The 53,133-nt window shown below is 62.1% G+C and carries 55 protein-coding genes (1 of these 55 cut by a window edge); 37 read left to right on the forward strand and 18 right to left on the reverse strand.

Going from position 1 to position 53,133, the window contains the following annotated elements; translation table 11 throughout:
- The 6 genes from I6E42_RS04665 to I6E42_RS04690 form a co-directional block, all read right to left on the reverse strand.
- Positions 1-556 carry the 5' portion of an inorganic phosphate transporter gene (locus tag I6E42_RS04665; protein WP_235370762.1) on the reverse strand. It extends 482 nt beyond the left edge of the window, so the window shows 556 of its 1,038 coding nt (coding positions 1-556); it begins with the start codon at positions 554-556; its stop codon lies beyond the left edge, outside the window.
- 27 nt (positions 557-583) lie between these two features.
- Positions 584-1,837, reverse strand: coding sequence for a DNA polymerase IV (dinB, locus tag I6E42_RS04670; protein WP_235370763.1), 1,254 nt, complete (start codon positions 1,835-1,837; stop codon positions 584-586).
- Between the two features lie 116 nt (positions 1,838-1,953).
- Positions 1,954-2,688, reverse strand: a complete 735-nt coding sequence (locus tag I6E42_RS04675) for a hypothetical protein (RefSeq protein ID WP_235370764.1) — start codon at positions 2,686-2,688, stop codon at positions 1,954-1,956.
- A 5-nt stretch (positions 2,689-2,693) separates the two neighbouring features.
- Positions 2,694-3,359, reverse strand: coding sequence for a hypothetical protein (locus tag I6E42_RS04680; protein WP_235370765.1), 666 nt, complete (start codon positions 3,357-3,359; stop codon positions 2,694-2,696).
- Between the two features lie 12 nt (positions 3,360-3,371).
- Entirely contained in the window at positions 3,372-4,259 is an 888-nt protein-coding gene (locus tag I6E42_RS04685) for an ABC transporter ATP-binding protein (protein ID WP_235370766.1), read from the reverse strand.
- Entirely contained in the window at positions 4,256-4,636 is a 381-nt protein-coding gene (locus I6E42_RS04690; protein ID WP_235370767.1) for a GntR family transcriptional regulator, read from the reverse strand. Before I6E42_RS04690 ends, I6E42_RS04685 begins: the two co-directional genes overlap by 4 nt.
- 426 nt (positions 4,637-5,062) lie before the next feature.
- Here I6E42_RS04690 and I6E42_RS04695 point away from each other — a divergent pair, with 426 nt between their 5' ends.
- From I6E42_RS04695 to I6E42_RS04710, 4 genes are all read left to right on the forward strand, one after another.
- Entirely contained in the window at positions 5,063-6,235 is a 1,173-nt protein-coding gene (locus I6E42_RS04695) for an ABC transporter ATP-binding protein (RefSeq protein WP_235370768.1), read from the forward strand.
- The gene (locus I6E42_RS04700; RefSeq protein ID WP_235370769.1) at positions 6,225-7,079 is read left to right on the forward strand and encodes an ABC transporter permease; all 855 of its coding nucleotides are present in this window, start codon (positions 6,225-6,227) and stop codon (positions 7,077-7,079) included. The genes I6E42_RS04695 and I6E42_RS04700 overlap by 11 nt, the downstream gene beginning before the upstream one ends.
- On the forward strand, positions 7,076-7,930 hold the full coding sequence (locus tag I6E42_RS04705) for an ABC transporter permease (protein WP_235370770.1): 855 nt from the start codon (positions 7,076-7,078) through the stop codon (positions 7,928-7,930). The genes I6E42_RS04700 and I6E42_RS04705 overlap by 4 nt, the downstream gene beginning before the upstream one ends.
- 69 nt (positions 7,931-7,999) lie before the next feature.
- The gene (locus I6E42_RS04710; RefSeq protein ID WP_235370771.1) at positions 8,000-9,142 is read left to right on the forward strand and encodes an ABC transporter substrate-binding protein; all 1,143 of its coding nucleotides are present in this window, start codon (positions 8,000-8,002) and stop codon (positions 9,140-9,142) included.
- Positions 9,143-9,287: 145 nt separating this feature from the next.
- Here the strand turns inward: I6E42_RS04710 and I6E42_RS04715 are convergent, their stop codons facing one another.
- Positions 9,288-10,484, reverse strand: a complete 1,197-nt coding sequence (locus tag I6E42_RS04715) for an acetate/propionate family kinase (protein WP_235370772.1) — start codon at positions 10,482-10,484, stop codon at positions 9,288-9,290.
- 180 nt (positions 10,485-10,664) lie between these two features.
- On the opposite strand from I6E42_RS04715, the gene I6E42_RS04720 reads away from it, so the two are divergent.
- The 12 genes from I6E42_RS04720 to I6E42_RS04775 all read left to right on the forward strand — a co-directional run bounded on the left by I6E42_RS04720 (position 10,665) and on the right by I6E42_RS04775 (position 23,754).
- Positions 10,665-11,876, forward strand: a complete 1,212-nt coding sequence (locus tag I6E42_RS04720; protein WP_235370773.1) for a tRNA(Met) cytidine acetate ligase — start codon at positions 10,665-10,667, stop codon at positions 11,874-11,876.
- A 20-nt stretch (positions 11,877-11,896) separates the two neighbouring features.
- A complete protein-coding gene (locus I6E42_RS04725) occupies positions 11,897-13,006 on the forward strand; it encodes a DUF3810 domain-containing protein (RefSeq protein ID WP_235370774.1) in 1,110 nt (369 codons plus the stop codon).
- Between the two features lie 168 nt (positions 13,007-13,174).
- Positions 13,175-14,632: a VCBS repeat-containing protein gene (locus tag I6E42_RS04730; protein ID WP_235370775.1), complete on the forward strand. Its 1,458-nt coding sequence runs from the start codon at positions 13,175-13,177 to the stop codon at positions 14,630-14,632.
- Between the two features lie 31 nt (positions 14,633-14,663).
- The gene (locus I6E42_RS04735; protein ID WP_235370776.1) at positions 14,664-15,353 is read left to right on the forward strand and encodes a response regulator transcription factor; all 690 of its coding nucleotides are present in this window, start codon (positions 14,664-14,666) and stop codon (positions 15,351-15,353) included.
- A 70-nt stretch (positions 15,354-15,423) separates the two neighbouring features.
- Positions 15,424-16,851 carry a sensor histidine kinase gene (locus I6E42_RS04740; protein ID WP_235370777.1) on the forward strand — a complete coding sequence of 476 codons (1,428 nt, stop codon included), beginning with the start codon at positions 15,424-15,426 and terminating at the stop codon, positions 16,849-16,851.
- An 83-nt stretch (positions 16,852-16,934) separates the two neighbouring features.
- Positions 16,935-17,936: a DUF1385 domain-containing protein gene (locus I6E42_RS04745; protein ID WP_235370778.1), complete on the forward strand. Its 1,002-nt coding sequence runs from the start codon at positions 16,935-16,937 to the stop codon at positions 17,934-17,936.
- Between the two features lie 55 nt (positions 17,937-17,991).
- Entirely contained in the window at positions 17,992-18,855 is an 864-nt protein-coding gene (gene prmC, locus I6E42_RS04750) for a peptide chain release factor N(5)-glutamine methyltransferase (protein ID WP_235370779.1), read from the forward strand.
- Positions 18,856-19,037: 182 nt separating this feature from the next.
- Positions 19,038-20,156: a recombinase RecA gene (recA, locus tag I6E42_RS04755; RefSeq protein ID WP_235370780.1), complete on the forward strand. Its 1,119-nt coding sequence runs from the start codon at positions 19,038-19,040 to the stop codon at positions 20,154-20,156.
- A gap of 6 nt (positions 20,157-20,162) precedes the next feature.
- Positions 20,163-20,786 carry a regulatory protein RecX gene (locus I6E42_RS04760; protein ID WP_235370781.1) on the forward strand — a complete coding sequence of 208 codons (624 nt, stop codon included), beginning with the start codon at positions 20,163-20,165 and terminating at the stop codon, positions 20,784-20,786.
- A gap of 42 nt (positions 20,787-20,828) precedes the next feature.
- A complete protein-coding gene (gene rimO / locus I6E42_RS04765; RefSeq protein ID WP_235370782.1) occupies positions 20,829-22,154 on the forward strand; it encodes a 30S ribosomal protein S12 methylthiotransferase RimO in 1,326 nt (441 codons plus the stop codon).
- Positions 22,155-22,324: 170 nt separating this feature from the next.
- Positions 22,325-22,849, forward strand: a complete 525-nt coding sequence (gene pgsA / locus I6E42_RS04770; protein WP_235370783.1) for a CDP-diacylglycerol--glycerol-3-phosphate 3-phosphatidyltransferase — start codon at positions 22,325-22,327, stop codon at positions 22,847-22,849.
- Between the two features lie 26 nt (positions 22,850-22,875).
- Positions 22,876-23,754 carry a YitT family protein gene (locus tag I6E42_RS04775; protein ID WP_235370784.1) on the forward strand — a complete coding sequence of 293 codons (879 nt, stop codon included), beginning with the start codon at positions 22,876-22,878 and terminating at the stop codon, positions 23,752-23,754.
- A gap of 86 nt (positions 23,755-23,840) precedes the next feature.
- On the opposite strand, the gene I6E42_RS04780 is transcribed toward I6E42_RS04775, so the two are convergent.
- Complete coding sequence (locus tag I6E42_RS04780; protein ID WP_235370785.1) at positions 23,841-24,311, reverse strand: pyridoxamine 5'-phosphate oxidase family protein; 471 nt, start codon at positions 24,309-24,311, stop codon at positions 23,841-23,843.
- A complete protein-coding gene (locus I6E42_RS04785) occupies positions 24,308-24,856 on the reverse strand; it encodes a DUF4364 family protein (protein ID WP_235370786.1) in 549 nt (182 codons plus the stop codon). Before I6E42_RS04785 ends, I6E42_RS04780 begins: the two co-directional genes overlap by 4 nt.
- Positions 24,857-25,057: 201 nt before the next feature.
- On the opposite strand from I6E42_RS04785, the gene I6E42_RS04790 reads away from it, so the two are divergent.
- Positions 25,058-25,903 carry a hypothetical protein gene (locus tag I6E42_RS04790; RefSeq protein WP_235370787.1) on the forward strand — a complete coding sequence of 282 codons (846 nt, stop codon included), beginning with the start codon at positions 25,058-25,060 and terminating at the stop codon, positions 25,901-25,903.
- 53 nt (positions 25,904-25,956) lie between these two features.
- Here I6E42_RS04790 and cls read toward each other — a convergent pair whose 3' ends face one another.
- Together cls and I6E42_RS04800 are read right to left on the reverse strand one after the other, a co-directional pair.
- The gene (cls, locus tag I6E42_RS04795) at positions 25,957-27,483 is read right to left on the reverse strand and encodes a cardiolipin synthase (protein ID WP_235370788.1); all 1,527 of its coding nucleotides are present in this window, start codon (positions 27,481-27,483) and stop codon (positions 25,957-25,959) included.
- A 27-nt stretch (positions 27,484-27,510) separates the two neighbouring features.
- Complete coding sequence (locus I6E42_RS04800) at positions 27,511-27,969, reverse strand: metallophosphoesterase family protein (protein ID WP_235370789.1); 459 nt, start codon at positions 27,967-27,969, stop codon at positions 27,511-27,513.
- Between the two features lie 44 nt (positions 27,970-28,013).
- Here I6E42_RS04800 and I6E42_RS04805 point away from each other — a divergent pair, with 44 nt between their 5' ends.
- The 3 genes from I6E42_RS04805 (at position 28,014) to I6E42_RS04815 (ending at position 29,318) form a co-directional block, all read left to right on the forward strand.
- Complete coding sequence (locus I6E42_RS04805; RefSeq protein ID WP_235370790.1) at positions 28,014-28,310, forward strand: hypothetical protein; 297 nt, start codon at positions 28,014-28,016, stop codon at positions 28,308-28,310.
- 134 nt (positions 28,311-28,444) lie between these two features.
- On the forward strand, positions 28,445-28,882 hold the full coding sequence (locus tag I6E42_RS04810; protein ID WP_235370791.1) for a hypothetical protein: 438 nt from the start codon (positions 28,445-28,447) through the stop codon (positions 28,880-28,882).
- A 259-nt stretch (positions 28,883-29,141) separates the two neighbouring features.
- On the forward strand, positions 29,142-29,318 hold the full coding sequence (locus tag I6E42_RS04815) for a hypothetical protein (RefSeq protein ID WP_235370792.1): 177 nt from the start codon (positions 29,142-29,144) through the stop codon (positions 29,316-29,318).
- Between the two features lie 37 nt (positions 29,319-29,355).
- On the opposite strand, the gene I6E42_RS04820 is transcribed toward I6E42_RS04815, so the two are convergent.
- The 4 genes from I6E42_RS04820 to trpS all read right to left on the reverse strand — a co-directional run bounded on the left by I6E42_RS04820 (position 29,356) and on the right by trpS (position 33,499).
- Positions 29,356-30,120: a hypothetical protein gene (locus tag I6E42_RS04820; protein ID WP_235370793.1), complete on the reverse strand. Its 765-nt coding sequence runs from the start codon at positions 30,118-30,120 to the stop codon at positions 29,356-29,358.
- 27 nt (positions 30,121-30,147) lie between these two features.
- A complete protein-coding gene (wecB, locus tag I6E42_RS04825; protein ID WP_235370794.1) occupies positions 30,148-31,296 on the reverse strand; it encodes a non-hydrolyzing UDP-N-acetylglucosamine 2-epimerase in 1,149 nt (382 codons plus the stop codon).
- Entirely contained in the window at positions 31,293-32,432 is a 1,140-nt protein-coding gene (locus I6E42_RS04830; protein ID WP_235370795.1) for an MraY family glycosyltransferase, read from the reverse strand. The genes wecB and I6E42_RS04830 overlap by 4 nt, the downstream gene beginning before the upstream one ends.
- A gap of 68 nt (positions 32,433-32,500) precedes the next feature.
- Complete coding sequence (trpS, locus tag I6E42_RS04835) at positions 32,501-33,499, reverse strand: tryptophan--tRNA ligase (protein WP_235370796.1); 999 nt, start codon at positions 33,497-33,499, stop codon at positions 32,501-32,503.
- A 156-nt stretch (positions 33,500-33,655) separates the two neighbouring features.
- Here trpS and I6E42_RS04840 point away from each other — a divergent pair, with 156 nt between their 5' ends.
- Positions 33,656-33,901 (forward strand): GIY-YIG nuclease family protein, encoded by a 246-nt coding sequence (locus I6E42_RS04840; RefSeq protein WP_328284080.1) that lies wholly within the window; start codon positions 33,656-33,658, stop codon positions 33,899-33,901.
- 125 nt (positions 33,902-34,026) lie between these two features.
- On the opposite strand, the gene I6E42_RS04845 is transcribed toward I6E42_RS04840, so the two are convergent.
- Complete coding sequence (locus I6E42_RS04845; protein WP_235370797.1) at positions 34,027-35,853, reverse strand: CvpA family protein; 1,827 nt, start codon at positions 35,851-35,853, stop codon at positions 34,027-34,029.
- A gap of 283 nt (positions 35,854-36,136) precedes the next feature.
- On the opposite strand from I6E42_RS04845, the gene gltX reads away from it, so the two are divergent.
- The 6 genes from gltX (at position 36,137) to gltA (ending at position 44,290) form a co-directional block, all read left to right on the forward strand.
- Positions 36,137-37,627, forward strand: a complete 1,491-nt coding sequence (gltX, locus tag I6E42_RS04850; protein ID WP_235370798.1) for a glutamate--tRNA ligase — start codon at positions 36,137-36,139, stop codon at positions 37,625-37,627.
- Between the two features lie 310 nt (positions 37,628-37,937).
- Entirely contained in the window at positions 37,938-38,795 is an 858-nt protein-coding gene (rfbA, locus tag I6E42_RS04855) for a glucose-1-phosphate thymidylyltransferase RfbA (protein WP_235370799.1), read from the forward strand.
- An 82-nt stretch (positions 38,796-38,877) separates the two neighbouring features.
- Positions 38,878-39,879: an asparaginase gene (locus I6E42_RS04860; protein WP_235370800.1), complete on the forward strand. Its 1,002-nt coding sequence runs from the start codon at positions 38,878-38,880 to the stop codon at positions 39,877-39,879.
- A gap of 138 nt (positions 39,880-40,017) precedes the next feature.
- Entirely contained in the window at positions 40,018-41,964 is a 1,947-nt protein-coding gene (locus tag I6E42_RS04865) for a bifunctional metallophosphatase/5'-nucleotidase (RefSeq protein WP_235370801.1), read from the forward strand.
- 99 nt (positions 41,965-42,063) lie between these two features.
- A complete protein-coding gene (locus I6E42_RS04870) occupies positions 42,064-42,912 on the forward strand; it encodes a sulfide/dihydroorotate dehydrogenase-like FAD/NAD-binding protein (protein ID WP_235370802.1) in 849 nt (282 codons plus the stop codon).
- Complete coding sequence (gene gltA, locus I6E42_RS04875; RefSeq protein WP_235370803.1) at positions 42,905-44,290, forward strand: NADPH-dependent glutamate synthase; 1,386 nt, start codon at positions 42,905-42,907, stop codon at positions 44,288-44,290. The genes I6E42_RS04870 and gltA overlap by 8 nt, the downstream gene beginning before the upstream one ends.
- A 532-nt stretch (positions 44,291-44,822) precedes the next feature.
- On the opposite strand, the gene I6E42_RS04880 is transcribed toward gltA, so the two are convergent.
- Entirely contained in the window at positions 44,823-45,035 is a 213-nt protein-coding gene (locus I6E42_RS04880) for a hypothetical protein (RefSeq protein ID WP_235370804.1), read from the reverse strand.
- A gap of 75 nt (positions 45,036-45,110) precedes the next feature.
- Positions 45,111-46,289: a nucleoside recognition domain-containing protein gene (locus tag I6E42_RS04885; protein ID WP_235370805.1), complete on the reverse strand. Its 1,179-nt coding sequence runs from the start codon at positions 46,287-46,289 to the stop codon at positions 45,111-45,113.
- A 168-nt stretch (positions 46,290-46,457) separates the two neighbouring features.
- Between I6E42_RS04885 and I6E42_RS04890 the strand changes: the two genes are divergently transcribed.
- From I6E42_RS04890 to I6E42_RS04935, 10 genes are all read left to right on the forward strand, one after another.
- Positions 46,458-47,504, forward strand: coding sequence for a DUF2804 domain-containing protein (locus tag I6E42_RS04890; protein WP_235370806.1), 1,047 nt, complete (start codon positions 46,458-46,460; stop codon positions 47,502-47,504).
- The gene (locus I6E42_RS04895; RefSeq protein ID WP_235370807.1) at positions 47,498-48,124 is read left to right on the forward strand and encodes a M48 family metallopeptidase; all 627 of its coding nucleotides are present in this window, start codon (positions 47,498-47,500) and stop codon (positions 48,122-48,124) included. The genes I6E42_RS04890 and I6E42_RS04895 overlap by 7 nt, the downstream gene beginning before the upstream one ends.
- A 159-nt stretch (positions 48,125-48,283) precedes the next feature.
- Positions 48,284-49,438, forward strand: coding sequence for a GGDEF domain-containing protein (locus I6E42_RS04900; protein ID WP_235370808.1), 1,155 nt, complete (start codon positions 48,284-48,286; stop codon positions 49,436-49,438).
- A gap of 127 nt (positions 49,439-49,565) precedes the next feature.
- On the forward strand, positions 49,566-50,159 hold the full coding sequence (locus I6E42_RS04905; RefSeq protein WP_235370809.1) for a DUF2975 domain-containing protein: 594 nt from the start codon (positions 49,566-49,568) through the stop codon (positions 50,157-50,159).
- 12 nt (positions 50,160-50,171) lie between these two features.
- Positions 50,172-50,393 carry a helix-turn-helix domain-containing protein gene (locus I6E42_RS04910; RefSeq protein ID WP_235370810.1) on the forward strand — a complete coding sequence of 74 codons (222 nt, stop codon included), beginning with the start codon at positions 50,172-50,174 and terminating at the stop codon, positions 50,391-50,393.
- Positions 50,390-50,848 carry a hypothetical protein gene (locus I6E42_RS04915; RefSeq protein ID WP_235370811.1) on the forward strand — a complete coding sequence of 153 codons (459 nt, stop codon included), beginning with the start codon at positions 50,390-50,392 and terminating at the stop codon, positions 50,846-50,848. The genes I6E42_RS04910 and I6E42_RS04915 overlap by 4 nt, the downstream gene beginning before the upstream one ends.
- A 79-nt stretch (positions 50,849-50,927) precedes the next feature.
- A complete protein-coding gene (locus tag I6E42_RS04920; protein WP_235370812.1) occupies positions 50,928-51,344 on the forward strand; it encodes a hypothetical protein in 417 nt (138 codons plus the stop codon).
- Positions 51,325-51,900, forward strand: a complete 576-nt coding sequence (locus I6E42_RS04925) for a hypothetical protein (RefSeq protein WP_235370813.1) — start codon at positions 51,325-51,327, stop codon at positions 51,898-51,900. The genes I6E42_RS04920 and I6E42_RS04925 overlap by 20 nt, the downstream gene beginning before the upstream one ends.
- Before the next feature lie 57 nt (positions 51,901-51,957).
- Positions 51,958-52,242 (forward strand): YabP/YqfC family sporulation protein, encoded by a 285-nt coding sequence (locus I6E42_RS04930; protein WP_235370814.1) that lies wholly within the window; start codon positions 51,958-51,960, stop codon positions 52,240-52,242.
- Between the two features lie 12 nt (positions 52,243-52,254).
- Positions 52,255-53,133 (forward strand): sporulation protein YqfD (locus I6E42_RS04935; protein ID WP_235370815.1); only part of this gene is annotated, 879 nt, incomplete at its 3' end.

Raw genomic sequence — 53,133 nt, forward strand, 5'->3', positions numbered from 1 at the left:
CGGCAAGGAATGTAGAGCTTTTCCACTTTACATGAAAAAGGGCGTGTTCCGTCCTGCTGCCCGCCCAAAATCCGGCTGCGGCGGACAGAACCAGCCCTGCCAGCACCTTGGCCCAACAGCCCCAGCGAATACAGGACAGGCTGCCCTCCAGGGCCACCGCCGCGCCGGACAGTCCGGACACAAGGGCGTGGCTCTCGCTGGTGGGGATGCCGAACCGCCAGGCCAGCCCCGCCCACAGGACGATGGCCGACATGGCGGCGCACAGGGCGGTGAGGGCGGCCCGGGGCCCGCCGCCGAACAGGGCGATGGAGTAGACCGTCTCCGCCACCGAGGCGTAGACCGACGTGACGCACAGCACGCCGAGAAAATTGCAGACAGCCGCCAGTAGTACCGCCCGCCGGAAGGGGAGGGCTCCGGTGACCACCGCCCCGGCGATGGCGTTGGGGGCGTCGGTCCAGCCGTTGACCAGCAGGACGGCCAGACACAGCAGAAACGTGACGGCCAGAGCCGGATTTTTCACCGCTTCTGCCAGAAAATGGGCAAAGGAAAGGGGCATGGAACCACCTCCATGCCCCAATTTATGTCACGGCTCCTCCAGGTATGACCGGCTCCCGCCGGGGGGAGGCGCGTGGCGGTCCTCCCCCGGGTCCCGGGGTGCGGAGGCGGGGGCGATGGCCCCCTTGCCGTACTTGGCCCGAATGGAGTCCAGCGCCCCTTCCAGCTTTTCCAGCCGTTCCCGCTTCCGCTCCAGGGGGCCGGACAACAGGTCCAGTTGGGCCGCCGCCTCCTCCTCGGGCACCAGATAGAGGGCGGTCACCGTCAGCGCCCGGACCGGGTGGTCCATATTCCAGCAGCTCTCCGCCAGCTCCATGGCGGTCTGGGCGATCTCACGGCCCAGGTAAGTGGGAGAATCCAGCCGCTGCTGGCGGCTCAGGTCCCGGAAATCCGGGTCCCTAATGGCAAGGGAAACACCTTGACATTTCATGTGCTGCAACCGCAGGCGGGTCCCGACCTGGTCGGCCAGCTGGGTGACGCCGGCCCGGATCTCCTCCCGGCCTTGGAGGTTTCGGGGAAAGGTGAGGCCATTGCCCACCGACTTGGGCGGAGTGTGCTGGGTGGCGGGAGCCACGGGGGAACGGTCCAGGCCGTTGGCGAAATCGTGGAGCTGGACCCCGTTTTTGCCCAGCAGGGTGAACAGGGACTCCCGGTCGAACCGGGCCAGGTCCCCGATGGTGCGGATGTTGAATTTTTGGAAGGTCTGGGCCGCCGCACGGCCCACATAGAGCAGGTCGGTGACGGGGAGGGGCCAGACGATCTGCTTGAAATTTTCCCGGGAAATGACCGTGGTGGCGTCTGGCTTTTTGTAGTCGCTGCCCAGCTTGGCGAAGACCTTGTTGAAGGACACCCCCACTGAGATGGTCAGCCCCAGCTCGCAGCGCAGCCGCTCCCGGAGCCGGTCAGCCAAGGCCCTGGCGTCTCCGCCGAACAGGTGAAGGGTGCCGGTGAGGTCCAGCCAGCTCTCGTCGATGCCGAAGGGCTCCACCAGGTCGGTGTACTCCTGGTAGATGTGGTTGACCAGGCGGGAGAATTCCCGGTACTTGTGGTGGTGGGCAGGGAGGAGGACCAGCTCGGGGCACTTTTTCCGGGCCTGCCAAATGGTTTCGGCGGTTTTGACGCCGAAGGCCTTGGCGGGCTCGTTCTTGGCTAGGATGATGCCGTGGCGGCTGTCCGGATCGCCGCATACCGCCACCGGGAGGTGGCGCAGCTCTGGGTGGTCCAGCAGTTCCACCGAGGCATAAAAGCTGTTCAGATCGCAGTGAAAAATGACCCGCTCCACCGGGCTCACCTCCTTTGACCCTATTATACCCCACCTCCACAGAAAAGTCAAACAAATGTTCTAAATTAGAAGAAATAGGAAAGAGGCTCCCCGGGAAGGAGAGCCTCTTGCGCGGTCTAATTCTTCACCACTGCGTGGAGCAGGGACCATATGGACCACAGGAGCGCCGCCAGGAGAAAGAGCCCCAGCAGGGGGAACAGCCAGTCCACAATGGTGTACTGTTTCCAGGGCAGGAGCTGGGGCGCGAAGCAGACCAGCAACCAGGCGGCCCAGAATATCCACAAGGACTTGCCGCCGAACCGTTGGAGCATCGCTCCGATGATGATGCCAAATGCCATGCAGCCCAGGGCGATGAGGGGGAACCACCACCAGGCCAGGGCGAAGTCCTCAATGAACAATTGCTTGGCCCGGAGGGCGGCCTCTCCGGAGGACCAGCCGATTACGGGAATGGGGGGAATGTCGTCCATCACAATATACTCCCGGGCAGACAGCCAGAGCCAGAATCGGGGGGCGAAGAACCGTTCCAGAACTGCCAACAGAGCGGCCAGCCCCATGGAAAACAGGGACAGGAAGCCTGTTACGCCCAAGGTCAGCCCTAACGCATGCAGCCGGGTCCGGCCGAAGCGGAGGGCCTGGTCGAAGGTGACCGCCACATGGGCCGCGGACACAAACAGAATTAGGATGCCTGCCGTGATGGGCAGCAGGACGCCGGACAGGAGCAGGCTGGAACCCTCGCCGGAGAAGCGCACCGCGATGGCGGTGATGATGTGGAGGAGCAGGAAGACTCCGCCCACCACGCCGCCGCACAGCAGCAGATCGTCGGCGTTGAGCCGGATGAGTTTTTTCAGCATAGGACTCACCTCACAATATAGCGGTTTACCGTCCGCCAGATCAGAAGCTCGCATACCGCGGTCACCGCCACCGCACCACAGGTGAGGGCGGCGGCCACCAGCGAGCCTGGGGTACCGGGCCGGGCGTCCGCAAAAAGCAGCAGCACCGTGGTGGCCGCGATTCCGCCCAATATGGCCAGGACCATGACCACAATGCCCCAGGCCCGGGAGCGTGTATAAAGCAGCCCGCACAGACAGCCCAGCGCCATGATGGTCAGGCAGGCCAGGGGATACCGCCAGTTGTTCAGCCCGCCCAAGGACATGAGGAAGCTCCACCGGTCCACGCTGGTCCAGCCGAACAGGTCGGGGATGGCGGACATTACCGCCTGGAGGGCCCAGCTTACCCCGGCGTACAGCAGCAGAATGAGCTGGAGGGCCAGGAAGTAGTCCCGCCGGCGGGCGCCGGAGGACAGGGCCAGGTTCAAATCGCTGGTGCACAGGCCATAGGTATAGAGGAACAGCATGAGGAGGGTCAGCAGGGGGAAGCATCCGAAGTAGGTCCGAAAGATGTTGTTGGCCCCCTGGGGCACCCCGGTGAGGCAGGCCCCGGCGGTGACGATGGCCGCGAAGGCCAGCATGGCGCCCAGGCTGACCCAGGCGGACCAGAGCAGGAATTTCAACGATCTGACCATGCCGCCGCCCCCTTACTGGGCGTCTCCGTGGCCGCAGAGGGCCACAAAGACGTTTTGCAGGTTCATGGGGGACACGTCAACGTCGGCGGAGAGCGCCGCTTCCAACTTGACCCCGCCGCCCCGGACGGCCGCGGTCTTGTGCCGGCCCATCTGCTGGACGGACAGCACCTCCAGTCCCCGGCACACCTGGTCCACAATATCCTCCCGGCCGGAGATGTAGTGGAACTGGCCGATGAGATCTTCCGTGGGGCTGTTTTCCAGGATGCGGCCCTCGTCCAGAATGATGACCTGCTCGAAGACGGATGCGGCCTCCTCAATGATGTGGGTGGAGACGATAAAGGTCCGGTTGGTCTGGGCGTAGTCCTCCAGCAGCAGCTGGTAGAATCGCTCCCGCATGACCACGTCCAGTCCCGCCGCCGGCTCGTCCAGAATGGTGATGGGGGCGCGGCTGGCCAGGGCGATGAGGATGGTCACCATGGACATCTGGCCCTTGGACAGCTGGCAGATCTTTTTCTTGGGCTCCAGCTTGAACCCGGCCAGCAGCTGGTCCGCGTATTCCTGGTCCCAGTTGGGGTAGTAGATGGCGGCGGACTTTAAGTAGTGCTTGACTTTCAGGTTATTTGGACCGGTGAACAGGGTGGGCTGGAGCTCCCGGGAGAAGCAGATGTGGTCCAGGGCCGCCTGGTTCTCCCACACGGGCTGTCCGCCATAGGTGACGGTGCCGCTGTCCAGGGTATTCTGGGCGGTGAGGATGCCCAGTAGGGTGGTCTTGCCCGCTCCGTTGCGGCCGATGAGACCGTAGATCTTCCCCGGCTGGATGGTCAGGTCCAGATCGTGGAGCACCTCTTTTTTGCCGTAGGACTTGCACACGCCCTCGGCCTTTAAAACATCAGGATTCATTTCTCTTCTCCTTCCTCAATGGCCTTCCGGACCATTGTCAGCAGTTCTTCCCCCGAGAGGGACAGGGAGGCCCCCTCTTTTACCATGGGTTTGATATATTCGTCGTAAAATGCGGATTTCCGCTTGTTCCGCAGAGCCTGTTCCGCGCCCGACGCCACAAACATGCCGATGCCGCGCTTTTTGTAGAGGATGCCGTCGGCCACCAGCAAATTGATGCCCTTGGCCGCTGTGGCCGGATTGATGTGGTAGACCCGGGCCAGCTCGTTGGTGGAGGGGACCTGTTCTTCTTCCCGGTAGATCCCGCGGAGAATGTCGTCCTCCAGCATCTGGGCGATCTGCAAATAGATCAGGGACTGGTCGTTCAGGGTACCGCGCATACGCCTCACCTTCCAGAGTTCATAGGTTAATTACTTGTGTAATTAACCATACAACAAATGAACGCGGATGTCAAGAGAAAAATAAAATTCAGCGGGGCGGGACGCGGCACAGGTTCAGCGGCCCGTTCCGCGTCGAATATTTCCTCCCGGAAGCAGCAGAATAAGACGGCGGCGGAGCCTCCGGCAGAATATCCGGAGGCGCTTTCTGTCCTGAAATTCCCAGTGTGAAAAGTGGAACAAGAGGCCGAGTAAAATTCCGCGAAAATTTTGGGGAAAATGATTGACAATTGGGGGGTAAACAGATATAGTGTATCTCGCTATCCGTGAAAGCCCGGCCCCCCGGATGTCCATAGAGCAGGACACCGAACCGGGCGAATAAATCGAGGGAGCTGACAAGGTAAAACACACAGAAATGGGGGAGGATACATGTCCAAAGAGTTGATCCGCCTGGCCAACTGCACCATGGCGTTCGACGACGAGGTCGTGCTTGACAACATCAATCTGTATATTAAGGATAAAGAATTCCTCACACTGTTAGGCCCCAGTGGCTGCGGCAAGACTACCACCCTTCGGATCATCGGTGGTTTTCAGACGCCCACTTCTGGGGACGTCTTTTTTGACGGTGTGAGGATTAATGCTGTTCCGCCCCATAAACGGGCCATCAACACGGTGTTTCAGAAGTACGCCCTGTTTCCCCACCTGAATGTGTATGAAAATATCGCCTTCGGCCTTCGCATCCCCAAGGTGGACGGGAAAGGCAAGAAGGTGAAGCTGCCCGAGGAGGAGATCCACCAGCGGGTCATGGAGATGCTGGAAGTGGTCAACCTGCGGGGCTTTGAGAAGCGCCACATTACCCAGCTCTCCGGCGGCCAGCAGCAGCGGGTTGCCATTGCCCGGGCCCTGGTGAACAAGCCCAAGGTGCTGCTGCTGGACGAGCCTCTGGGCGCCCTGGACCTAAAGCTGCGCAAGGACATGCAGAACGAGCTGAAGCGCATCCAGAAGGCCATGGAGATCACCTTCATCTATGTCACCCACGACCAGGAGGAGGCCCTTGCCATGTCCGACACCGTGGTGGTCATGGACGCGGGCAAGATCCAGCAGATCGGCACCCCGGAGGACATCTACAACGAGCCCAAGAACGCCTTTGTGGCCGACTTTATCGGGGAGTCCAACATCATTGACGGCATCATGCGGGCCGACGGTGTGGTGGAGATCTTCAACCGGAAGTTTCAGTGTCTGGACGGCGGGTTTGCCAAGGACGAGCCGGTGGACGTGGTCATCCGGCCCGAGGACGTGGACATCGTCCCCGAGGACCAGGGCCAGCTGAAGGGCACCGTCACCAACGTCACTTTCAAGGGGATGCAGTACGACATCATCGTGGACTTTTACGGCTTCAAGTGGCTGATCCAGACCACCGACCTGTCCCCGGTGGGCAGCCGCATCGGCATCAAGATCGATCCCGACGGCATCCACGTCATGAAAAAGAGCCAGTACTCCGGCATGTTCGGCGACTACTCCTCTTACTCCGAGGAGTATGAGGAGATCAGCGACGCCAGCTTCGATCCCGAGGAGGATCAGGAGGGCGGAGATGAAGAATAAGCTGTCCCTTTTTGCCGTCCCGTATGTGATCTGGATGGCGCTGCTGGTGGTGGCGCCCATCGTCATGGTGGTGATCTACGCCTTTACCACGGCGGACGGCGGCTTCTCCCTGTCCAACTTCGCCCGGATGGGGACCTACGCCGTTATTTTCACCCGCTCCTTCAAGCTGGCCCTCATCGCCACCGCCATCTGTCTGCTGGTGGGGTACCCCGTGGCCTACGCCATGGCCAAGGAGGGCCCCGGCTTCCAGCGCATCGCCTCGGTGCTCATCATGCTGCCCATGTGGGTCAACTTCCTGCTGCGCACCTACGCCTGGATGTCCATTCTGGAAAAAAACGGACTGCTGAACCAGCTCTTTTCCGCCATGGGCCTGTTTGACCTCATCAACAGCGTCTTCGGCACCAATATCCAGTATTTCAAGATGATCGGCACCTCCGGGGCGGTGGTGCTGGGCATGGTCTATAACTACCTGCCCTTTATGATCCTGCCCATCTACTCCGTCATCATCAAGCTGGACAACAGCCTTCTGGAGGCTGCCCGGGACCTGGGGGCCAACTCCGCCGGGGTGTTCCGGAAGGTCATTCTGCCCCTGTCTCTCCCTGGGGTGCTGTCCGGCATCACTATGGTATTCGTTCCCTCCGTGTCCACCTTCGCCATCTCCCGCCTGCTGGGCGGCGGCACCCAGATGATGCTGGGCGACCTGATCGAGCAGCAGTTCCTGGGCGGGGCCTACAACCCCCACTTGGGCAGTGCCATCGCCCTGGTGATGATGGTGATCGTGGTGGTCTGTATGTGGGTCATGAACCACTTCGGTGAGGGCGAGGAACAGGCGGTGATGCTATGAAAAAGAACCGTCTCGGCAGCCGCCTGTTTATGGGGCTGGTGTTCCTGTTCCTGTACGCCCCCATCCTTCTGCTCATCATCTTCTCCTTCAACGAGGGCAACAGCAGCGTGGTGTGGAAGGGGTTCTCCCTGCGCTGGTATGTGGAGCTGTTCCAGGACCGGGTGGTCATGAACAGCGTATACACCACCCTTCTGGTCTCCCTGCTGGCCACCGTCATTGCCACCGCGGCGGGCACCTTCGCCGCCATCGGCTTCTTCACCATGGACCGCCGCCTCCGCCGCCCCCTGATGGTGGTCAACGACATCCCCATGATGAATGCCGACATCGTCACCGGCGTCAGCCTGTGCCTGTTCTTCGTGGCCGCCTTCGCCGGGTGGAACGGCTTTGTCTCCTGGATGGAGAGCACCTACCGGCTGACGGCGCCCCGGCTGTACCTGGGCTTCGGCACCCTGCTGCTGGCCCACATCAGCTTCAACATTCCCTATGTGATCCTGAACGTGATGCCTAAGCTGCGGCAGATGGACAAGAACCTCATCGACGCGGCCCAGGACCTGGGCTGTACCTGGATGCAGGCGTTTTGGAAGGTAGTGGTCCCGGAGATCAAGCCCGGCATCATCTCCGGCGCCCTCATCGCCTTCACCATGTCCATTGACGACTTCGTCATCTCTTACTTTACCGCGGGCTCCGCCACCTCCACTCTGGCCATGACCATCTACGGCATGACCAAAAAGCGGGTCAGCCCGGAGATCAACGCCATTTCCACCTTGCTGTTTGTGACGGTGCTGGTGCTGCTCATCGTGGTCAACGTGCGGGAGGCCCAGCAGGAGAAGGCGCTGGCGAAAAAGAAGTAAGTTCCATGTTCTCAAGGCCGCTTGTCCGGCCCGGAGATAGATCAATCTTGTAATTGGAGGAATGATAAATTGAAAAAAATCGTAGCCTTGACCCTCGCCATGACGTTGGCGGCGGGCCTGTTCCTGACAGGATGCGCTATGGATGAGAACAGCGGAAACGCCGGTTCTGCCGGAGGCGCGCAGTCAAACAGCAGCGGCGGCAAGAAGGGTGACCGCGTGGTCAATGTCTGCAGCTGGGGTGAGTATATCGACACCGATCTGATCGACCAATTTGAGGAGGAGACCGGCATCAAGGTCAACTACCAGACCGCCGAGAGCAACGAGGCCCTGTACTCCCTGCTGAAAAACGGCGGCGCCAACTATGACGTCATCGTCCCCTCTGACTATATGATCTCCCAGCTGATTGAGGAAGACATGCTGGCTGAGCTCAACTACGACAATATCCCCAATTTCTCCCTCATTGACGACCGGTTCAAGAACCTGTCCTACGACCCGGACAACAAGTACACCGTCCCCTACACCTGGGGCACCCTGGGCATCATCTATAACTCCACCATGGTGGACGAGGAGATCACCAGCTGGAGCGCCATGTTCGACGAGAAATACGCCGGGGACGTGCTGCTCATCGGAAACTCCCGGGACGCGCTGGCCATGGGCTTGTACTACCTGGGCTACTCCGTCAATACCACGGACGAGAAGGAGATCCGGGAGGCCTACCAGCTCATTGCCGACGCCGCGGCCAAGGGCGTCTACCAGGGCAAGGTAATGGATGAGATCTTCCAGAAGATGGAGGGCGGCAACGCTGCTGTCAGCACCTACTACGCCGGCGACTACCTGACCATGCTGGAGAATAACGAGGACCTGCGCTATGTGGTGCCCGAGGAGGGCTCCAACTGGTTTGTGGACGCCATGTGCGTGCTGAAGGACGCCCAGAACAAGGAGGAGGCCGAGGAGTGGATCAACTTTATCACCTCCACCGAGGCCAGCCTGGCCAATATGGACTATATCTGGTATGCCTCCCCCAATAAGGAAGCTCTGGAGCAGTACCCTGACTATTACAAGGATACCTACGGAGAGGAGCTGGACCAGGAGCTGTATGAGATCATGGCCGCGCCCCAGGAGGTGCTGGACCGCTGCGAGGCCTACTTGGTCCTGCCCGCCGAGACCCGTACCCTGTATAACGACCTTTGGATCCAGCTGGGTGTGGGCTGAGCCCCGTGAATACCTGAGACAGGACAGAGCATAATGAAGAAAAGTCATGGAGAGTGGCCGACTGGCGCTTCTCCATGACTTTTTTCTATGTAAAAGGGAGGGCGCACAAACGTGCGCCCTCCCTTGGGGTACGGACAATACAGGCTCAGCCCGTGACGATGGCGGCGGTGTCCATGGCGATCATCAGTTCCTCGTTGGTGGGGATGACCAGGGTCCGGACAGTGGCGCCCTCGGCGGAGATGTCGATCTCCTCGCCGCGCTTGCCGTTCTTCTCGTCGTCGATCTTGATGCCCATGAACTCCAAGCCGCTGACGATGGCCTTGCGGTCGCCGGCGCCGTTCTCGCCCACGCCGGCGGTGAAGATGACGGCGTCCACGCCGCCCATAACGGCGGCATAGGAGCCGATGAGCTTCTTCACGCTGTAGTGGAACACGTCCAGAGCCAGGGCGGCCCGCTGGTTGCCCTCGGCCTTCGCCTTCTCCAGGTCACGGAAGTCGGAGGACACGCCGGAAATGCCCTGGACGCCGGACTTCTTATTCAGGACGTTCAGCATCTCCTTGATGTCCATGTTGTACTTGTTCATCAGGTACTCCAGGATACCGGCGTCGATGTCGCCGGCGCGGGTGCCCATGGGCAGGCCGGCCAGGGGGGTGAAGCCCATGGAGGTGTCCACGCTCTTGCCGCCGTCCACGGCGGTGACGGAGGAGCCGTTGCCCAGGTGGCAGGAGATGAGCTTCAGCTCCTCAATGGGCTTGCCCAGCATGGCGGCGGCGCGGCCAGCCACATACTTGTGGCTGGTGCCGTGGAAGCCGTAGCGGCGGACCTTGTCCTGGGTATAATACTCATAGGGCAGGGCATAGGTGTAGGCCACGGGAGGCATGGTCTGGTGGAAGGCGGTGTCGAACACGGCCACCATGGGGGTGCCGGGCATCAGATCCTGACAGGCCTTGATGCCGATGATGTTGGCGGGGTTGTGCAGGGGGGCCAGGGGGTTGCACTCCTCGATGGCGGCCATGACCTCGTCGGTGATGAGCACAGACTTGGCGAACTTCTCGCCGCCGTGGACCACACGGTGACCCACCGCGTCGATCTCCTTCATGGAGCCGATGACGCCGTTCTTCTCGTCCACCAGAGCGTTCAGCACGGCCTGGATGGCCTCGGAGTGGGTGGGCATAGCCACATCGGCCTCCTTGATGGCCTCCTTGCCGGCGGGCTTGTAGGTGAACTTGCCGTCAATGCCGATGCGTTCGCACAGGCCCTTGGCCAGGACCTCCTGGGTCTCGGGATTGAGCAGCTGGTACTTCAGGGAGGAGCTGCCGGCATTGATTACAAGAATGTTCATTGGAATCGCTCTCCTTTTTCAGGTTTTTGTTGCCTTGTCAGGCGGAATGTACTAAACTAAAGTGTCCTTAAAATTATTCTACCGCTTTTTCTCCGTCAGGACAACCTCTTTTTTGAAAATGACCATACTTTTTTTCGTTCTTCTGCATACAGACAAACTATCGACAGGGAGGACAACCATGTGAGGATCGCCGGGATCGTGGCGGAATATAATCCCTTCCACACGGGGCACGCCTATCAGATCGAACAGACCAGGGCTGCTCTGGGCGCGGACGCGGGCGTGGTGGCCGTCATGAGCGGCAACTGGGTCCAGCAGGCGGGGTGCGCCGTGGCCGACAAGTGGACCCGGGCGCGGCTGGCTCTCATGGGCGGCGCGGACCTGGTGCTGGAGCTGCCCACGGTGTGGGCCATGTCCTCGGCGGAGTCCTTTGCCCGGGGGGCCGTAGCCCTACTGGAGGGCTGCGGCGTGGTGACCCACCTGTCCTTCGGCAGCGAGTGCGGCGACGTGGACAAGCTGAGGCAGGTGGCCGCCTGCCTGGACAGCTCCGCCTACCGGGCGGGACTGCGCCGGTTCCTGGACGAGGGGATGACCTTTGCCGCCTGCCGTCAGGCAGTGGTCCGGGAGCTGCTGGGGGAGGAGCTGTCCGGCCTGCTCGCCGGCCCCAACAACAACCTGGGTGTGGAGTATATCCGCGCTCTCAACGCCCTGAAAAGCGGCATCCAGCCCGTAACCGTCACCAGACGGGGGGCGGGACACAACGCGCTCGCCGGCGGGGGAGAAGCGCCCACGTTTCTCTCAGCCACCCAGCTGCGAGCCTACCTTCGGGAGGGACGCTGGGAGGCGGCGGAGCCCTACCTGGTCCCCGGGGGCCGGGCGCTTTTGGAAGGGAACCCCGCGGGCCTGCCCGGTTTGGAGCGGGTGGAGCGGGCCGTGTTGGCCCGGGTGCGGACCATGACCGCCGACGATTGGGCCAGACTGCCCGACTCGGGGGAGGCGGAGGGCCTTCCCCAGCGTCTGGAGAAAGCGGGGCGGCAGTGTGCCTCTATGGAGGAGTTTTTTGATCTGGCCAAGACCAAGCGGTACACCCACGCCCGGCTGCGGCGACTGGCCCTGTGGGCCTGGTTGGGATTGACAGAAGATGACCGGCCGGAATGTCCGCCCTACCTGCGGGTACTGGGCTTTAATGGCCGGGGACAGACTATCTTGAAGGAGATGAAGGAGCGGGCGGTCCTGCCGGTGATCACCAAGCCCGCCCACGCCAGACAGCTGGGGGAGGCGGGCCGCCGGCTTTTTGAACAGGAGGCTCGGTGTACCGACCTGTATGACCTGTGCTTTGAGACGGTGCCCGCCCCCGGCCGGGAGTGGACCACCGGGCCCGTGATTCTGCCGTGACCAAGGGAGAGAACTGCGCCATGAAGATCATGATCAAAAACAAGGGACAGGTCCGGTGGGGGCTGGCGGCCGCCCTGGTCCTGCCCCTGCTGCTGTTGGGGCTGTTCACCCTGCTCAAGGGGAACCGGAGCGCCATGGATTTCTGGGTGTTTCAGGTGATGGCTCCGGCGGAGCAATGCCTGGGGCGACTTTGGTCCGTGGTCCCTTGTTCGGGACTGGAGCTGTTTGTCGCTGTATTTCTGGTGGGTAATGGGGTCTGGCTGGTCCGGACCCTGGTGCTGGCTTTCCGGGAAAGAGTGGGACGGGCCTTGGTCCGCCGGCTCCTGGCTTTGGGAGCCGCCTGGCTCTGGCTGTGGTGCGGGGTGTGCTGGCTGTGGAACGCCGCGTATTATGCGTCCAACTTTGGAGAGCGCTCCGGTTTGAAGATGGAGCCCTATTCGGTGGAGACCCTGGCCGCTGTCACGGAATACTTTGCCCAAAACGCGGCCCGGCTGTCCTCCCAGGTGCCCCGGGACAGGGAGGGGCATTTTGCCATGGGACCGGGGGAGAGCATCGAGCGGGGGATCGCGGTCTACGAAAACCTGACAAGGGAATTTCCTTGCCTGTACATGAAGCCGGTAAGGGCGAAACCGATCTTTTTCTCCCGGCTCCAGAGCATCCTGGGCTTCACCGGGATGTATTTTCCCTTCACCGGAGAGGCCAATGTGAATGTGGACGCCCCTGCCTGCCTGATCCCCGCCACCGTGGCCCACGAGATGGCCCATCAGCGAATGGTGGCATCGGAGCTGGAGGCCAACTTTGTGGGGATCGCCGCCTGTACCACCTGTGATGACGTGGCGTACCAATATTCCGGATACCTGATGGGGCTGATCCAGCTGTGCAACGCCCTGTACCCCGTGGACCCGGAGGGCTGGTACGACATCGCCGGGCGGTGGTTCACCGCGGAGCTGTCCGCCGACTGGTCGGATAATAACGCCTACTGGCAGGCGCTGGAGTCGCCGGTGGAGGACGCGGCGGGGGACGCCTACGACTCCTTCCTGAAAGGAAACGGCCAGGAACTGGGCATGCGTTCTTACGGCGCCTGCGTGGACCTGATCGTGGCCTACTATGGAGCGGATGCGGAGCGCTGAACCTTGCAAACAGACGCCGCGTCCAGCCTGTTCCTTCGAAGCCTCGGAACGGCAGACAAACTTTTCTTTGAAAAAACCATATGCTTTTTTCGGGAATTGTGGTATGATGATAAACAGGACTTTTATGTGGTGCCGCGGAACCGGGGCGGCTGGAAAGGAGCGGACGGTATGGGCAAAAAGTGGATACGGCTTTTGCTGCCGGCGGCGATGCTGCTGCTGTTGTCCGGCTGTCTGTTTCGTCCGCCGGACGAGCTTTATAAGCGTCCGGAGAAATCGGCCGGCTACGACCAGTTGGCCACGGCCATCCGGGAGGTTCGCTCGGGTCTGGAGGCGGAGTTCGGCGTTTCTGTTGAGGACGCTGTGATCGTCTCCGGCGACAATACGGCGGCCATCCAGCTCCAGGACCTGGACGGAGATGGCCAGCGGGAGAGTGCCTTGAGCTTTATCCGGGTGCCCGGGGAAGAAAAATCCCTGAAAATCTACATCTTTCAGCAGGTGGGGGAGAACTATCAGGCCACCGGCCTGGTGGAAGGGGCCGGAGCGGCCATCTACTCCATCGATTACGCCGACCTGAACGGGAGCGGCAGCAAGGAACTGGTGGTCAATTGGCAGGTCAGCGCCGGCGTTTACCAGCTGGGCGCCTACACCTTGGACGAATTGGAGCCGGAGGGGCAGAACGCCGCCGTCAGGCTCAGCCAATATCAAAATCAGGACCGCTCCAAACTGTTGGCCACGGAGCTGCTGCTGACCAGCTGCAGCGGGGCCAGCGAGGGGGCCAACAGTTATGCCAGCGGCTACCGGCTGCTGGACATCGACCAGGATACCCGGACGGAGATCGCCGTGGTCCGCATCGAGGCCGCCGGCGCGGGCAGCAGGGTGGAGGTCTATGGCTGGAGGGACGGTTCCTTTGCCAGTCTGAGCAGCGCCGGCCTCTCCGCGGGCGTGGTGACGCTGAACCGGGTGCGTTCCAACTACCTCAGCGGCGATTACTATCCCCCCGCCCTGTATGTGACCTGTACCATGCCCGACGGCACCAAGACCATCGATGTGTTGGCTTACCGGGATGGACAGTTGGTCAACCTGTCTCTGGATGAGACCGGAGTCAGCCGGAACAGGCTGGGGAGCTATGTGGATGTGGGGCTCAGCGACGTCAACTCCGACTCTGTGCTGGAGATCCCCGCGCTGCGGCCTCTGCCCGTCTACGGGGAAGGGGTCTCGTCCAACTTCTGGCTCATTGACTGGAGCCAGTATAATGGCCAGGGACAGTGCGCAAAAGTGATGACCACCTATCATAATGTGGCAGACAGCTGGTATCTGGAGATCCCGGAGAGCTGGGACGGGATGATCACCATTGCGCGAAACGATTCTCTCAGCGGGCAGCGGCAGGTCATTTTCTCCCTGTGGCAGGGCTGGGACCAGTCTCCTGTTCCCTTCCTGAGCATTTACCGGCTCACGGGAAGCAACCGGAGCATCCGGGTGGAGGAGGACGACCGCTTCATCCTGCGGGAGGAGGGCGAGGTCATCTATGCCGCCAAATTCTATGACTGTGACTGGGACTGCGGACTGGACCAGGTTGGACTGATGGAGCGGTTCAAGACCATCCAGACGAGCTGGTCCAACGAGTGAACCTGAGGGGTCAGAACGGAGGAAAAAGACCGTGAGAAAGATACTGGTGTTGGAGGATGAGGAGAATATCCGCAGCTTTGTGGTCATCAACCTGAAGCGGGCGGGCTACACCACCATTGAGGCGGGGACCGGAGAGGACGCTCTGGCCGCCCTCAAGGCCAATCCGGACATCAAGGTGGCTCTGCTGGACATCATGCTGCCCGACATCGACGGCTTTGAGGTCTGCCGCCGCATCCGGGCTATGGACAATAAGATCGGCATCATTATGCTGACCGCCCGCACTCAGGAGATGGACAAGGTCACCGGCCTGATGACCGGCGCCGACGACTATGTGACCAAGCCCTTTTCGCCGGCGGAGCTCACCGCCCGGGTGGACGCCCTGTACCGGAGGACCGGCGGCGACATCGAGTCGGTGGCCGCGGATGAGATCAGCGCTCCGCCCTTCCTGCTGAATACACGCAACCGTACCCTGGAGAAAAACGGCCAACGGGTGAAGCTGACCCAGGTGGAGTATTCCATTATCAAGCTGTTTATGGAAAATCCCGGCAAGGCGCTCTCCCGCGAGGAGATCATGGATACCGTCTGGGGGAAGGACTACTTCGGGGAACTGAAGATTGTGGACGTGAACATCCGCCGCCTGCGCATCAAGATCGAAGACAATGCCCAAAAGCCTGTCTTCATCAATACCGTGTGGGGCTACGGCTACAAGTGGGGGAGCTGAACCCTCCGAGAGGGCGTTGAGGCGCGGAAGTTGAACAGACGCGGTCTGGATAGAAAAGGAGGTGCGGTCCATGGCCAGGCATACGGAATTAAAAGACAAGGGCAAGATCCGGGGCATCCGGAAACGCTGGCTGCTGAACAGCATCGCCGTGGTGCTGCTGATCCTGGCGCTGGCCCTGGGCTCCTTCGCGGCGGCCCTCTGGAATTACTACTACGCCGGGACCCTCAACGATCTGGCGGGCAAGGCCAGTTCCGCCTCCTCCAGCTTCCGCAACTATACCAGGACCCAGTATTGGGCGGCGGCCCAGCAGACGGTCAACAATTACGAGGAAAAAAGTCAATTGGAGCTTCAGTTTCTGGATTCCTCGGGGGCGGTGGTATATTCGGGCAATGACCTGACCGCCGGTTCCACCCCGGGGACTCAGGACATCCAGGACGCCCTGGAATTTCAGAGCACTGCCCAGTGGATGGGGCGGGACCCCGCCACCGGCGAGCGCATCGCCGCCGTCTCCAGCCCGGTGGTCTACCAGGGACAGACAGTGGGCCTGATCCGGTACGTCACCTCCCTGTCCCGGATCGACCGGCAGTTTATCATCGCCATGTCCATCATTTCTTTTATCGGGCTGGCCATTTTTGCCATGGTGTATTTTTCCAACCTGTATTTTGTCCGGTCTATCGTGGAGCCGCTGGCCAGCATCACCGAGACGGCACGGCTCATTGCGGACGGCAGCTATGGAGTCCAGATCGAGAAAAAGTTCGACGATGAGATCGGGGACCTCACCGACACCATCAACGACATGTCCATGAAGATCAAACAGTCGGAGAAGACCCAGACGGAATTTATTTCCTCTGTCTCCCACGAACTGCGCACCCCCCTGACCGCCATCACCGGCTGGGCCGAAACCATCCAGAGCGGCGAGCTCCGGGACGCCAGGGACGTGAAGAAGGGACTGGACATCATCGTGTCCGAGGCCCGGCGCCTGACCAACATGGTGGAGGAGCTGCTGGAGTTCTCCCGCATCGAGGACGGCCGCTTCACCCTGTCGGTGGAGCCTCTGGACCTGAAAGCGGAGCTGGAGGACGCGGTGTATACCTATAAGGAGTTCTTCCGAAAGGAAGGCATCGAATTAACTTACAAGGACTGCGAGGAGGAGATGCTGCCCATCTCCGGCGATCCGGAGCGCCTGCGCCAGGTGTTCTGCAACCTGCTGGACAACGCGGCCAAGCACGGCGGCTCGGGCAAGCGCATCGACGTGTCCATCCACCAGGACATCCTGGAGGCGGTCATTAAGATCCGGGACTATGGCCCCGGCGTTCCGGTGGAGGAGCTTCCCTTCATCAAGAATAAGTTCTACAAAGGCAGTTCCAAGGCCCGGGGCTCCGGGATCGGTCTGGCAGTGTGCGAGGAGATCATCACCCGCCATGAGGGCACCCTGGACATCGGAAACGCGGAGGGCGGCGGCTGTGTCGTCACCATCCGTATCCCGATTGAAACATAAGTTCTATTTTCCTCTTGCTATTTCCCGGGTGATTTGATAGAATATCCCCGGAAGGCTGCGTCACAAAAGGAGTACCAAATCTGATGGAAGAAAAACAAGCACAGACCGAAAATACCTGCGCCCGGGTGGGCTGCGCCAAGGGCTTCAAGACCATGTGCGGCGGACAGGCCCTCATTGAGGGCATCATGATGCGGGGGCCCAAGAAGCAGGCCGTGGTGGTGCGGAAGCCGGACGGTGAGCTGGAGATCCAGGAGAAGGAGCTGAAGCTCATCAAGGAGCGGCACCCCATCCTGGGCTGGCCCCTGATCCGCGGGGTGGTCAATTTCTGCGACTCCATGTACAACGGCGTCACCGCCCTGATGTATTCCGCCGAATTCTACCCCGAGGAGGGGGAGGAAGAGGAGGAACCCTCCAAGTTCGAGGCCTGGCTGGAAAAGAAGCTGGGCAGCGAGAAGGCCATGAGCTTTTTCACCACCCTGGCGGTGATTTTGGGCATCGGCATGTCGGTGGGGCTGTTTTTCCTGCTGCCCACCTTGCTGGGCACGGCGGTCACCTGGGTCACAGATTCCATGGTGGCCCGTAACCTGGCGGAGAGTATTTTGAAGATCGCTATTTTCATCGGCTATCTGGCCCTCTGCTCCCGGATGGGGGAGATGCGCCGGGTCTTTTCCTACCACGGGGCGGAACACAAGACCATTTTCTGCTATGAGGCCGGCCTGCCCTTGACGGTGGAAAACGTGCGTAAGCAGCCCAGGCACCATCCCCGCTGCGGCACCAGCTTTCTGTTTGTGGTCATCTTCGTCTCCATCCTGGTGTCCACCGTGGTCTTCGCTATCTGGCCCATCCGCAATGTGCTGCTGCGGATGCTGGCCCATCTGGCTATGCTGCCCGCCATCGTGGGGGTCAGCTACGAGTTCAACCGCTGGGTGGGCCGCCACGACGGCCCCATTACCCGCGTTTTGGTGGCCCCTGGCCTGTGGCTGCAAAACTTCACCACCTTCGAGCCGGATGACTCCATGATCGAGGTGGGTATCAAGGCGCTGGAACTGGTGCTGCCGGAGCGGCAGGGAGAGGACGCCTGGTAAGGGACCCTGCGCAGCCGCGGTGGGCTGATGTATCAAGATAGAAAAGGGTGATTTCATGGCGACCACCTACAACAACCTATTCCTGGATACCCGGGCCCGGCTGAAAAAGGCGGGCATCGAGGCGGCCCAGCTGGAGGCGCGGGAGCTGGTGTGCTACGCCGCCGATAAGAGCCGGGAACAGCTGTACCGGGATATGTCCCTATACGTCTCCGCCGAATTGGAGAAGCGGGTGGACGATCTGGTCCGCCGCCGTCTGGCGGGAGAGCCGGTGGCCTACATCATCGGGGAGTGGGAGTTTTACGGCCTGCCCCTGGACATCAGCCAGGAGGTGCTCATCCCCCGGTCAGACACCGAGCTGCTGGCCGAGCGGGGCATCGCCCGGGCCAGGGAGGCCGGCGAGGGCGCCCGGGTGCTGGACCTGTGCGCCGGGAGCGGCTGCGTGGGTCTGGCGGTGGCCGCCAACGTGCCCGCCTGCCGGGTGGTGCTGGGGGAGCTGTCCGAGGGCGCTCTGCGCACCTGTAAGCAGAACGTCCGCCGCAACCAGCTCAATGCCCGGGTCACCTGCCTGTCGGTGGACGCCATGGAGGCGCCAAGCTCCGCCCTGTGGGACTTTGACGTCATCGTCTGCAATCCCCCCTACATTCCCACCGGGGACATTGACAGTCTGGACGCCTCGGTGAAGGATTACGAGCCCCACATGGCCCTGGACGGAGGCGAGGATGGACTGGACTTTTACCGGGCCATTGCCGCCAAGTGGAAATCCGCCCTGCGCCTGGGCGGCGCCCTGGTCTTTGAAGTGGGCATCGGACAGGCACCCCAGGTGGAGGAGATCCTGGCCCAGAACGGCTATGAAAATATCCAGACCGCCCAGGACACCCAGGGGATCTGGCGGGTGGTGGAAGGCACGGTAAACAATTAGAAACTGCGTCTGACATCGCGGAGAAGACGGCGGAGGCAGGCTTTATTTTGCCCGCGCGCCGGTCCTGCTGCCCCGCATGTATTTCACTATAAAAGTCCGTTTTATGGGACAGTAAATATGGTATCCTGAGCATGAAAATCAAGACGCGCCGGACGAGCGGCGCTGGAAAGGACGAATGGATCATGGCAACAAAAAAGCCCTCCGTGGAGGCGGCGTCCCCCGCGTCTGACAAGAAGAAAGCCATCGAGACCTGCATGGCCCAGATCGAGCGGGCCTATGGCAAGGGGTCTATCATGCGCCTGGGGGAGAATACAGGTATTGTGGTGGAGTCTATCCCCACCGGCTCCCTGTCTCTGGACATTGCCCTGGGCATCGGCGGCGTTCCTAAGGGCCGCATCATCGAGATCTACGGCCCCGAGTCCTCCGGTAAGACCACCCTGGCCCTGCACATCGTGGCCGAGGCTCAGAAGCGGGGCGGCGAGGTGGCCTTCATCGACGCGGAGCACGCCCTGGACCCCAGTTACGCCCGGGCACTGGGGGTGGACATCGACTCCATGCTCATCTCCCAGCCCGACACCGGCGAGCAGGGCCTGGAGATCTGCGAGGCCCTGGTCCGCTCGGGCGCCATCGACGTGGTGGTGGTGGACTCGGTGGCCGCCCTGACTCCCCGGGCGGAGATCGAGGGCGACATGGGCGACTCCCATGTGGGTCTGCTGGCCCGGCTCATGAGCCAGGCGCTGCGGAAGCTGGCCGGCTCCATCGCCAAGACCAACTGTATCGTCATCTTCATCAACCAGCTCCGGGAAAAGGTGGGCGTCATGTACGGCAACCCCGAGGTGACCACCGGCGGCCGGGCGCTGAAATTCTACTCCTCTGTCCGCATCGACGTGCGCCGCATTGAGGCCATCAAGGTGGGCGGCGAGGTTATTGGCAACCGTACCCGGGCCAAGATCGTAAAGAATAAAGTGGCGCCCCCCTTCCGGGAGGCGGAGTTCGAGATCCTCTACGGTGAGGGCATCTCCAAATGGGGCGAGCTGGTGGATCTGGCCGTCAAGCTGGACATCATCCAGAAGTCCGGCTCCTGGTTTGCCATGGGGGACATGCGGATCGGCCAGGGCCGGGACGCCGCCCGGCAGTATCTGAAAGACAACCCCGAAGTGGCCGACGAGGTGGAGGCCAAGGTCCGGGCCAACGCCTACAAGTTGATGAGCAAGCAGTCCCAGGTGGCCGCCCGGGCCGCCGGCCGGGCGGTGGACGTGTCCGCCGACGACTTTGAGGACGGCGCTGAGGCGGACGAATAATTTCCCATGGTCATCCAAGAGTTGAAGCCCTCCAAACGGGTAGAGGGCCGCTGGCTGGCCGTGCTGGAGGACGGCTCCATCCTGCGCCTGGGGGAGAACGAGGTGGTCGGCTTCGCCCTGTATGCGGGAAAGGAGCTTACAGACGAGGAGGCGGAGGCCCTGACGGCCTCCGCCCGCCGCAGCCTCTGGAAGGAAAAAGCGCTGGACCTGCTCACAAGAAAGCCCCAGTCCCGTAAGGAACTGGAGCGGAAATTGAAGGAGTGGGGCGCGGGGGAGGCGGACGCCGCCGCCCTCTGCGGCCGGATGGAGGAACTGGGCTACCTCAACGACGCCTCCTACGCCGCCCAGGTGGTCCGCTATTACTCCGCCAAGGGCTTTGGGGAGAAGAAGCTCCGGGACGAGCTGTACCGCCGGGGCATCCCCCGGGACATCTGGGACGAGGCTCTGGAACAGGCCCAGGACCCCGCCGGAGCCATTGATGCCTTTGTGGCCAAAAAACTGGCGGGGAAGAGCCTGGACCGGAAGGAACTGCAAAAGGTCTCCGCTGCCCTGGCCCGCCGGGGCTACGCCTGGTCGGATATCAACGACGCCCTGCGCCGCTACGGGGCCGAGACCGGGGAGGACTACTGAGTGAGCGGCGAGGAAAAATCATCAATAAACTGGAGCGATTGTATGCCTTATAAAGTAGCGTTTATTTCCCTGGGCTGCGCCAAAAATTTGGTGAACACCGAGCAGATGATGGCCCTGTGCCGGAAAGCCGGCTACCTGGTCACCGGAGAGCCCGAGGGGGCCGACGTGGCAGTGCTGAACACCTGCGGCTTCATCGAGTCGGCCAAGAGCGAGGCTATCGAGAATATCCTGGAACTTGCCCAATTGAAAGAGCAGGGCAAGCTGAAAAAGCTGCTGGTCACCGGCTGTCTCACCCAGCGTTACCCCGAGGACATCCGCCGGGAGCTGCCCGAAGTGGACGGGATGCTGGGCACCGGCAGCTACACCGACGTGGTGTCCGCCGTGGAGGAGCTGATGGCGGGGGAGAAGGCGGAGCACTTCGGTGACATCCACCGCACCTATGAGGACGGGGAGCGCCTGGTCACCACGCCGTCCTATACCGCCTATCTGAAGATCGCCGAGGGGTGCAGCAACGGCTGCGCCTTCTGCATTATCCCCAAGCTACGGGGACGCTACCGCAGCCGGTCTATGGAGGCGCTGCTCGCCGAGGCCAGACAGCTGGCAGCCTCCGGCGTGAAAGAGCTTATCGTCATCGCCCAGGACATCACCCGGTACGGCCTGGACTTGAAGGACGGTACCACCCTGGCCAAGCTGCTGAACGAGCTGTGCAAGCTGGATTTCCACTGGATCCGCCTCCACTACCTGTACCCGGAGGTCATCACCGACGAGCTGATCCAGACCATCGCCAGCCAGCCTAAGATCGTCCACTACCTGGACATCCCCATCCAGCACTGCAACGACGGCATTTTGAAGGCCATGCGCCGCCATACCGACAAGGCGGAGATCGCTGCCCTATTTGACAAGCTGCGCGCCGCCCTGCCCGGTCTGGTCATCCGCACCTCCCTCATCTGCGGCCTGCCCGGGGAGGGTGAGGCGGAATTTGAGGAGCTGTGCCAGTTCCTGCGGGAGCAGAAACTCCAGCGGGTGGGCGTGTTCCAGTTCTCTCCCGAGGAGGGGACCCTGGCCGCCGCCATGGAGGACCAGGTGGACCCGGAGACGGCCCAGCGCCGGGTGGAACTGGTGGTGGACCTCCAGTCCCGGATCATGGACGAGTACAACGAGGAGTGGCTTGGCGCCGTCATGGAGGTGCTGTGCGAGGGCTTCGACAGCGCCGAGGGCTGCTATGTGGGCCGGACCTACGCCGACTCGGTGGACATCGACGGCCGGGTGCTGTTCACCGCCGCGGGACTGGTCCCCGCCGGGGAGTTTGTCAACGTCCGCATTACCGGCGTCTCCGATGGGGACCTGACCGGAGAGATCGAGGAGTGACCCTGCCCGGATACCTTGGCATATCCTACAAATCCAAAGTGAAAAATTGGGCAGTTCCGCACTGGAAGGGGCGGTAACTTTCCGATATAATGAGAAACGGTACCTACCGGCCGCCGGGAGGCCCACGGAGGCCCCACCCGGCACAGAACCGAAGAAGGAGTTTTCGACCAATGAATACCGCCAATAAGCTGACCATGCTGCGGGTGCTGATGATCCCCGCCTTTCTGCTGGTGCTCTACCTGGGCGTGCCCGGGGCTAACTATTGGGCCCTGGCCATCTTTGTGGTCGCCAGCCTCACCGATACCCTGGACGGCTACATCGCCCGCCACTATAACCAGACCACTGATTTCGGCAAGTTTATGGACCCCCTGGCCGACAAATGCCTGGTCACTGCCGCCATGCTCTGGTTTGTAGAGATCGGCCAGATGCCCGGCTGGGCCCTGCTGGTGGTCATCATCCGGGAGTTCGGCGTCTCCGGCCTGCGTATGGTGGCCGCGGACAAGGGCCGGGTCATCGCCGCCGGCTGGTCCGGGAAGGTGAAGACCGCCTCCACCATGGTGTGCATCGTGCTGATGCTGCTGCCCATCAATCCCTGGATCAACAACATCTGTGTTGCGGTCATTGTGCTGACCACCATCTACTCCGGTGTGGAGTATTTCATGAAGAACCTGGATGTGCTGTCTCAGGTGAAATAAGCGCCTGACGTTCCACGGAGGTTTTTATGGGAACCAAATCAAACCAGTCCCAATGGCGGGAGACGGCCTTCCGCCTGCTGGGCGTGTTGGCGGCTTCCGTTCTGATCGCCCTGAACCTGAAGAGCTTTGTCCAGGCGGGCGACCTGTTTCCCGGCGGTTTTACCGGGCTGACCCGACTGATCCAGCGCTGCGCTCTGGAATTTTGGGGCATTACCCTGCCCTTTGCCCCCATCAACCTGATGTTCAACGCGGTGCCCGCCTTTGTCAGCTATAAGCTGGTGGGGAAGCGGTTTACCTTCTATTCCTGTCTGGTCATCGCGGTGTCCAGCGTGATGACCGACCTGCTGCCGGTCATCAATATTACGGAGGATATTCTGCTCATCAGCGTGTTCGGCGGCATGCTCAGCGGGTTTGCGGGGGGCGTGGCGCTGAAGGCCCGGGTGACTTGCGGCGGGACGGATTTTATTGCCATCCCCCTGGCGGAGCGCAAAAATGTGGACGCCTGGAACTATATCCTGTGCGGCAACGTGGTGATGCTGGCGGTGGCCGGCATGCTCTTCGGGTGGGATAAGGCCCTGTACTCCATTATCTTCCAGTTCACCAGCACCCAGGTGGTCCGTATGATGGACCCGGAAAACAAACGGGCCACCCTGTTCATCGTCACCGGACGGGAGACCGCTGGGGGCGTCTGTGCCCAGATCCAGGACACCCGCCACACCGCCACCCTGATCGAGGGGGTGGGCCTGTACAACGGCGCGCCGTGCGTCATGATATACTCGGTGGTGTCCTATAACCAGATCCGCAGCCTGACCCGGAAGGTGCGCCAGGCGGACCCCAAGGCCTTTGTCAATGTGCTGCGCACGGATAAGCTGATGGGCAATTTCTACCGCAGTCCCCGGGACTGAGGCGCCGCCCGCCGGCCTGTCTTGATTCAATCATAATGAAAAACGCCGCCCCGCTGGAAACAGCGGGACGGCGTTTTATCCTAACATCATTTTTTGATCTTGGCTTTCCCGGTGATCTGGTCCATGTCCACCCGCCAGATGCTGGTGACGGACAGGCTGTTTTCCATGGCCTGGTCAAAAGCGCCCATGTGGTCGGGGGTCACTTTGCGGCAGAGGGCCTCCAGGGCGGCGATCTTTTCCCGGTCATCAGTGACCTCGGAGGCGGTGCCTGTGACGATGACTGACTGGAAATAGGTGGTGTACATGGCGGGGGGGACGAAGGCAGGCTCGTCGCCGCCCACGAAGGTAACGCACATCCGGGGATTTTTGCGCAGCAGGTCCAGCTTCCGGCCCTCCTTGGCGCAGTGGAAGTAGAGCCGGTCCTCCACGCGGACGAAGGACAGGGGCAGGCAGTAGGGGGTGTCCTCCCCGGTGGAGATGGCGGCCACCCCGTGGGTGCAGCGGTCTATGAGGGCCAGGGAGAACTCCCGGCTCTGTTCACGGTCAGATCTTCTCATTGCTTTTCCTCCTTTGTGTTGGCGCCGTCCCGGCTGAGAAAGCCCACAATGGCGTGATACAGCCCCGCGGGGTCGTCCTGGAAGCATTGGGACATGGCGATGGCCTGGGCGGGGCCGGGAACCAGCAGGTCCAGCACCAGCAGAGGGCTGCCCACATCGTTGAGCTGGAGGTGGAGGGTGTTGGTGCCGTCCTCGTTTTCCAGGATCCTGGATTGGACCTGGGCCTCCCGGCGCAGGGCCTCGTTGACCTTCACCAGGTTTTCGTCGCAGTGCATCCGCACCGAGTAGGGCAGGCTGTTCTCGCAGATCTCGCTGTTGCGTCGGCCCTTGTCCGTGATGGAGTACCGTTCGTCCTCCTTGGAGAGCTGGCCGGTCGCCACCATGTGATCCACCGCCTGGGTGAGGGAGAAATAATCCACCCCCGCGTCACACAGCGCCAGGTCCAGCAGCTGGAGGAAGGTGATAGGACCCGCGGCCCGGGCCATGATATACAGGACCAGCAGCTTCAGGTCCAGTTCGCTTTGAATGAATCCGACTGGGGACATAGGGACGCTCCTTTCCGGAAAAGAGTTTGGCCTTATTTTGTATATTATAATGCCTGGGGAGAAAATCCGCAAGCCTTGGAGGGAAATCCGGGAAAACTCCGGCACCAAATGGCGTTCCCTTCATAAGATGGGGGTGTAAGCACAGCGCAAGGAACGGACGGTCATCCCGTCCGCGTGAGGAAACGATAGGAGGGAACCATCATGCCAGAAATGGTCGTACCCGGCCCCATCACCGAGGAACGCAGCATCCGGGAGGCCGTGTGCATACACACGAAAAAAATTTACGATTCTTGTAAAGATAAGGATTGTGTCGAGGACCTGAGAGTCTATCCGACCCGAAGCTCCCAGGAGGCCATCGACCGGGCCCTGTCCATCAAGGCGGGGTGCGCCGAGCTGTTGTATGCCTACATCGACGTGGAGCCAGTCACCTTTAACCGGGGATTTTACACGGTGGATGTGCGGTATTTCTACCGGATCACCGCCGACGCCTATGTGGGCGCGGTCCGTCCGGTGGAGGTCACCGGCCTGGCGGTCTTTGACAAGCGGGCCATCCTCTTTGGCAGCGAGGGGAACGCGAAGGTGTTCTCCTCCAGCGCGGCCAACTGCGCCCCCGACGCCCAGGACCTGCCCAGAAGCACCGCCCCTGTGGCGGTGGTGGAGGCGGTGGACCCACTGATCCTCAGTATGAAGCTGGTGGATGTCTGCGAGTGCCGCGCCCGGGACGGCGGCTGCACTGAGATCCCCGTGGCGGTGGCGGCCTGCTTCCCGGAGGAACTGATGACCGGAGGGGACATTCACCGCCTGTTCGTCACGCTGGGACAGTTCTCCATGATCCGGCTGGAACGGGACACCCAGCTGTTGGTCCCTGTTTACGACTACTGCATGCCCAGCAAGGAGTGCCCCTGTGACAGCTGCGACTGCCAGGAGGACCCCTGCGACCTGTTCCGGAAGGTCCAATTCCCCGTCAACGAGTTCTTCCCGCCCAACACCATTGCGCCCAGGGGAGATAGCTACCAGGAGGTACGGGCCAACGGCTGCTGCTGTTAAATTACGAGCGAGCAAGGCGGCAGGCACCTAGGTGCCTGCCGCCTTGCATTTGTTCACATCAGAGGCGCGAAGACCCGGAGAATGCTCCGGTAAAGCTGGAGCAGAATGTTCAGATGCTTGAAGCGGCGGATGGAGATGGGCTCACAGACCGCGAGGGTCTTCTCAAAATCCTGGCGGATGTCCTGGATGCAGGGGGCCTCGCACAGCCACACGCCGTCCTCAAAGTGGAGAAACAGGCTGCGGTAGTCCAGGTTGACGGTGCCCACAGTGGCAAAGCGGCCATCCACCACAAAATTCTTGGCATGGATGAATCCGGGGGTGTACTCGTAGATCTGGACCCCGGCGTCCAGCAGGGGAGGATAGTGGGCCCGGGTGACCTCAAACACATACCGCTTGTCAGGGATGTGGGGGGTGATGATGCGGACGTCTACTCCCGATTTTGCGGCGTTGCACAGGGCGGTGTTGGTGGCCACGTCAATGACCAGGTAGGGGGTGGTGATGTAGATATACTTTTTGGCCTTGGCGATCATGTTCAGATAGACCGCCTGGCCCACCGCCTCATGATCCAGCGGGGTATCTGTATAGGGCTGTACATAGCCGGTCCAGGGCCGCACCGGAGCCGCGGCGGGGCGGAAGCGGTCAAAATCCTCATCCAGGCCGCAGCAATTGTCCCACATACTCAGAAACATAATGGTCATGGACCAGACGGCGTCCCCCTCCAGACGGATGACGCTGTCCTTCCAGTGGCCGAACCGCTCAATCTGATTGATATATTCGTCGGCCAGATTGATCCCGCCGGTGAAGCCCACCTTACCGTCTACGATCATCAGCTTGCGGTGGTCGCGGTTGTTGAGGCGGAGAGAGAGCACGGGGACAAAACGGTTGAAGACACGGCACTGGATGCCTTTGGCCCGCATCTGCTGGTCATAGTCCCGGGGCAGGGTGAACATGCAGCCCATGTCGTCGTACATCAGGCGCACTTCCACGCCCTGGGCGGCTTTTCGTTCCAGGATCTCCAGGATACTGTCCCAGAAGACGCCGGGCTGGATGATGAAATACTCCAGAAAGATATAGCGCTCCGCCTTTTCCAGTTCCTCCAGCATCCGGGGAAATGCCAGGTCGCCCAGGGAAAAGTATTCCGTTTCCGTGTTGGTGTAGGCGGGGCAGGCGGCATACTGCTCCAGATAGCTGGCCTGACAGGCCGCGTCGCCGCCCAGGGGGAGCAGGTCGTCAGCCTTGAAGTCCTCCCGGAGGGCCAGGGCGGATTTGTCCAGGATGCCCTGCATCTGCTTCTGGGTCCGGCGGGAGATGTGGCCGCCGCCCGCCAGCAGGTAGAAGATGCCCCCGAAGACCGGGAAGGGCAGGATGAGCAAGAGCCAGGCGATCTTGTACCCGGGCTCCATCCGGCTGCTGACGATGGCGAGGGAGGCGGCGACGCTGGCAATGATGCAGCACCAGTAAAAGGTTTCGATATGTTCGGAGAAGGTGACCACCATCATCATTAGAAACAGGATCTGCGTGAGCAGGGCGAGGGCCACAAAGACCGAGCGGTGAAACAGAATATAGAGGAGTTTTTTCACGGGTGGGAACGAGCCTCCTTACAATGGTCAGGGCGTGGGCAGAACGGAACACTGGATCGTTCCGTCCTCGATCACGATCAGTCCGAAGCTGGCGCGGCTGGCTCCGGGATTCAGCATCCAGAGGCCGTCCTCCAGCTGTTGGCACAGGGACTTGTGGGTGTGGCCGAAAAGCAGAATGTCGGCGCCCACGGACCGGGCGTCGGCCACGGCGGCCTCATAGCCCTTCTTGACGCCCCACAGGTGGCCGTGGGAGAGGAGGACCTTCTTTCCGGCCAGGGTGATCTGCTTCTTCAGAGGATCCATGGTCCAGCCGTCGCAGTTGCCGGGGACCATACAGACCGGGAGCCGGGGGTAGACGTAGGTCAGCTCCTCGGCGTCCTCCTGAAGGTCCCCCAGGTGGATGACCTGGTCGGGGGCATGGGCGTCAATGGCGTTGAGCATCCCGGCGCGGGAGCGGTGGGAGTCGGAAAAAACCAGAATTTTCAAATTTGTCACCTCGGCGGTCGGTACGCATATACTGGAGTGAAATCATGTGGGGAGTGATGAACGTGCAGTTCAAGGGGAATCCGGAGGCCTCGTTCAAAGGTATGGCGGCCGGCCTGGAGAAAAACCGGGCGGCCATCTCCAAACTGGCCCAGTCCAGCGACGCCCGGCAGCTGATGGACCTTCTGAGCCAAAAAGGGAGCGTCCAGGAGGCGGCCAAGGCGGCTGCGGGAGGAGACGTCAGCCAGCTGATGGCCATGATGAACCAGCTGATGAGCACCCGTGAGGGGGCGGAGCTGGTGGAGCGGATCGGAGATCAGGCCAAGAAGGCCGGACTGGAATGATCCATACGCGGACGGGATGGCGGTCAGGCTGGTCCGCGGACCGGGCAGACGGCGCTGTCACCAAGGGAACCTGACCGCACGCTTCAAAGACCTACGGCGCGAAGCGGGGTAAACAAGGGGAGGGAAAAGGCGGCATGGCTGAGTTCGAGGACAAATTAAATGCTATCCTGGGCAACCAGGAGGCCATGAGCCAGATCATGTCCCTGGCCCACTCCCTGTCCGGGAGCGGGGGCCCCCTCCAGAGCGGCGGGGAAAGGGAACCGTCTGCCGGCCGTGATTCGACTGGGGAGGAGCGGGATGACAATTCTCCTCCGCCTGCTCCGCCGCAGCCCGACCTGTCCGCCCTGCTGGGCCAGTTGGACCCGGGCATGCTCCAGATGGGGATGCGGTTGGTCCGGGAGTACCAGGGAAACGACGACCGGAACGCCGCCCTGCTGGCCGCCCTGCGCCCCTTCCTGAAAGAGGACCGGAGGGCCAAGCTGGACCGGGCCCTGGAGATCGCCCGGGTGACCCGGCTGATCCGGGTGGCCCTGGGGGCCATGGGCGGAAAGGGGGAGAGCGGCAATGTATAACCGTTATATCCCGGCGGACACAGCTTATACCCAGGTCAAGGAGCCGGCGCCACAGGAGGAGGCAAGATCCCGCCGGGAGCCGGAAAACCGCCCGGGTCCTGACGGGCGTACGCCTGTGGAGCAGCCTCGGGGCCAGGGAAACAGTAGGCCTTCCACGGGCGGCGGGTCTGCTCCGGGGTTCCGTCCGCCGCCTTTTCCCGGGGGAAAAGAGGGCCTGTCCGCCCTGTTCGCGGGAAAGGAGCGGGGCGGGCTTGCCGGGATGCTGAAGACGCTGCATCTGGAGGACATCGACCCCGGGGACGTGCTGCTGCTGCTCATTGTCCTCTATCTTCTGGTAGAGGGGGATGACCTGGAATTGGTCATTGCCCTTGGGCTGGTACTCATTATGGGCCTGGGAGAGGAAAAAAACGAAAAAAAGGAGTCTCAGGAATCTTAAAACAGAAGGGGGCGGCTGTGACCGCCCCCTGTTGGTGTCAGGAAAGTGAGTGCAGCTCGCTGCCGTCCGGCAGCGTGAAGGAGGCAGTGGTGGGACAAGGGGAGGCGATAGGGGAGTAGGCGCTCATCCGGTAGACCAGTTCTCCCGCCTGCTCTGTCTCCGCCGCGACCAGAAGTCCGGAGTCCACGCTGACCCAGTACCGCTCCACCTGTTCCGGGTCCTCCAAACGGACCTCCACATAGACACAGGCCAGATCTCCGCGCAGCTCATAGCCTGCGGCGGTGATGGTATCCGGGTCCAGATCCAGCACTGTCTCGTAGGTGGGCAGGCGCTGGGCAAGATCGGGGGACAGGCTGTCCGCGGGAGCGGTCTTGTACTGCTGAGAGCCGTCGTACCAGTAGTAGATGGTATCTTCGCCCACCAGATCGTGGCGGACGGCGCCGGAGGGCAGGACCTGACGGCTGTGCGTCCAGCCCCCGTCGGTCCAAACCTGGACGGTCAGGGAAGAGGAGCCGCCCGCCCAGAAGGTCTCCACCGTCAACTCCCTGTAGTAGCTGTCAGAGCGGGTCAGGGTGGCGATGACGCTTTGGACCGTCTGGGGGGTCACCGACACGGTTTGATACTGCCCCGGGTCCTCTTCCGGGGAGGTGGAGGAACCGTCGCCTGATTCCGCGTCCAGGCTGGGCAGTACCACCGAGGGAGTGTTCAAGGTAAACAGGCTGCGGCCGAAACTGGTGAACATGGCGGCCGCGATCAGAAAGATGACGGCGATGGCGATAATCAGGCGGTTTTTGGGTTCCATGTCGTCACCTCATTCTCCAGTGCAAACTCAAGGAAGGAAAGCCTCGGGTGCCTGGGGCCTCAAGCCGAAGTGCCACTCGATGGCGTCAGCGATGCGGCGGCAGGCCTGACCGTCGCCGTAGGGATTGACGGCGTGGGCCATCTTGTCATAGGCGGCAGGGTCGGAAAGCAGCTGAGAAGCCATGGAGAAGATGTCCTCCTCCTCCACGCCGGCCAGCTTGACGGTGCCGGCGGCCACGGCCTCGGGGCGCTCTGTCTCCCGGCGCAGCACCAGCACCGGCTTGCCCAGGGCGGGGGCCTCCTCCTGGAGTCCGCCGGAGTCGGTCATGACCAGGTGGCACCGGGCCATCAGGTTGTGCATCTCGTCCACCGCCAGTGGGGCGATGAGATGGATGCGGGGGTGGCCGTCCAGGTACTTGTGGGCCGCCTCCTGGACCACAGGGGACAGGTGGACGGGGTAGACTAGCTCCACCTCGGGGAAGACGTCGGCCACCCGGCGCAGGGCGGTCATGATGTTGGTCATGGGCTGGCCGTAGTTTTCACGCCGGTGACAGGTGACCAGGATGACCTTTTTGTTGACATAATCCAGTTGATTCAAAACGCCTTCCGCAAAGGTGAAATCCTTGACAACTGTGGTCTGGAGGGCGTCGATCACGGTGTTGCCCGTCAAAAACACGCCCTTGGTGATGTTCTCCCGGGCCAGATTGTCCCGGTTGGCGGGGGTGGGGCAGAAGTGGAGGTCAGCGATGGCGCCCACCATTTTCCGGTTCATCTCCTCGGGGAAGGGGGACCACTTGTCATAGGTCCGCAGACCGGCCTCCACATGGCCCACCGGGATCTGGTGGTAGAAGGCGGCCAGGGCGCCGGCGAAGGTGGTGGAGGTGTCCCCGTGGACCAGGACCAGGTCGGGCTTGGCCTCCTCCAGTACCTTTTCCATGCCCAGCAGGCATTTGGAGGTGATGGTGGACAGGGTCTGCCGGGGCTCCATGATGTTCAGGTCATAGTCTGGTTTCAGTTTGAAAATATCCAGCACGGAATCCAGCATCTGGCGGTGCTGGGCGGTGACGCAGCACAGGGCGTCAAGGCCGGGACGCCGGGCCAGCTCCAGGGCCAGGGGGGCCATTTTGATGGCCTCGGGCCGGGTGCCGAAGATCGTCATAACTTTGATGTTGCTCATTTGTCGGAACGGTCCTCCTCGCCAAAAAAGTTGTCGTTGCCGGCGATCTGGGTCGGATGAGGCACATGGGGCTCATCCGGACGGTCTTCCTTGCTGACATTGTGACCGAGGTAGATCTTGGCCGCCACGCCGCCGGCCAGACACAGGGCCATCAGGAACAGCATGGCCTTTTCGGTGCCGCTGGTGGTTAGCACCACGGCGGACAGGCCCAGGATGGCGCTGATAAGGTACAGGGTAGCCACCGCCTGCTTCTGGCTGAAGCCCATGTCGATGAGCCGGTGGTGGATGTGTCCCCGGTCAGGGGACATGGGGGACTGGCCTTTGGCCAAACGGCGCAGAATGGCGAAGCAGGTGTCGAAGATGGGCAGGCCTAGCATGAGGAAGGGCACCGCGAAGGAGATGATCATGTGGAATTTAAACAGGCCCTGGATGGACACCGTAGCCAGAATAAAGCCCAGGAAGGTGGACCCGGTGTCTCCCATAAAGATCTTGGCCGGGTTCAGGTTGTAGGGCAGAAAACCGATGCAGGCCCCTGCCAGGGCGGCCATGAGGATGGCCACGTCGGGCTCAGACACGATGAGTGCGATGACCAGCAGGGTCATGGAGCTGATGGTGGACACGCCGCAGGCCAACCCGTCCAGTCCATCGATGAGGTTGACGGCGTTGGTGATGCCCACGATCCACAGCACCGAGATGGGGATGGACAGCCAGCCCAGCTCCCAGTAGGGCTCGCTGCTGAAGATGTTGATATTGGACAGAATATAGATCCGGTTGCCCGCCAGAACGGCAAAGAGGGCGGCCGCGATCTGGACCAGGAATTTGGGCTTGGCGGGCAGGGCGTAGATGTCGTCAAAGATGCCGAGAATGACGATGATCACGGCGCCCATGAGCATCCCCCGCAGCTGCTGGGTGAGGGGCTGGAAGATCAGAACGCTGAGGATGAAGCCGAAAAAGATGGCCAGTCCGCCCATCCGAGGGATGGGATGGTCGTGCATCCGGCGGTTGTCCTTGGGCACGTCCACGGCGCCCACCTTGAAGGCAAGGGACTTGACCACCGGAGTGGAGATGAGGGCCACCACGGCCGCGGCCAGCAGCGCGGCGGCGGCGGTACCAACGGCAGGAAGTTGAATGGTCATATGGAACCTCTTTTTTATTTCTGTGGCGAAGCGGTGACGCTCCGGTTCGGATGTGGGAAAGAGGGGTGTCAGCGGGCCACGAAGCCCACCTTCTTGTAGACCTTGCGCAGGGTCTTGTTGGCGACGTAGGAGGCCTTTTCCGCGCCGGCCTTGTAGACGGACTCCAGATAGGCCTTGTCGCTGAGGATCCGGGTGGCCTCCTCCCGGATGGGCCGCAGGGTCTCGATGACGGCGTCGCCCACGGCGGGCTTGAAGGCTCCGTAGCCCTTTCCGGCGAACTCCGCCTCGATCTCGTCAAAGGTCCGGCCGGTGACCGCGGCGTAAATGTTCATCAGGTTGGAGACGCCGGGCTTGTTGGCCGGGTCGTAGCGGACGCAGTTTTCCGTGTCGCTGTCGGTGATGGCCCGCTTGAACTTGCGTTGGATGTCCTCGGGTTTCTCCATCAGGAAGACGCAGCCCTCAGGGATGGATTTGGACATCTTGGAGTCGGGGGTGGTCAGGCCCATGATCCGGGCACCGGCCTTGGGAATATAGGGCTCGGGGACCTTGAACACGTCGCCGTAGATGCCGTTGAAGCGCTGGGCCACGTTCCGGGTCAGCTCCACGTGCTGCTTCTGGTCCTCACCCACGGGAACGAAGTCGGGCTGGTAGAGCAGGATGTCGGCGGCCATCAGGCAGGGGTAGGTGAACAGGCCGCCATTGATGTTCTCCTTGTGCTTGGCGGACTTGTCCTTGAACTGGGTCATCCGGGACAGCTCGCCGAACATGGTGTAGCAGTTGAGCACCCAGCCCAGCTCCGCGTGCTGGTGGACATGGGACTGGATAAACAGGGTGTTCTTCTCCGGGTCCAGGCCGCAGGCGATATACTGGGCCAGCTGCTCCAGGGTGCGGCGGCGCAGGTCGGCGGGGTTCTGGCGGACGGTGATGGTGTGCATGTCGGCCATGAAGTAGTAGCAATCAAACTCGTCGGCGCGGGCCGCCCAGTTCTTGATGGCGCCCAGGTAGTTGCCCAGATGCAGGTCGCCGCTGGGCTGAATGCCGGAGAGCATAACTTTCTTTTCATCCATAACGGTGCAGGTCTCCTTACGATTCAGGCGCAGCCGGATGGTGCGCCCATATAATATCAAATTATTCTACCACGCAACGGCGGGAAACGCAATAAAATGTTCTTGGGATTTCCACTGAAAATGTGATACAATGGACACAAAAAGGGGGGAGAAGCCGTGGCCTGGTACGTCTATATGCTGCGGTGCGGGGACGGGACCCTGTACACCGGGATCACCGACGACGTGGAACGCCGTCTGGCCGCCCACCGGAGCGGGAAGGGTGCCAAGTATACCCGGGGCCGGGGGCCGCTGGAGCTGGTCTACACCGAGGAGCAGCCCGATAAGTCCGCCGCCCTCCGCCGGGAGGTTCAGATCAAAAAGCTGCGGCGGGAGCAGAAAGAAGCGTTGATTGCAAAACCATAGGGCCCGATGCCCTCATCGGGCCGTCAGGAAGGCCGGCCATCCGCCGTAGGGGAGGGCCCATGTGGCCGTCCGGATAAGAAAAAGCAGGAGCGACGATTGTTCGGCGCTCCTGCTGGCTTTTCTGCTTAGGGGGCGGTGAGGATGGCGGCGGAGCCGTCGGCAGAGCCGATGACACCCAGTTCTTCGCCGGAAGTGGGGGCGAAGATGGTGTCAGCGGAGTCCTGCAATTCCGAGATGTGGACCGGGTCGGTGATGACAGTAGGCAGGGCCCGTTTGACGATGGTCAGGGTGTACCCATCCAGAATGGAACTCTCCGAGCCCTCATCGGGGACAGCGTGGTCGATGGCGACGGTGTCGCCCACATTCAGGGTGACCACCTCCCGGTTCTGGGCGGCGGAGAGTGCGTAGAACACCTCCTCGCCCTCCAGGCGAATGAAGTAGTAAGTGTTGCCGTTCAGCACCGCGGTGCGGATCTCAGCCACCTTGCCGCTGGCCTGGGTCTGGGGCAGCTCCTCGGGGGTGGAGATGCCCTTGTCCGCCAGCATCTGGATATAGGTCTGCTCGCAGGCGGAGACGGTGGAACCGGTGGCCACGATCTGGTACTGGGCCACGTTGACCATGGCGTAGCTCTTGACCAGGTTGGTGGCGTCTTTCAGGGGAATGAAGTAGGTGGGCTCTCCGGCAATGTTCAGCAGCAGGGGGAAGGTGGCCACATAGCCCAGGTCCTGGACTACGCCCTCTGCGGAGGCCTGGGCGGCGGCCTCGGTGGCGCCGGGGGCCTCATAGAAGTGGGTCTCCTTGGTGCGCATGTTGCACAGCAGGAAGCCCAGGTTGGACTGGTCGGCGTTGGCGGAGGTGACGCCGGTGTAGACGTACACATCGTCGTTCATGGCGATATAGTTGTAGCCATAGGTGGTCTTGGTCACGCCCTTCTGGCCCAGGATGGAGTTGATGAAGCCGTTGATCAGGGTACCGTGGTAGTCGTACTGCTGGGTGATGAGCTCAGGGACGTAGAGGGTGTCCACCCAGGTGGGCACCTCCTCATAGTACTGGCTCTCGCCGGTGATGGCGTCCACCAGCACCGCGCCCTGGATGTCGGTGCCGCCGAACAGGCCGATGGTCCGGACCACCCGGGGGGCGATCCACCAGGGATGGCCGTCCTCGTCCACCTCAAACTCGGGGGTGGCGAACATCATGGTGGGGTACTGGAAGCGCAGGTGGCGCATGATGTTCCGGTTCAGGGGCTCGGAGAAGGAGTATTTCATCCCCTCCTGGAGGCGGACCACCGTGGCCTCCTGGGTCACCATGTCCACCACCACATAGGCGGGCAGGCCGTTGCCCCGGTTGGTGAACCACTTCACCAGGTCGGCGTAGGCGATGGGAGCCACCCGGACGGGGCGGCCCTGGTAGTTGATCTGGGTGGAGTCGTTGGAGTACTCAAACTGGCTGACCATGTCGCTGAGGGTGCCCATCTGGCGGTCCCCCAGGAACTCGGCGGACTTCCGGTCCAGGGTGGGGATCTCGCTGAAGGAGATCTGGGCCACGTCAGTGGAGAAATCCCCGGTCTCCACGGTGAGCAGGTCCCGGTAGGCGGAGGCCCGGAAAATAGGCAGGGAGATGACCTGGCCCACCACGGCCACCACCACCACCGCCGCAAACAAAATGCCCACAGGCAGGCAGCGGCTCTTGACGAAGCCCAGCCACTCCTTCAGCTTTTCACCCGGGGTTCGCACCACGTTGTCGTGGGGAGCGCCGGACAGCAGAAAGACACAGATGACATAGATCAGGCACAGCAGACCGAGGAAGCTGTAAAACTCACCGTCATGGAAATTCAGCGCGGGCAGAGAGACATAGAAGTAGACGAAGCCCACCACGGCCGTGACGGCCAGGCTGAGCAGGGTGCGGCTGAACCGCCTCTTGGGCTTGCGGGCAGAGGATGTTGTATCGCTCAAAACAATTCTCCTTTTCAGCATTCGGTTGTGGATGTAGCAACATATAGCATAGCCTATTTCGGGGGAAAAAGCAACGGCGGCCAGATTAAAATTGGATAAAGGGGCGGCGGGACGGACTAGTACACATTCCGCGCGGCGCTGTCCTCCGGGTCCCGGCGCCCCGCAGCCGGGGAAAACAGAACGCCCCAAACGTCCCCTTGCCAAACCGGAAAAAATCCCATATAATATAGCCGCTGACAAACGAGAATACCGGCGGCTCCGCCGCCGTGACGGAGGAATGGACATGGCACTGGATATGAAGTATTTTGAGGAGATGGAGGCCAAGATCCCCCACGGAAAGGTCCGCACCCGGTTCGCCCCCTCTCCCACGGGGTATATGCACGTGGGCAACCTGCGCACCGCCCTGTACACCTGGCTCATCGCCCGGAACGCGGGGGGCACCTTCATCCTGCGCATCGAGGACACGGACCAGGGCCGACTGGTGGAGGGCGCCACCGACGTGATCTACCGCACCCTGGCCGAGTGCCACCTGGACCACGACGAGGGTCCCGATGTGGGCGGCCCCGTGGCCCCCTACATCCAGTCGGAGCGCCGGGACACCTACGGCAAGTACGCCCGCCTGCTGGTGGAGAAGGGCCACGCTTACTACTGCTTCTGCGAGAAGACCGAGTCGGAGGAGGACTCCGGCGAGTTCGACCGGGCGGCGGACCCCTGCCGGGACCTGCCGCTGGAGGAGGCTCTGGCCCGGGTGGGGGCCGGCGAGCCCTATGTCATCCGCCAGAAGATCCCCGCCGAGGGCTCTACCACCTTCCATGACGCCATTTTTGGGGACATCACCGTGGAAAACAGCACCCTGGATGACCAGGTGCTGATCAAGCGGGACGGGATGCCCACCTACAACTTCGCCAACGTCATCGACGACCACCTGATGGGCATCACCCACGTGGTCCGGGGCAGCGAGTACCTGTCTTCCGCCCCCAAGTACAACCTGCTGTACGAGGGCTTCGGCTGGGAGGTCCCAGTCTACGTCCACTGCTCTCCCGTCATGCGGGACGCCCAGAACAAGATGTCCAAGCGCCACGGCGACCCCTCCTACGAGGATCTGAAGGCCCAGGGCTTCCTCACCGACGCCATTTTGAACTACGTGGCCCTGCTGGGCTGGTCCCCCCGGGGGGAGCTGGCGGAGCAGGAGGTCTTCTCCCTGGAGGAGTTGGCCAAGGCCTTCGACCTGAACGGCATGTCCAAGTCCCCGGCCATCTTCGACATCGAGAAGCTGACCCACTTCAACGCCCTCTATCTGCGCGCCATGGCCCCGGAGGACTTCGCGAAGGCAGCAGAGCCTTATATCAGAAGCGTTGTAAAGGATAAAACCCTGTCGGTTCCCGCCATCGCCGCCCTGCTCCAGGCCCGGTGCGAGAAACTCACCGACATCCCGGAGAAGGTGGACTTTTTCCAGGCGCTGCCCGAGTACGGCCTGGACCTGTTCACCAACAAGAAGTCCAAGACCAATCCCGAGGTCTGCAAGACCATGCTGGAGGCGGCCATCCCCATGCTGGAGGGGCTGGAGGGCTGGACCCAGGAGGCCATTCACGACGGACTCATCGCCCTGGCGGAGCAGCTGGCGGTGAAGAACGCCACCATCATGTGGCCGGTGCGCATCGCCGCCGCCGGCAAGGCGGTGACCCCCGGCGGGGCCGTGGAGATCTGCCAGATCCTGGGGAAGGATGAGACCCTCCGCCGCCTGAAGCTGGGCCTGGAGAAGCTGAGCGCCTGAGAAACGGCTTTGTTCGGAGCAAAGGGAAAGACGGCCGTGCGTGCGCCCTGTTTCTTACAGATTTCGGTGGCAAGAAGCACACGGAAAGGGGACCGCCACGGTTCCCTTTCTTTCTCGAGCCGCGGGATTATGGTTCTCCGCCGTCCATCCCCGCTGTCGTTTCCGGGTATTCCTGAAAGTTCCCGGAAGAAAAACGATGAACTCTTGTAAACTTTCGCCGGGCATGGTACAATCACAGCGGAGCGGCGGCAGACGGGAGAAAGCCGGCGCCGCTCCGGAAGCATCCGCCTACGAACTGAAGGAGGAGCGTATGAAAGGAATCGTTCTGGCCGCGGGCAAGGGCACCCGCCTGTACCCCATGACCAAGCCGGTGTGCAAGCCTCTGCTGCCGGTGTATGACAAGCCGCTGATCTATTACCCCATCGCCATCCTGATGCAGGCCGGCATTTCCGACATTCTGGTCATCGTTCCGCCGGGAGAGACCGCCACCTTTACCGCCCTGCTGGGCACGGGGGAGCAGTACGGACTGCATATCTCCTATGCCGAGCAGCCCGTGGCCCGGGGCATCGCCGACGCACTGCTCATCGGCCAGGAGTTTGTGGGCTGCGACCGGGTGTGTCTGGTCCTGGGGGACAACATCTTCTACGCGCCCACCCTGGGCGCCACCCTGAAGCGGGCGGCGGCCAACGACCGGGGCGCCACTGTCTTCGGCTATTGGGTGGAGGACCCCAGGCCCTTCGGCGTGGTGGAATTTGACAAGGACGGCAAGGCCATCTCCATTGAGGAGAAGCCCCGCTACCCCAAATCCAACTATATCATCCCGGGCCTGTACTTCTATGACCACCAGGTCATGGAGATTGCCCGGAACCTGAAGCCCTCCGCCCGGGGAGAACTGGAGATCACCGACGTGAATCTGGAGTACCTGCGCCGGGGCCAGCTCCAGGTCATTCCCCTGGAACGGAATTTCACCTGGCTGGACGCCGGCACCGCCGACAGCCTGCTGGAGGCCGGCCAGACCATCAAGCATATCCAGGACACCACCGGACGCTATGTGGGCTGTCTGGAGGAGCTGGGCCTGTATGAGGGCTGGATCTCCGAGGAGAAGGTCCACGCCATTGGCACGGAGTTAGGCATGACCCTGTATGGCAAGTATCTCCAGTGCCTGTAAAGGAAAAACGCCTACCAGAGAAGGGGCTGGCAACAGCTCCTTTTTTGAGCGGTCCCCAGTCTGACAAGGGAGGAATGTCCCCATGAGACGCATCCTGATGCTGGCCACCGGCGGCACCATCGCCTCCAAGGAGAGCGGCCACGGCCTGAGCCCCGCCATCACCTCGGAGGAGATCCTGGGGTATGTTCCGGCGGTGGGGGAGCTGTGCAGCGTGGACGCCGTCCAGCTGATGAATTTGGACAGCACCAATATCGGTCCCTCCCACTGGCTGGAGATGGCTGCCGCCATCCGGGCGCGTTACGACCAATATGACGGCTTTGTCCTTACCCACGGCACCGACACCATGGCGTATACCGCCGCCGCCCTGTCCTATTTGATCCAGGATTCCCCCAAACCCATCGTCATTACCGGTTCCCAGAAGTCCATCTGCCTCCACGACACCGACGCCCGGATGAACCTGTACAACAGCTTCCTCTACGCCTGCGACCGGGACTCCCATGATGTGAGCCTGGTCTTTGACGGCAAGGTGATCCTGGGCACCCGGGCCAGGAAGGAGCGGACCAAGAGCTTCAATGCCTTCTCCAGTGTGGATTACCCGGAGATCGCCGTCATTCGGGACGGCAGGCTGATCCGGTATCTGGCTCCCACCGCTTATTCCTACGGGGCGGAGCCCGTTTTTTATGACCGGCTGGAGGACCGGGTGCTGCTGCTGACCCTGATCCCAGGAATGGGGGCGGAGGCCCTGCGGCGGCTGCGGGACAGCTACCAGGCGGTGATCCTCCAGTCCTTTGGCGTGGGCGGGCTGCCCGGCGGAAGCGGCGGGGCTCTGGCCCAGGCTATGGGGGAGTGGATGGAGGCAGGCAAGACTATTGTGATGATGACCCAGGTGCCCTATGAGGGAAGCGACATGTCGGTGTACCAGGTGGGGCAGCAGGTGAAGGAGAAATATCAGCTGATGGAAGCCTATAACATGACTCTGGAGGCCGCCGCCACCAAGCTCATGTGGGCCCTGGGCCAGACCAGCCGCCCCGAAGAGGTGCGGGAACTGTTCTACCGCCCCGTCCAACACGATGTAATTTGTTAAAAAATATCAAAGATACGCTTTAATTCGATAGTTCGCTGGTGAAAAAGTGAACATTTGCCAATTATTCGTCACGATACGATAATCACGCCGCAGGTAATTTGTGGCAGAATAACCACTGGAAGAAAGGGTGGGTGACCCGTGAGAGTTCCGCGCCGTGTTGTCGGGGCGTTGATGGCTCTGGTGCTGCTGTGTACGCTGCTGCCCACGGCGGTTTGGGCCGGCGCGCCGGCCTGCACCACCACCGTCCTGTTCACCCACGACCTCCACTCCCACTTCCTGCCCCAGCGGACGGAGGACGGGGGAGCGTCGGGGGGATACGCCAGGCTGAAGACGGCGCTGGACCGGGAGCGGGCGGAACATCCCGACGCCCTGGTGGTGGACGGCGGCGATTTCTCCGTGGGCTCCCTGATCCAGACCCTGTACACCACCCAGGCCGCTGAGCTGCGGACCATGGGCGCAATGGGTTATGACGCTGCTACGGTGGGAAATCATGAGTTTGACCACAAGGGAACGGGCTTTGCCCAGATGCTCAACGCCGCCGTCCTCAGCGGGGACCGGGTGCCCGCCTTGCTGATGGCCAATTACTGGCCTTCCGCCGAGGATCCGAACCAGCTGGATATCCAGCGGGCCATGGCCGCCTACGGTGTGAAGGACTCTGTGCTTCTGGAGCGGGGCGGCGTCACCTACGGGATTTTTGGCCTGATGGGGGAGGACTCCCACGACTGCGCGCCCACCTCGGGCTTTGTTCTGGAGGACCGGGTGAAGAGCGCCCAGCGGTGCGTGGACAGTTTGAAGGAGCAGGGCGCCCAATTTATCATCTGCCTGTCCCACTCCGGCACCAATGAAAAAGAAAAAAAGTCTGAGGACGAGCAGCTTGCCAAAAAAGTGGAGGGCATCGACCTCATCGTCTCCGGACATACCCATACCACCCTCACCGAGCCCATCGTGGTGGGGGACACCTATATCGTCTCCGCCGGCCCCTACTGCGAGAATCTGGGGTCCATTACCCTGACCTGGAGCGCGGACGGGGCCAAGAGCCTCACCGACTACCGCCTGATCCCCATTGACGAGACGGTCCCGGAGGATCCGGAGATCTCGGCCATGGTGGAGGGCTGGAAATCCCAGGTGAGCGGAAGCTACCTGGCACGCTATGGATTCAGCTATGACCAAGTATTGACCACCGGCGGCTTTGACCTGGAGACCCCGGAGTCCGGGCTCCAGGAGGGCAACGCCCTGGGCGAGCTGGTGGCTGACGCCTTTTTGTGGGCATCCCGGGAACTGGTGGCCGACGCCCCTAGTGTGCATACTGTGGCCGTCACTGCCGACGGCGTGCTCCGCGCCCCGCTGTACGCGGGAGAGATCACCGCCTCCCAGACTTTCGATGTGCTGTCCATGGGGGTGGGAGAGGACGGAACCTCCGGCTTCCCCCTGGTGGAGGTCTACCTCACCGGGAAGGAACTGAAAGCCGCCGCCGAGGTGGACGCCTCGGTGACCCCTATCATGCCCGTGGTCCAGCTGTATCTGTCGGGGATGTCCTACTCCTTCAATACCCACCGGATGTTTTTCAACCGGGTGACCGAGGTACAGTTATACCAGGACACGGTCGGGGACGGGAACAGCAGGGACCGGGCGTATACCCAGATCGACGATGACCAGCTGTACCGGGTGGTCACCGGGATGTATTCCGCCCAAATGCTGGGCACGGTGAAAAGCAAGTCCATGGGCCTTTTGTCCCTGGAGCCGAAAATGGCCGACGGGAGCCCCGTCACGGATTTCAACGATTGCATCCTCTATGATAAGAATGGCAGCGAGATCAAGGAGTGGTACGCGCTGGCGGCCTACCTCCGGTCTTTCGGTGAAAATGGCCTGCCGGACTGGTATGCCGCGTCCGACGGCCGCAAGGACGTCAACCGCAGCTGGAGCCCCATCCAGCTGCTGAAGCACCCCAACTGGATCACCCTGGCCGCCCTGGCCGTCCTGGTCCTGGTGGCGCTGGCGGTATATTGGGCGGTCCGGACCCTGGTGCGGCGGCAGCGCCGCCGCCGCTATGGAGGCGGATACCGCCGCCGCCGGTTCGGCCGGTAACTCATGTGATCTGCGCGGCATGTCCGCGTTCGATATTGGAATGGATAAGAAGGGACGCCGGGTTGGAAGCCGGCAAAACAAGTAAGAGGAGGATCCGCAGTGAAGAAGTATCAAATCGTCAAGAAAAAGACGCTGACACCAGAGATCTCCCAGATCTCCGTGTACGCGCCGCTGGTGGCCGCCAAGGCCAAAGCGGGCCAGTTCATCATCCTGCGTGTGGATGAGGAGGGGGAGCGCATCCCTCTGACCATCTCCAGCGCGGAGAATGAGCTGGTCACTGTGATTTTCCAGAAGATCGGCGGCAGCACCCTGGCTCTGGACGAGCTGAACGAGGGCGACTGCCTCCACGACTTCGTGGGCCCTCTGGGCGTCCCCACCGAGGTGGAGAATCTGGGGCGGGTGGCCGTCCTGGGCGGCGGTCTGGGCTGCGCCATCGCCCTGCCTGTGGCCCGTGCCCTGCATGAGGCCGGCAACCAGGTGGACCTGATCGGCGGCTTCAAGACGAAGGACATCATCATCCTGGAGGAGGAGATGTCCCACGCCTGCACCGACCTGCACATCTGTACCGACGACGGCACCTACGGCTACCACGGCTTCGTCACCGGCAAGCTGGAGGAGCTGATCAACAGCGGGGTCAAGTTTGACCGCGTGTTTGCCATCGGCCCCCTGATGATGATGAAGTTTGCCTGTAAGCTCACCGAGAAGTACAACATCCCCACCACCGTCAGCATGAACCCCATCATGATCGACGGCACCGGCATGTGCGGCTGCTGCCGGCTGACCGTGGGCGGCGAGGTGAAATTCGCCTGTGTGGACGGCCCCGACTTTGACGGCCACAAGGTGGACTTTGACGAAGTCATCGCCCGGAACGCGACCTATAAAGAACACGAAGCCAAGGCGAAAGAGAAGCATCTCTGCCGCCTGGGAGGAGGTGCCATGAATGGCTAACATGCAGATGACCAAGACTCCCATGCCGGAGCAGGACCCCAATGCCCGCAACGCCAATTTCAAAGAGGTGGCCCTGGGCTACACCCTGGAGCAGGCCATGAATGAGGCCCAGCGGTGTATCCACTGCAAGAACCCCGCCTGTGTCAGCGGCTGCCCCGTGGGCATCCCCATCCCCGATTTCCTGGCCAAGGTGGCCGAGGGCGACATCGCCGCCGCCTATGAGATCCTGTCCAACGCCAACGCCCTGCCCGCCATCTCCGGCCGCGTCTGCCCCCAGGAGAACCAGTGCGAGGGCAAGTGTGTCCGTGGCGTCAAGGGCGAGCCCGTGTCCATCGGCCGTGTGGAGCGCTTCGTGGCCGACTGGGCCGCTGAGAACGGCATCGCCAACGTGGCTACCGCCCCCAAGAACGGCCATAAGGTGGCTGTCATCGGCTCCGGCCCCGCCGGCCTGACCTGCGCCGGCGAGCTGGCCCGCATGGGCTACTCCGTCTCCGTCTTCGAGGCCTTCCACACTCCCGGCGGCGTGCTGAGCTACGGCATCCCCGAGTTCCGTCTCCCCAAGGCCATCGTGGCCCGGGAGGTTGCCAACCTGGAGAAGATGGGCGTGGACATCCAGCTGAACATGGTCATCGGCAAGGTCCTGACCATCACCGAGCTGTTTGAGATGGGCTATGAGGCCGTCTTCATCGGCTCCGGCGCCGGCCTGCCCATGTTCATGAAGATCCCCGGCGAGTCCCTGGTGGGCGTGTACTCCGCCAACGAGTACCTGACCCGCATCAACCTGATGAAGGCCTATAAGGAAGACGCCGAGACCCCCATCCTCCACAACAAGAAGGTGGCTGTGGTGGGCGGCGGCAACGTGGCCATGGACGCTGCCCGCTGCGCCAAGCGCCTGGGCGCCGAGGTCCATATCGTCTACCGCCGCTCCGAGGCGGAGCTCCCCGCCCGTGCCGAGGAGGTCCACCACGCCAAGGAGGAGGGCATCATCTTCGACCTGCTCACCAACCCCATCTCCATCGAGGGGGATGAGAAGAACCACGTCCAGTCCATCACCTGCGTGAAGATGGAGCTGGGCGAGCCCGATGCCTCCGGCCGCCGCCGCCCCGTGGTCATCGAGGGCAGCGAGTTCAAGACCGAGGTGGACGCCGTCATCATGGCTCTGGGTACCCAGGCCAACAAGATGAGCTATAACGGCACCCCCGGCCTGGAGGAGACCCGCAAGGGCTGCGTGGCCGCCGACGAGACCGGCGCCACCTCCGTCCCCGGCATCTTTGCCGGCGGTGACGCCGCCACCGGCGCCGCCACTGTCATCCTGGCCATGGGCGCCGGCAAGCAGGCGGCCAAGTCCATTGACGCGTACATCAAGAACAAGCAGTAAATCCCTGTGTTATGATGCCAGCGCCCCGCACAAAGCCGTGCGGGACGCTGGTTTTTTATCTCTTGCCGGACAACGGCCCAAGTGGGATTTTGCGCTGTGATGTATTGCGGCAGGGCGGGGGCAAGCCCCCGCCCTGCCCGTAGGGCCAGATGCCCTCATCGGGCCGCACTGGGGAGAGCATACTCTGTAGGCGGCACGGTGACGCGCACCTGCGCACAGACCGGCCATCCCACTGTAGGGGCGGCCCCATGTGGCCACCCACCTGCCCACAATAGCAAAACCACCCAATGTTGTGGCAAAAGTCCAGTTTTTGGGACCGCACTTGAGATAGTATAAAAAACAGCGGTAAGGCAGCATGCGGGCCTATTTCCGGTTTTTCAGACCCACGCGGGGAATTGGAGCAATAAAAAACGCACTCCGGGAAATATCCCGGAATGCGTCCGACCATATGTGTGTATCAGAAAAAGTCCGGCTCCCGAAACCTGACCCGGCGGAAAAATGCAGCTGCGGGGACCCGGGGGCTGGACCCGGCTCACAGCTTGAAGTCATCGCCGCTGAGACCACCGCCGCGGAACTTGGCGGGGCGGGGGGGCACCCGCTTCAGCGGATCATACTTGAAAGAACGGCAGTGGGAGCCGGCGGCCATGACCCCCTTTTTGGGGCATACCACCTGGTCCTCACCCATGGTCCGCCCGTGGGCGCAGTAGGTACAGCGGGGCTCGATTTTCTTCTGGAACAGATTCATGGGGGCACTCTCCCTTTCCGTTGCTGATCCTATTATAATGCGCGTCAGCCCAATCTTCAAGTCCAATTCAGCGTGTCAGCCCGCGCATATGTGTTTCCTGTGATTTTTTCTCACCACCCAGGCGGACAGCAGCAGAAAGAGCAGCCAAACCGTCCAGGCCGCGGCTGCCGAGATGGTCAGGGCGCGGTGGAAGTCCAGTCCGGCGATGGCCTCGGTCTGTTCCGCCAGATAGGCGGAGGCGGGGGCGTCCATGGGCAGCAGCCGGGTCAGCGCGGCGATCAGGAGGGCGGAGAATATACCGTGGAGGGACTTGCCCGCCAGATACGTCCCCAGGGACAGGCCGCTGTCCCCCAGGAAAGCCATGACCTGGCAGTGGACGGAGACTCCCGCCCAGCCCAGCATGAAGGCCGCCATGGACAGCCGCCCGGTGAAGGACCCGGCGGTGAGGGATGACACTCCCGAGGATACCTCCAGCAGTCCGGTGAGCAGCCGTTCCGCCCATGTCTGGTCGAGGCCCAGGGGGGAGAACAGGGCGGAAAGGACTCCAGCAAGGGCGGTGAGCAGCCCGGAGAGGGTGAGCATCCGGATGGCCACGGTGAAAAAAAGAATAAAGGCGCAGATGTTCAGGGTGGACTGGAGGGCGCCGGTGATTGACCCGGTAAAGGCGGCGGGGACGCTGACGCTCTGGAACTGGACTCGGCCGTTTTCCCTCCCCCGGGGCCCTTCTCCGGGGCGGTAGAAGCGGAAAATCAGCCCCACCAGCACGGAGGCGGCCAGATGGCACAGGTAGAGGACCAGCCCCACCCGGCCGCTGCCGAAGACGCCGGCTCCCACTACGCCGAGAATGAAGGCCGGGCCGCAGTTGTTGCAGAAGGCCAGCAGCCGCTCCGCCTCCGTCCTGGTACACTGGCCGCTCTGGTACAGGTGGATGGCGGTCCGGGCGCCCACGGGGTACCCGCCCACAAGGCCCAAGGCCAGGGCGGCGGCACAGGAGCCGTTGACCCGGAACAGGGGTGCCATCACCGGCTCCAGCACATTTCCCAGGTACCGGGACATGCCCAGCTCCACCACCAGGGAGGAGAGCACGAAGAAGGGAAACAGGGAGGGGATGATCACGTTGCCGCACAGGCTCAGGCCGTCTTTCATGGCGGCCACGGCCTGCCGGGGCCAGACCACCAGAGAGGCGGCGGCCAGAAGCAGCCCAACGCCCAGAAACAGGTCACGGTAAGCTTGCTTTCTCAAAAGACGGACCACGGCGGTACCTCCCTACAGTCTGCAATCGAAAACGGCCTCTCCTCAAAGGGGCGGGATTCAATATATGAGCAAGGACCCTTCGCCTTGCCTGTCCCGGAAAAAGAATTGCCCTGAGGTGGAAAACTAGGTATAATACTTCTACAAAAGCTGGAAACGAGGTGACGCCCTGTGTGGCAGCATGAGATCACACAGCCCATCCCCCTGCTGAACGAAAAGGGGGAGCTGACCCAGGCGGGCTGGGCCAGAAAGCCCTATCCCGTCTATGACCGGAACGCCGTTAAAGTATCCGCCCTGCGGGTCAAGGAGTGGGACTACTATCTGATATCCAATGGCCGATTTGCCCTGGCCCTGACGGTGGCGGACAACGGGTATATGGGGTTGGATTCTGTCTCCCTGCTGGACTTTGTGACGGGGCGGCAGGTGACCCGAAGCCCCATGCGGGTCCTGCCCCTTGGACACACCGGACTGCCCGACTCCGCCGACCGGGGGGTGACGGCCAGCTCCGGGAAGGGCTACGGACTGACCTTCCTGCATACGGACGGAGAAAAATTGGGTCCGGCCCGGCAGCTGGTGTTCCGAATGGAGGACTTCTGGGAGGGAAAGACCATCCGGGGCAGCGTGACCCTCTTTGACCAGCCGGATGAGTCTGTGGTGACCTGCACTCCCTTTGACAAGCCGGGACACTTCTATTACAACCGGAAGATCAACTGTCTCCGGGCGTCGGGGCAGGTGGAACTGGGGGAGGAGACCTATACCTTCTGCCCGGAGGACTCCTTTGCAGTGCTGGACTGGGGCAGGGGGGTGTGGACCTACCGGAACACCTGGTACTGGAGCTCCGCCTCCGGTCTGGCGGAGGGGGCGCCCTTCGGCTTCAACCTGGGCTATGGCTTTGGAAACGGCTCCGCCGCCACGGAAAACGCCCTGATCTTCGGGGGCAAGGTCCATAAGCTGTCCCACGTGAAATTCCATATCCCCGGAAAACCGGGACGGGAGGACTGGCTGTCCCCCTGGACCTTCACCAGTGACAACGGGCGGCTGGAGATGGAGTTTTCCCCCATTTTGGACCGGGCGGCCTGTACCGATCTGAAAATCCTCAAGTCGGACCAACACCAAGTCTTTGGCCGGTTTACCGGTCGGGCGGTGCTGGACGGTGGCCGGGTGCTGGAGTTCCGGGACCTGACAGGGTTTGCGGAAAAGGTGGTCAACAGATGGTGAGCCTGTGTCCCGTCCGGCGGGAGCCTGCGGAGGAGAACCGGACGGTGGAGACTCCGGGCGGTCCCATCACATACCGGCTGGTCCGGAAGCGGGTGAAGAACCTGAACCTGCGCATCAGCGCGGGGGATGGGGTGACGCTGTCCGTCCCGTATACCTGTTCCGCCGGACGGGCCGACAAAATGGTGGAGGAGAAGTGGCGCTGGATCACGGAGCACCTGGTCCGGAGTGAGCAGGCTCCGGAGCTGCCGCCCCTCCCGTCCCGGCAGGAATGTGGGGTGCTGCTGTCCCAGGCCCTGGGGCGGGTGTATCCCCTGGTGGCTCCCCTGGGGGTGGACATGCCGGAACTGAAGCTGCGGGCCATGCGCAGCCAATGGGGCAACTGCCACTGGCGGCAGGGATACATCACCCTGAACACCGCCCTGGCCCGGTGTCCCCAGCATCTGCGGGACTATGTGGCCCTCCATGAGCTGGTCCATTTCCTCCACCACGACCACGGTCCCGGGTTCCATGCCCGGATGGACTGCCTGATGCCGGAGTGGCGGGGGTACCGGAAGGAATTAAAGGGCTGTGCCGCCGCTCTGGAGCGGGACCAGGCGCGGCCCGGAAAAGCGGAGGACTGACCGGATTTTCGGCGGGATAAAAACAGAAAAGAGGTTCCGTTTTCCGAGAACCTGTGTTATACTAAAGTTACATATTCCGGGAAAAGACGCAAATTAAGGAGAAACACGACACATAGGGGAGGCGTATCCGTGAAGAAGCAGGGGAGGAAGGCAAATTCCATGTCCGTGTTTCATCCCATTGGACGGGTGGATGTTCAGGTCTCGATTTTTGCCGGGGCCGTGGCGGTCCTGTCCTGCCTGATCACCTTCTTTATATCCTACCATCTGACCTATCACAACATCACCGGCAGCTTGGCGGCCCGGGTCCAGTCCATCCACAGCTATGCGGAACAGTTTTTGGAGGAGGAGACCTTTTCCGGTATCAGCGAAGCGGGGGATATGGACTCTGAGCTCTATCAACAGACCCACGACTTGTTCTATAAGATCAAGGTGGCCACCGGAGTGGAGTATCTTTACACGGCAAAACGGACCGAGGACGGACAGCTGATCTACGTGGTGGACGGCATGGACCCCGGTGACGAGGCGTTTCGCCGTCCCGGCGACCCGGTCGAGTCGGAGATCGCCGCCGAACTGGAGCAGGCGCTGGAGGGCGAGGCGGTCTGGCCGGAGCATATCAAAGATACCCAGTGGGGCAAGGTCTTTGTGGCCTATGTGCCCTTCCGGGGAGCAAACGGTGTGATCGGAGCCGTGGGGGTGGAATTTTCCGCGGAGTCCCAGTATGATACCTATTTCTGGCTGCGGGTCCTCACGCCGATGATTGCCCTGGTGGTCTGCCTTCTGACGGCCCTGTGCGCGGCGGCCCTGTTCCGACGTATCTCCAACCCCACGTTTCAAGACCTGGCCAACACCGACTGGCTCACCGGGCTGAAAAGCCGGAACGCCTATGAGGTGGACGTCAATAACTTAGACACCAGACGCCAGCAGCAGGGTATGGGGATGTGCCTGATGGACCTGGACCATCTGAAATGGGTCAACGACCACTTGGGCCATCAGTCGGGAGATGAATATCTGCGCTGCGTCTCTGCCGTGATCCGGGACCTGGCGCCCAAAGGGGGCGCGGTCTACCGGATCGGAGGCGATGAGTTTGCCCTGCTGGTCCGGGACATGACCCTGGAGACGCTGCGGGATTGGGGGGCGTCGGCCAGCGAGGAGTTTCTCCGCCGGCAGCCCGATTGGAACGCGGACCTGTCCCTGGCTGTAGGCTGCGCCGTCTTTGAACCGGACCGTGACAGCTCCATGGAGCAGGTCTACCTCCGGGCGGACCGGGAGATGTACGCCCAAAAGCAGGCAAACCACCAGAGACAGAGCAGATAGCGGACATTGGCCCGGGCGCGGCCGCCCGGGCCTTGTGTCACCCTCGAATTTATCGAAAAACAATAAAAATATATTGACAAACAGATTCTGACGTGATAGGATTGGCACACAAAAGGAGGAGATTTCCATGGAAGAAACCGCTGTCCAGCGTCTGGCCAGGGTGTTGAAGCTGTTGGTCACCGCCGTGCTGGTCCTGAATCTGTTCTGCCTGCTGCTGGTCCCCGGGATCGTGGCCTATGTGTCCGACGGCGGCCCAGATCTGCTGGTCCGGGCCATGAAGGAGGAAGCTGCGATGTGGCTGGGACAGGGCAACGAAGCGCATTTTCCCATGGCTGTCGTTTTCCTGACCTCCTGGGCTGCCGTTTGGCGGGGAGCGTATACCTCGCTGCTGACCCTGTTCTACTGGCTGTGCGGTGTCTGCACCGCCCTGATCCTGTGGCAGGCCAAGAAGGTGCTGGACACTATTCTGGCGGGAGAGCCCTTCCAGCTTGCCAATGCCAAGGCGCTCAAGGGGGCCGCCATCTGCTGTTGGCTGATCTCGGGCGCAGCTCTGGTTCGTCTGATTCTCTGGCTGTGGATGGAGAGAAACGCGGCGCCGCTGTTTACCTATAACACGCTGTTTGTCCCGGCCTTTTTCATGGCGGGGCTGCTGTTTCTGGTCATGTCCGCCCTGTTCCGCCAGGCGGCCCAGCTCCAGGAAGACCAGGACCTGACCATTTGAGGGGGCGGGACCATGAGGATCGTTGTCAATCTGGACGTGATGATGGCCAAGCGGAAGATGTCCCTGGGGGAGCTGGCCCAGAAGGTGGACATCACCATGGCCAACCTGTCCATCCTGAAAAACAATAAGGCCCGGGCCATCCGGTTCTCCACCCTGGAGGCCATCTGCGCCGCCCTGGACTGCCAGCCGGGGGACATTCTGGAGTTTGTGCCGGATGGGGAGGAGAAGAAATGAAAAAATGGACGCGAAGGCTTTGGGTCCTCCTGGCCGCCTTCGCCATTCTGCTGGCGGGCTGGCGGCTGGGCGGGGAGAACCCCCAGGGCAGGGTGACAGCCCGGTTCGAGGCCGACCGCTCCGCTCTGGAGGAATTGGCCCTCCTGTCCTTAAAGCGGGGAAACACAGAAAATATTGCGCTGCCGAAAGGCTGGCAAGGTATTTCGCTTTATGGAGGAAACACAGATCTCAAGGTGGTGGAGTTTGCCTTCGGCGGTTCAGGACTTGGCTCCTCCACCGCCTATTGGGGCGTCAATTATGTCCCCGTAGACCGTCCCCTTGGATTCCAGGGAGACGCCTGGGACCACTGGAAGGTCCGGGGCGAGGGGCGGCTCTATTATGAGCCTGAGGGGGACAACACCTGCTATGTCCAGCGTCTGGCCCCCTGTTGGTACTATTACGAGGCGCGGTTTTGAAGGGAGAAAACAGGAGTGGGCTGCGGACTGCTCCTTATTGGTGGTATTCTGCCGGCCGGATTGACAGAGGAGAATTACCATGAATCGTCTGAAAACGTGTTTTGGAGCGGCGGCGCTGTGCCTGTGGCTCCTGGGATCGTCCGGCTGTGGGCTGACACGGTTCTGGCTGCCGGGCAGCGGCGGTGAGGCGTCCTGCGGCCTGCTGGTGGTCAACGACAGCCGGGAGGCGGTCTACGCCGTTTCGGTGGACTGGGAGGACCGGACCATGGGGGTACAGGACGCCGGGGGCCGGGCCCTGATGGAGCGGGGAGACGCCCTGAGCTTCCCGCTGGAGGAGGAGACGGGACGGTTTACCATTACCCTGTCCGGGGAAAACGGGCGCACCTTGGGCCAGGCGTCGGGGAATTACCGGGGCCGGCCCATCTGGCTGACCCTGGAGGAGGACGGAGAGGTGTCGCTGAGAGAGGAGGGGGCCGATGGAATGGACGTGGAGTGACCTGGTCCTGCCCGCCGCCTTGGCGGGGACGGTCCTGCTGGTCCTGGTGGGGGCAGGCTGTCTCCTCCTCTGCCGGGGTAGAAATCGGCGGTACCTGGCCCGGACAGCCTGGGCGTTTGTTCCTGTATTCGTGTTGTTTGTGGGTGGAAATCTGCTTTTGGGACGGTTCGGCCTGACCTGGCGCAACCTCCCTTCCGGGCTTTTCTGCGTGGTCCTTCTGGTCAGCGGGGCCCTGGGCGTCCTGTTTACCCTGGGCTGTTTCCTGCCTCTGGAGATGCCGGAGGTGGCCCCCGTTCTCCGGTGGACGGCAAAGGGCCTGACCCTCCTGAGCGCTGGACTGGCGCTCTACTGCGCCTTGGTGTATGGGGTGATCCTCCTGGCGTTTGGGTACAGCAGCGGGGAACGGGTGCTGGAGTACCGGGGCCAGACCCTGGTGGAGGTGGACGATTCCTTTTTGGACCCCATCTACAACTACTACGAATACCGCGGCCCCCTGGTCAGGGGCAAGGAGCCGGTCTATAAGCATCAGCACAGCCGCCTGGACGGCGGCGGATAAAATCCAAACAAGTTTCGCCTCTCCCCTTCATACAAATAGGGGAGAGGTGATTTTTTCATGGGAGAGAAAAGACCCCGCCGGCCCGGGCTGCTGGAGCGGACGGCGGAGCTGCTGGACCTGCCCGCCGACGCCATCGCCAATTTGCCCCGGCTGGAACTGGTGGGGGACGGGGAGCTGCGCATGGAGAACCACAAGGGCATCCTGGCCTACGGCACCGAGGAAATCCACGTCAGCGGCGGGGCCTTCGTGGTAAAGATCACAGGCCGGGACCTGGAGCTGCGGGCCATGACCGGGATGGAGCTGCTGATCACGGGGCGGATCAGTCAGATCCAGCTGGGCTGAGGGGAGGGGCACATGAAGCGGCTGATGAACTTCCTCCGGGGAATGGTGACCCTGACCGTCACCGGTCCCTTTCCCGAGCGGCTGATCAACCTGTGCGCCCAGGAGGAGATCGACTTCTGGGCAGTGACCTGGCTGGATATGAATACCCTGCGGCTGACCACCCGCCGCCGTACCCTGGCCCTGCTGCGGAGCCTGGCGGAGCGGGTGGGCTGTCAGGTACAAGTGGAGGGGAGCCGGGGCCTGCCCGATTTTCTCCTCCGGTTTCGGAAACGGTACGCCTTTCTGGTGGGGCTGACCCTGTCCCTGTGCGCCGTGGCAGTGCTGTCCCGGTTTGTGCTGACCATCGAGGTGACGGGGAATGAACGGGTACCCACTGCCGTGATCCTGACCCAACTGCGCCAGCTGGGGGTGAAGCCGGGGGTGTACGGCCCCTCCATCGAGCGGCAGCAGGTGGCCCAGGAGGCGCTGCTGGAACTGGAGGAGCTGTCCTGGATGGGCATCAACCTCCACGGCACCCGGCTGGAGGTCATTGTCCGGGAGCGCATCCCGGCCCCCAAGCGGATAGACGAGACGGGGTACTACGACATTGTGGCCGAGGCCGACGGCATCATCACCCAGGTGGAGGCGGAGCTGGGGGACGCCGTGGTGCAGGAGGGGGACACGGTGCTGGCGGGGGAGACGCTGATCTCGGGGACAGTGACCATGGAGCCGCCCCAGTACAGCGACCAGCCCACCCGCTATTACCAGACCCATGCCCGGGGCCGGGTGTGGGCCAGGACCTGGCGTACCCTGACGGCGGCCATTCCACTCCAGGCGGAGGTGAAGGAGTACACGGGGGAGAGCCGCCGCGGTTGGACCCTGGGGTGGATGGGGCGGCGGTGGACCCTGTGG

Source organism: Pseudoflavonifractor phocaeensis (assembly GCF_021531815.1).
Lineage (GTDB): Bacteria > Bacillota > Clostridia > Oscillospirales > Oscillospiraceae > Lawsonibacter > Lawsonibacter phocaeensis_A.

Coding starts and splice junctions, on each gene's coding strand:
- I6E42_RS04675 (WP_235370764.1), bottom strand. CDS start 2,688: ATGCTGAAAAAACTCATCCGGCTCAACGCCGACGATCTGCTGCTGTGC.
- I6E42_RS04680 (WP_235370765.1), bottom strand. CDS start 3,359: ATGGTCAGATCGTTGAAATTCCTGCTCTGGTCCGCCTGGGTCAGCCTG.
- I6E42_RS04685 (WP_235370766.1), bottom strand. CDS start 4,259: ATGAATCCTGATGTTTTAAAGGCCGAGGGCGTGTGCAAGTCCTACGGC.
- I6E42_RS04690 (WP_235370767.1), bottom strand. CDS start 4,636: ATGCGCGGTACCCTGAACGACCAGTCCCTGATCTATTTGCAGATCGCC.
- I6E42_RS04695 (WP_235370768.1), top strand. CDS start 5,063: ATGTCCAAAGAGTTGATCCGCCTGGCCAACTGCACCATGGCGTTCGAC.
- I6E42_RS04700 (WP_235370769.1), top strand. CDS start 6,225: ATGAAGAATAAGCTGTCCCTTTTTGCCGTCCCGTATGTGATCTGGATG.
- I6E42_RS04705 (WP_235370770.1), top strand. CDS start 7,076: ATGAAAAAGAACCGTCTCGGCAGCCGCCTGTTTATGGGGCTGGTGTTC.
- I6E42_RS04715 (WP_235370772.1), bottom strand. CDS start 10,484: ATGAACATTCTTGTAATCAATGCCGGCAGCTCCTCCCTGAAGTACCAG.
- I6E42_RS04725 (WP_235370774.1), top strand. CDS start 11,897: ATGAAGATCATGATCAAAAACAAGGGACAGGTCCGGTGGGGGCTGGCG.
- I6E42_RS04730 (WP_235370775.1), top strand. CDS start 13,175: ATGGGCAAAAAGTGGATACGGCTTTTGCTGCCGGCGGCGATGCTGCTG.
- I6E42_RS04740 (WP_235370777.1), top strand. CDS start 15,424: ATGGCCAGGCATACGGAATTAAAAGACAAGGGCAAGATCCGGGGCATC.
- I6E42_RS04745 (WP_235370778.1), top strand. CDS start 16,935: ATGGAAGAAAAACAAGCACAGACCGAAAATACCTGCGCCCGGGTGGGC.
- prmC (WP_235370779.1), top strand. CDS start 17,992: ATGGCGACCACCTACAACAACCTATTCCTGGATACCCGGGCCCGGCTG.
- recA (WP_235370780.1), top strand. CDS start 19,038: ATGGCAACAAAAAAGCCCTCCGTGGAGGCGGCGTCCCCCGCGTCTGAC.
- I6E42_RS04760 (WP_235370781.1), top strand. CDS start 20,163: ATGGTCATCCAAGAGTTGAAGCCCTCCAAACGGGTAGAGGGCCGCTGG.
- rimO (WP_235370782.1), top strand. CDS start 20,829: ATGCCTTATAAAGTAGCGTTTATTTCCCTGGGCTGCGCCAAAAATTTG.
- pgsA (WP_235370783.1), top strand. CDS start 22,325: ATGAATACCGCCAATAAGCTGACCATGCTGCGGGTGCTGATGATCCCC.
- I6E42_RS04775 (WP_235370784.1), top strand. CDS start 22,876: ATGGGAACCAAATCAAACCAGTCCCAATGGCGGGAGACGGCCTTCCGC.
- I6E42_RS04780 (WP_235370785.1), bottom strand. CDS start 24,311: ATGAGAAGATCTGACCGTGAACAGAGCCGGGAGTTCTCCCTGGCCCTC.
- I6E42_RS04785 (WP_235370786.1), bottom strand. CDS start 24,856: ATGTCCCCAGTCGGATTCATTCAAAGCGAACTGGACCTGAAGCTGCTG.
- I6E42_RS04790 (WP_235370787.1), top strand. CDS start 25,058: ATGCCAGAAATGGTCGTACCCGGCCCCATCACCGAGGAACGCAGCATC.
- I6E42_RS04805 (WP_235370790.1), top strand. CDS start 28,014: ATGTGGGGAGTGATGAACGTGCAGTTCAAGGGGAATCCGGAGGCCTCG.
- I6E42_RS04810 (WP_235370791.1), top strand. CDS start 28,445: ATGGCTGAGTTCGAGGACAAATTAAATGCTATCCTGGGCAACCAGGAG.
- I6E42_RS04815 (WP_235370792.1), top strand. CDS start 29,142: ATGCTGAAGACGCTGCATCTGGAGGACATCGACCCCGGGGACGTGCTG.
- I6E42_RS04820 (WP_235370793.1), bottom strand. CDS start 30,120: ATGGAACCCAAAAACCGCCTGATTATCGCCATCGCCGTCATCTTTCTG.
- wecB (WP_235370794.1), bottom strand. CDS start 31,296: ATGAGCAACATCAAAGTTATGACGATCTTCGGCACCCGGCCCGAGGCC.
- I6E42_RS04830 (WP_235370795.1), bottom strand. CDS start 32,432: ATGACCATTCAACTTCCTGCCGTTGGTACCGCCGCCGCCGCGCTGCTG.
- trpS (WP_235370796.1), bottom strand. CDS start 33,499: ATGGATGAAAAGAAAGTTATGCTCTCCGGCATTCAGCCCAGCGGCGAC.
- gltX (WP_235370798.1), top strand. CDS start 36,137: ATGGCACTGGATATGAAGTATTTTGAGGAGATGGAGGCCAAGATCCCC.
- rfbA (WP_235370799.1), top strand. CDS start 37,938: ATGAAAGGAATCGTTCTGGCCGCGGGCAAGGGCACCCGCCTGTACCCC.
- I6E42_RS04860 (WP_235370800.1), top strand. CDS start 38,878: ATGAGACGCATCCTGATGCTGGCCACCGGCGGCACCATCGCCTCCAAG.
- gltA (WP_235370803.1), top strand. CDS start 42,905: ATGGCTAACATGCAGATGACCAAGACTCCCATGCCGGAGCAGGACCCC.
- I6E42_RS04880 (WP_235370804.1), bottom strand. CDS start 45,035: ATGAATCTGTTCCAGAAGAAAATCGAGCCCCGCTGTACCTACTGCGCC.
- I6E42_RS04895 (WP_235370807.1), top strand. CDS start 47,498: ATGGTGAGCCTGTGTCCCGTCCGGCGGGAGCCTGCGGAGGAGAACCGG.
- I6E42_RS04900 (WP_235370808.1), top strand. CDS start 48,284: ATGTCCGTGTTTCATCCCATTGGACGGGTGGATGTTCAGGTCTCGATT.
- I6E42_RS04905 (WP_235370809.1), top strand. CDS start 49,566: ATGGAAGAAACCGCTGTCCAGCGTCTGGCCAGGGTGTTGAAGCTGTTG.
- I6E42_RS04910 (WP_235370810.1), top strand. CDS start 50,172: ATGAGGATCGTTGTCAATCTGGACGTGATGATGGCCAAGCGGAAGATG.
- I6E42_RS04915 (WP_235370811.1), top strand. CDS start 50,390: ATGAAAAAATGGACGCGAAGGCTTTGGGTCCTCCTGGCCGCCTTCGCC.
- I6E42_RS04920 (WP_235370812.1), top strand. CDS start 50,928: ATGAATCGTCTGAAAACGTGTTTTGGAGCGGCGGCGCTGTGCCTGTGG.
- I6E42_RS04925 (WP_235370813.1), top strand. CDS start 51,325: ATGGAATGGACGTGGAGTGACCTGGTCCTGCCCGCCGCCTTGGCGGGG.
- I6E42_RS04930 (WP_235370814.1), top strand. CDS start 51,958: ATGGGAGAGAAAAGACCCCGCCGGCCCGGGCTGCTGGAGCGGACGGCG.